The 57671-nt window shown below is 43.5% G+C and carries 54 protein-coding genes and 1 riboswitch (2 of these 55 only partly in view); of the genes, 17 read left to right on the top strand and 37 right to left on the bottom strand.

The window, feature by feature from the left end:
* From leuS to YH65_RS11170, 3 genes are all read right to left on the bottom strand, one after another.
* Nucleotides 1-1736 carry the 5' portion of a leucine--tRNA ligase gene (leuS, locus tag YH65_RS01965; protein WP_046550397.1) on the bottom strand. 706 nt of this gene lie to the left of the window's left edge, so the window shows 1736 of its 2442 coding nt (coding positions 1-1736); it begins with the start codon at nt 1734-1736; its stop codon lies off the left edge, out of view.
* 100 nt (nt 1737-1836) lie between these two features.
* Entirely contained in the window at nt 1837-3327 is a 1491-nt protein-coding gene (locus tag YH65_RS01960; protein WP_046550396.1) for a DUF1501 domain-containing protein, read from the bottom strand.
* Nucleotides 3328-3338: 11 nt separating this feature from the next.
* Nucleotides 3339-6788: a DUF1800 family protein gene (locus YH65_RS11170; RefSeq protein WP_223156730.1), complete on the bottom strand. Its 3450-nt coding sequence runs from the start codon at nt 6786-6788 to the stop codon at nt 3339-3341.
* 237 nt (nt 6789-7025) lie between these two features.
* Nucleotides 7026-7103, bottom strand: a riboswitch (cyclic di-GMP riboswitch).
* 248 nt (nt 7104-7351) lie between these two features.
* On the opposite strand from YH65_RS11170, the gene YH65_RS01945 reads away from it, so the two are divergent.
* A complete protein-coding gene (locus YH65_RS01945) occupies nt 7352-9346 on the top strand; it encodes a DNA polymerase III subunit gamma/tau (protein ID WP_046550395.1) in 1995 nt (664 codons plus the stop codon).
* A 50-nt stretch (nt 9347-9396) separates the two neighbouring features.
* On the opposite strand, the gene YH65_RS01940 is transcribed toward YH65_RS01945, so the two are convergent.
* From YH65_RS01940 to YH65_RS01840, 21 genes are all read right to left on the bottom strand, one after another.
* Nucleotides 9397-10212: a TIGR00282 family metallophosphoesterase gene (locus YH65_RS01940; RefSeq protein ID WP_046550394.1), complete on the bottom strand. Its 816-nt coding sequence runs from the start codon at nt 10210-10212 to the stop codon at nt 9397-9399.
* A gap of 29 nt (nt 10213-10241) precedes the next feature.
* Entirely contained in the window at nt 10242-11258 is a 1017-nt protein-coding gene (locus tag YH65_RS01935; protein ID WP_046550393.1) for a beta-ketoacyl-ACP synthase III, read from the bottom strand.
* 127 nt (nt 11259-11385) lie between these two features.
* Nucleotides 11386-12375 carry a phosphate acyltransferase PlsX gene (plsX, locus tag YH65_RS01930; RefSeq protein WP_046550392.1) on the bottom strand — a complete coding sequence of 330 codons (990 nt, stop codon included), beginning with the start codon at nt 12373-12375 and terminating at the stop codon, nt 11386-11388.
* A 5-nt stretch (nt 12376-12380) separates the two neighbouring features.
* Entirely contained in the window at nt 12381-12542 is a 162-nt protein-coding gene (gene rpmF / locus YH65_RS01925) for a 50S ribosomal protein L32 (protein WP_012083812.1), read from the bottom strand.
* A gap of 22 nt (nt 12543-12564) precedes the next feature.
* On the bottom strand, nt 12565-12870 hold the full coding sequence (locus YH65_RS01920; protein WP_245609208.1) for a YceD family protein: 306 nt from the start codon (nt 12868-12870) through the stop codon (nt 12565-12567).
* A gap of 77 nt (nt 12871-12947) precedes the next feature.
* On the bottom strand, nt 12948-13361 hold the full coding sequence (gene ndk, locus YH65_RS01915; RefSeq protein ID WP_046550390.1) for a nucleoside-diphosphate kinase: 414 nt from the start codon (nt 13359-13361) through the stop codon (nt 12948-12950).
* A gap of 197 nt (nt 13362-13558) precedes the next feature.
* Nucleotides 13559-13834 (bottom strand): 4Fe-4S dicluster domain-containing protein, encoded by a 276-nt coding sequence (locus YH65_RS01910; protein WP_046550389.1) that lies wholly within the window; start codon nt 13832-13834, stop codon nt 13559-13561.
* 142 nt (nt 13835-13976) lie between these two features.
* Nucleotides 13977-15137, bottom strand: a complete 1161-nt coding sequence (gene metK / locus YH65_RS01905; protein ID WP_046550388.1) for a methionine adenosyltransferase — start codon at nt 15135-15137, stop codon at nt 13977-13979.
* Nucleotides 15138-15245: 108 nt separating this feature from the next.
* Nucleotides 15246-17072, bottom strand: coding sequence for a 1-deoxy-D-xylulose-5-phosphate synthase (gene dxs, locus YH65_RS01900; protein WP_046550387.1), 1827 nt, complete (start codon nt 17070-17072; stop codon nt 15246-15248).
* On the bottom strand, nt 17069-17287 hold the full coding sequence (locus tag YH65_RS01895) for a hypothetical protein (protein ID WP_046550386.1): 219 nt from the start codon (nt 17285-17287) through the stop codon (nt 17069-17071). The genes dxs and YH65_RS01895 overlap by 4 nt, the downstream gene beginning before the upstream one ends.
* On the bottom strand, nt 17284-18378 hold the full coding sequence (gene hisC, locus YH65_RS01890; protein WP_046550385.1) for a histidinol-phosphate transaminase: 1095 nt from the start codon (nt 18376-18378) through the stop codon (nt 17284-17286). Before hisC ends, YH65_RS01895 begins: the two co-directional genes overlap by 4 nt.
* Before the next feature lie 75 nt (nt 18379-18453).
* On the bottom strand, nt 18454-19512 hold the full coding sequence (gene pheA, locus YH65_RS01885) for a chorismate mutase (protein ID WP_046550384.1): 1059 nt from the start codon (nt 19510-19512) through the stop codon (nt 18454-18456).
* A 22-nt stretch (nt 19513-19534) separates the two neighbouring features.
* Nucleotides 19535-20752 carry a diaminopimelate decarboxylase gene (gene lysA, locus YH65_RS01880; RefSeq protein ID WP_046550383.1) on the bottom strand — a complete coding sequence of 406 codons (1218 nt, stop codon included), beginning with the start codon at nt 20750-20752 and terminating at the stop codon, nt 19535-19537.
* A 110-nt stretch (nt 20753-20862) separates the two neighbouring features.
* Complete coding sequence (locus YH65_RS01875) at nt 20863-21948, bottom strand: LptF/LptG family permease (protein WP_046550382.1); 1086 nt, start codon at nt 21946-21948, stop codon at nt 20863-20865.
* Nucleotides 21945-22514 (bottom strand): aminoacyl-tRNA hydrolase, encoded by a 570-nt coding sequence (gene pth, locus YH65_RS01870; protein WP_046550381.1) that lies wholly within the window; start codon nt 22512-22514, stop codon nt 21945-21947. Before pth ends, YH65_RS01875 begins: the two co-directional genes overlap by 4 nt.
* A gap of 13 nt (nt 22515-22527) precedes the next feature.
* A complete protein-coding gene (locus tag YH65_RS01865; RefSeq protein WP_046550380.1) occupies nt 22528-23064 on the bottom strand; it encodes a 50S ribosomal protein L25/general stress protein Ctc in 537 nt (178 codons plus the stop codon).
* Nucleotides 23065-23126: 62 nt separating this feature from the next.
* Entirely contained in the window at nt 23127-24266 is a 1140-nt protein-coding gene (locus YH65_RS01860) for a type IV pilus twitching motility protein PilT (RefSeq protein ID WP_046550379.1), read from the bottom strand.
* A gap of 25 nt (nt 24267-24291) precedes the next feature.
* Nucleotides 24292-25287, bottom strand: coding sequence for a transaldolase (locus YH65_RS01855; protein WP_046550378.1), 996 nt, complete (start codon nt 25285-25287; stop codon nt 24292-24294).
* Complete coding sequence (gene aat / locus YH65_RS01850) at nt 25281-26024, bottom strand: leucyl/phenylalanyl-tRNA--protein transferase (protein ID WP_179944238.1); 744 nt, start codon at nt 26022-26024, stop codon at nt 25281-25283. Before aat ends, YH65_RS01855 begins: the two co-directional genes overlap by 7 nt.
* Nucleotides 26025-26153: 129 nt before the next feature.
* Nucleotides 26154-28343 (bottom strand): ATP-dependent Clp protease ATP-binding subunit ClpA, encoded by a 2190-nt coding sequence (clpA, locus tag YH65_RS01845; protein WP_046550377.1) that lies wholly within the window; start codon nt 28341-28343, stop codon nt 26154-26156.
* 10 nt (nt 28344-28353) lie between these two features.
* Entirely contained in the window at nt 28354-28653 is a 300-nt protein-coding gene (locus YH65_RS01840) for an ATP-dependent Clp protease adaptor ClpS (protein ID WP_046550376.1), read from the bottom strand.
* A gap of 134 nt (nt 28654-28787) precedes the next feature.
* Between YH65_RS01840 and bioD the strand changes: the two genes are divergently transcribed.
* The 3 genes from bioD to YH65_RS01825 all read left to right on the top strand — a co-directional run bounded on the left by bioD (nt 28788) and on the right by YH65_RS01825 (nt 31421).
* Nucleotides 28788-29420, top strand: a complete 633-nt coding sequence (gene bioD / locus YH65_RS01835) for a dethiobiotin synthase (protein WP_046550375.1) — start codon at nt 28788-28790, stop codon at nt 29418-29420.
* 89 nt (nt 29421-29509) lie between these two features.
* Nucleotides 29510-30394: an aspartate carbamoyltransferase catalytic subunit gene (locus YH65_RS01830; RefSeq protein ID WP_046550374.1), complete on the top strand. Its 885-nt coding sequence runs from the start codon at nt 29510-29512 to the stop codon at nt 30392-30394.
* A 58-nt stretch (nt 30395-30452) separates the two neighbouring features.
* Nucleotides 30453-31421 carry an aminodeoxychorismate synthase component I gene (locus YH65_RS01825; protein WP_046550373.1) on the top strand — a complete coding sequence of 323 codons (969 nt, stop codon included), beginning with the start codon at nt 30453-30455 and terminating at the stop codon, nt 31419-31421.
* A 90-nt stretch (nt 31422-31511) separates the two neighbouring features.
* On the opposite strand, the gene YH65_RS01820 is transcribed toward YH65_RS01825, so the two are convergent.
* The 6 genes from YH65_RS01820 to YH65_RS01795 are packed head-to-tail and all read right to left on the bottom strand — an operon-like array spanning nt 31512 to nt 34686.
* Entirely contained in the window at nt 31512-32057 is a 546-nt protein-coding gene (locus tag YH65_RS01820; RefSeq protein WP_046550372.1) for a hypothetical protein, read from the bottom strand.
* Nucleotides 32038-32715: a rhomboid family intramembrane serine protease gene (locus YH65_RS01815; protein WP_046550371.1), complete on the bottom strand. Its 678-nt coding sequence runs from the start codon at nt 32713-32715 to the stop codon at nt 32038-32040. The genes YH65_RS01820 and YH65_RS01815 overlap by 20 nt, the downstream gene beginning before the upstream one ends.
* A gap of 14 nt (nt 32716-32729) precedes the next feature.
* Nucleotides 32730-33110, bottom strand: coding sequence for a hypothetical protein (locus tag YH65_RS01810; protein WP_046550370.1), 381 nt, complete (start codon nt 33108-33110; stop codon nt 32730-32732).
* Entirely contained in the window at nt 33107-33334 is a 228-nt protein-coding gene (locus tag YH65_RS01805) for a PP0621 family protein (RefSeq protein WP_046550369.1), read from the bottom strand. The genes YH65_RS01810 and YH65_RS01805 overlap by 4 nt, the downstream gene beginning before the upstream one ends.
* Entirely contained in the window at nt 33331-33921 is a 591-nt protein-coding gene (gene rsmG / locus YH65_RS01800; protein WP_046550368.1) for a 16S rRNA (guanine(527)-N(7))-methyltransferase RsmG, read from the bottom strand. The genes YH65_RS01805 and rsmG overlap by 4 nt, the downstream gene beginning before the upstream one ends.
* A 6-nt stretch (nt 33922-33927) precedes the next feature.
* On the bottom strand, nt 33928-34686 hold the full coding sequence (locus YH65_RS01795; protein ID WP_046550367.1) for a thioredoxin domain-containing protein: 759 nt from the start codon (nt 34684-34686) through the stop codon (nt 33928-33930).
* A gap of 558 nt (nt 34687-35244) precedes the next feature.
* Between YH65_RS01795 and YH65_RS01790 the strand changes: the two genes are divergently transcribed.
* The 6 genes from YH65_RS01790 to YH65_RS11165 all read left to right on the top strand — a co-directional run bounded on the left by YH65_RS01790 (nt 35245) and on the right by YH65_RS11165 (nt 43501).
* Nucleotides 35245-35895 (top strand): response regulator transcription factor, encoded by a 651-nt coding sequence (locus YH65_RS01790; protein WP_052746055.1) that lies wholly within the window; start codon nt 35245-35247, stop codon nt 35893-35895.
* 155 nt (nt 35896-36050) lie between these two features.
* Nucleotides 36051-37160: an FIST N-terminal domain-containing protein gene (locus YH65_RS01785; protein ID WP_046550366.1), complete on the top strand. Its 1110-nt coding sequence runs from the start codon at nt 36051-36053 to the stop codon at nt 37158-37160.
* On the top strand, nt 37157-39037 hold the full coding sequence (locus YH65_RS01780) for a hybrid sensor histidine kinase/response regulator (protein WP_046550365.1): 1881 nt from the start codon (nt 37157-37159) through the stop codon (nt 39035-39037). Before YH65_RS01785 ends, YH65_RS01780 begins: the two co-directional genes overlap by 4 nt.
* Nucleotides 39018-39335, top strand: coding sequence for a hypothetical protein (locus tag YH65_RS01775; RefSeq protein WP_046550364.1), 318 nt, complete (start codon nt 39018-39020; stop codon nt 39333-39335). Before YH65_RS01780 ends, YH65_RS01775 begins: the two co-directional genes overlap by 20 nt.
* A 33-nt stretch (nt 39336-39368) precedes the next feature.
* Nucleotides 39369-40991, top strand: coding sequence for a response regulator (locus tag YH65_RS01770; RefSeq protein ID WP_052746054.1), 1623 nt, complete (start codon nt 39369-39371; stop codon nt 40989-40991).
* Nucleotides 40988-43501 carry a PAS domain S-box protein gene (locus YH65_RS11165; protein WP_052746053.1) on the top strand — a complete coding sequence of 838 codons (2514 nt, stop codon included), beginning with the start codon at nt 40988-40990 and terminating at the stop codon, nt 43499-43501. Before YH65_RS01770 ends, YH65_RS11165 begins: the two co-directional genes overlap by 4 nt.
* 236 nt (nt 43502-43737) lie before the next feature.
* On the opposite strand, the gene ribA is transcribed toward YH65_RS11165, so the two are convergent.
* Nucleotides 43738-44307 (bottom strand): GTP cyclohydrolase II, encoded by a 570-nt coding sequence (gene ribA, locus YH65_RS01760; RefSeq protein ID WP_046550363.1) that lies wholly within the window; start codon nt 44305-44307, stop codon nt 43738-43740.
* A 110-nt stretch (nt 44308-44417) separates the two neighbouring features.
* Here ribA and hemB point away from each other — a divergent pair, with 110 nt between their 5' ends.
* The 4 genes from hemB (at nt 44418) to YH65_RS01740 (ending at nt 49295) form a co-directional block, all read left to right on the top strand.
* Nucleotides 44418-45395 (top strand): porphobilinogen synthase, encoded by a 978-nt coding sequence (gene hemB, locus YH65_RS01755; protein WP_046550362.1) that lies wholly within the window; start codon nt 44418-44420, stop codon nt 45393-45395.
* 115 nt (nt 45396-45510) lie between these two features.
* The gene (gene argF / locus YH65_RS01750) at nt 45511-46434 is read left to right on the top strand and encodes an ornithine carbamoyltransferase (RefSeq protein WP_046550361.1); all 924 of its coding nucleotides are present in this window, start codon (nt 45511-45513) and stop codon (nt 46432-46434) included.
* 100 nt (nt 46435-46534) lie between these two features.
* Entirely contained in the window at nt 46535-47902 is a 1368-nt protein-coding gene (hemN, locus tag YH65_RS01745) for an oxygen-independent coproporphyrinogen III oxidase (protein WP_046550360.1), read from the top strand.
* Nucleotides 47903-47990: 88 nt separating this feature from the next.
* Complete coding sequence (locus YH65_RS01740) at nt 47991-49295, top strand: (Fe-S)-binding protein (RefSeq protein WP_046550359.1); 1305 nt, start codon at nt 47991-47993, stop codon at nt 49293-49295.
* A 78-nt stretch (nt 49296-49373) separates the two neighbouring features.
* Here YH65_RS01740 and YH65_RS01735 read toward each other — a convergent pair whose 3' ends face one another.
* The 5 genes from YH65_RS01735 to panB all read right to left on the bottom strand — a co-directional run bounded on the left by YH65_RS01735 (nt 49374) and on the right by panB (nt 54231).
* Nucleotides 49374-50618: an ArsS family sensor histidine kinase gene (locus YH65_RS01735; RefSeq protein ID WP_046550358.1), complete on the bottom strand. Its 1245-nt coding sequence runs from the start codon at nt 50616-50618 to the stop codon at nt 49374-49376.
* Nucleotides 50615-51295, bottom strand: a complete 681-nt coding sequence (locus YH65_RS01730) for a response regulator transcription factor (RefSeq protein ID WP_169745680.1) — start codon at nt 51293-51295, stop codon at nt 50615-50617. The genes YH65_RS01735 and YH65_RS01730 overlap by 4 nt, the downstream gene beginning before the upstream one ends.
* A 77-nt stretch (nt 51296-51372) precedes the next feature.
* Complete coding sequence (locus tag YH65_RS01725; RefSeq protein WP_012083863.1) at nt 51373-52416, bottom strand: AI-2E family transporter; 1044 nt, start codon at nt 52414-52416, stop codon at nt 51373-51375.
* Nucleotides 52406-53419: a Holliday junction branch migration DNA helicase RuvB gene (gene ruvB / locus YH65_RS01720; protein WP_046550357.1), complete on the bottom strand. Its 1014-nt coding sequence runs from the start codon at nt 53417-53419 to the stop codon at nt 52406-52408. Before ruvB ends, YH65_RS01725 begins: the two co-directional genes overlap by 11 nt.
* Nucleotides 53419-54231 (bottom strand): 3-methyl-2-oxobutanoate hydroxymethyltransferase, encoded by an 813-nt coding sequence (gene panB / locus YH65_RS01715; RefSeq protein WP_046550356.1) that lies wholly within the window; start codon nt 54229-54231, stop codon nt 53419-53421. Before panB ends, ruvB begins: the two co-directional genes overlap by 1 nt.
* A gap of 136 nt (nt 54232-54367) precedes the next feature.
* Between panB and trpA the strand changes: the two genes are divergently transcribed.
* Nucleotides 54368-55111, top strand: coding sequence for a tryptophan synthase subunit alpha (gene trpA, locus YH65_RS01710; protein WP_046550355.1), 744 nt, complete (start codon nt 54368-54370; stop codon nt 55109-55111).
* A gap of 76 nt (nt 55112-55187) precedes the next feature.
* Here the strand turns inward: trpA and YH65_RS01705 are convergent, their stop codons facing one another.
* Nucleotides 55188-55781, bottom strand: a complete 594-nt coding sequence (locus YH65_RS01705; protein ID WP_046550354.1) for a hypothetical protein — start codon at nt 55779-55781, stop codon at nt 55188-55190.
* Between the two features lie 194 nt (nt 55782-55975).
* Between YH65_RS01705 and lgt the strand changes: the two genes are divergently transcribed.
* Nucleotides 55976-56761 (top strand): prolipoprotein diacylglyceryl transferase, encoded by a 786-nt coding sequence (gene lgt, locus YH65_RS01700; RefSeq protein WP_046550353.1) that lies wholly within the window; start codon nt 55976-55978, stop codon nt 56759-56761.
* Between the two features lie 67 nt (nt 56762-56828).
* Nucleotides 56829-57671 carry the 5' portion of a BadF/BadG/BcrA/BcrD ATPase family protein gene (locus YH65_RS01695; protein ID WP_046550352.1) on the top strand. 2583 nt of this gene lie beyond the right edge of the window, so only the first 843 of its 3426 coding nucleotides appear in the window; the start codon lies at nt 56829-56831; its stop codon lies off the right edge, out of view.

Genomic DNA, 57671 nt, shown 5'->3' with positions numbered 1-57671 from the left:
GCACCGTCCATCAGTACCATTCCCTGCGTCAACAGTCTTGTGAACGGCTCATCAATATCATGATGTCCGAGGTCACGCAGTACTTTGGTGAAGAAACGCGCATAAAGCAGGTGCAAAATCGCGTGTTCGATACCGCCGATGTACTGGTCCACCCCCAGCCAGTAATTCGCATCTTCTTTATCGATGCCCACCTCTTCCCACTTCCTGGGATTGGTTGCATAACGGAACTGGTACCAGCTTGACTGAACAAAGGTATCGAGTGTGTCGGTCTCACGGACCGCATCGGCACCACACTGTGGACAAGAGCAGTATTTCCAGGTCGGATGGTTTTCCAGCGGGTTCCCCTCTCCTGTGATCTCTACATCGTCAGGCAGTGCAACCGGCAGATTCTCTTTCTTTTCCGGTACAAGGCCACAGTTTGGACAATGCACGAACGGAATTGGCGCACCCCAGTAACGCTGACGGCTTACACCCCAGTTTCTGAGCTTATAATTGGTTGTGCCTTTCCCTTTGCCTTCCTCTTCCATGATATTGATGATCGCAATCTTCGCCTCTTCACTGCCCACGCAGGAGAAACGGCCACTGTCCATCAGGTCACCAGTTCCAGTATAAGGCAACTCGTCACCCCCCTGAATGACACGTTTGATCGGTAGATCGTATTTCGTGGCAAATTCAAAATCCCGCTCATCATGTGCAGGTACGGCCATGACTGCACCGCCGCCATAGGAGGCCAGTACGAAGTTCGCTGTCCACACCGGTATCTCTTCTCCAGTTAGAGGATGGATCACAGTAATGCCCAAAGGGTATCCCTCTTTGCCCTCCTGTGCACGCTCTACTTCCGTCATATTACTGATTGCTGTGATCTTCTCTGCAACTTTGGCACTCAGAAGATCATGCTCTACCAGATACTTGGTAATAGGATGCTCCACCGCCAAAGCCGAATAGGTCACACCGTAGATCGTGTCGGGACGTGTGGTAAAGACTTTGTAGCCGTCAAACTTACCGTCCAGTTTGGCTTTGCTTTCTTCACTCAGTTCAAAGGTGAATTCCAGCCCTTGCGACTTTCCGATCCAATTGCGCTGCATCGCAATGACCTGCGAAGGCCATTTCCCTTCAAGCTGTGCAAGATCGTCCAGCAGTTCATCGGCATACTTGATGATATCGAGGTAATATCCTGGCATCTCTTTGAGCTCTACTTCATTGTCGCAACGCCAGCAGCATCCCTCTTCAACCTGCTCATTTGCCAAGACCGTATGACAGCTTTCACACCAGTTCACTGTGGTCGATTCACGGTAAAGCAGTCCCTTTTCGTACATTTCAATAATAAACTTCTGCTCATGCTTGGTATAGAGCGGATCACAGGTAGCGAACTCGCGTGTTTTTGAAAAAGAGAGTCCCAAGGTATTGAGTTCTTTTCGCATATAATCTATATTGCTATAGGTCCACTCTTTTGGATGGCGTCCATGTTTGATAGCCGCATTCTCTGCAGGCATACCGAATGCATCCCAGCCAATAGGATGCAGGACATTGAAGTTCTGTTTGCGGTAATAGCGCGCAAAAGCATCTCCAATAGCGTAGTTTCGTACATGTCCCATATGCAGACGCCCGCTTGGGAACGGAAACATACTCAGGATATATTTTTTCTTCTGCTCATACGAATCCGACGGTTCAAATGCCTCTTCTTCATCCCATTTCTTCTGCCACCTGGCTTCAATCTCACTTGGGTTGTAACTCATTGTATCTCGCTTATTTTCGTGATTATTTAATAGAAAGGATTATATCGAAGATGGGGTTAGGGGGAGTTGTAGCGGTATCTTTAGAAATACCGCTGTACTCTTAAGCTTTCATAAAACCGAGATCACTTTGACTAAAGTTTTTCAGGTTGGGGAAAAGTGTATTGTTAAGTGTGTCATCCACGCCAAACCATTTGAGTACCGTTGCGAACTGCTGTTCAATAGCTATAGTCGGAATAATACGGCTCTCATCGACAGTCTGTTCAACTAGCAGAGGAAAATCCCCATACATCTGACCTCCATTTACTGCACCACCCATTACAAGATTGTGTCCTGCCCAAGCATGGTCAGTACCGTCACCGTTTTCTATTACACTTCGGCCAAAATCTGATACGGTAAAGGCAGTAACCTTATCTGACATACCCATCTCATCCATGGCTTTTTGAAATTTGTCAAGTCCAAGACTGAGCTCGCGTAGTAATTTGGGATGCATATCCAGTTGAGCACTGTGGGTATCGTATCCTCCATGTTCAATATAAAACACTTGCCTTTTTAATCCGTTTTGTTTTCCATAGTCAATCATCTTGGCTATGGCTTCAAAACTTTTTATCAAACTAACGCTCGGGGCTTCTTCCATATTTATCTGTGCCTCTGAAGGAAAAGAAAAAAGAGAATTTCCGTAAGAGTCCAAAGTACTGTATATTCTGGCATTGTCCCAAATATTAGTTAGTTCATCAACCAAAGAGTATGATTTACCTATCATCTTGTTGTATAAACGTTCAAATGGATTGCCTGTAAGGGATTCATTGAGTTGCTGACGTGTTGGGATCTCACCTGCTGCCCTGGTTTGATAGTGCGCAGGATTGGTTGCAAGTTCCAACGGATAGGTATGTTGCCCGACCAGAGAGTGATTATGTCCTGAAAATGAGATATTTTGGGTAATGATTCCAGAACCATTAATGCCCTGAAGATTGTCAAAAAGTCTTCCTATCCATCCATACCCTGTTGGGTTGTCTGCCTGTCCCGTCTCTTGTAGTCTTCGCTGCCTATCATGTGCAAAAAGCTGGTCAGGAAATACACCTGAGAGTTTTTGTTTGCTGACAGGATCAAATTTTGGTACCACCAGTGTCCCGACACTTGCTATGACCGCCAACTTGTTTTCATTCATCATTTGCGCTACCTCAGGCATCATACCATTGACTCCGATACCGGTATCACCAATATGATACATACCTTTACGGTAGGCATCTTCATTCAGGTTTGAAGCAACATCGTAAGGGTTTGCGCTGCTTAAATCAAGCTTGCCCTCTGTATTCAATGTCAACCCTTCAGAAAGGTCATCATACGAAACCACTAAATTCTTTCGGATATCTGCATATGTATCATACCCAGCCTCACCACTTCTCTCAGTAGGCAAAATCATATTAATGGCATCATTGCCGCCAAATAATGATATATATACTACTGCCTTATAATCATCAAAGGTTTGTGAGTCAGACGCATATATCTCTTGAGGAGCAAGCATCGGGGCCAATGCCGCAGTAATAGAACTGTTGTACATCAATCGTAAAAAATCTCGTCTCTCTTTTTTCATATCAAATCCTTTTATCTCTGTACCATATAGATACTAGTCGCTGTAATAAGATTGATTACATCAATCACCATCAGTCTGGCACCATTTCTATTTGTATTATAGAATGTATCCATGATATGATCTTTAATGATCTGTCTGCGCTGATCACCTAAACGATTGTTTACAAGCTTGGCATCAAGATATTCAATCAATGCTGTTGCTGCATTCTCTTTATAGGAATCTTTTGCCATATTGTCATAATTATTATTCAAAGCTTTTAAAACAAGTGAAACTTCGTTGTCATAGCTGATTATACATAAGTTCACCATATCTTCTGCCATACGGTCATTACGTCTCGTATCATATAAAAACAAGTTGCTCATATTTGTAATGGTCTGTGCACTCAGTATCTCTATTTCAGGTGCAACAAGTCCATTCTCCTGAAAATATGGATCGTTCGGTACAAAGTCAGGTGAAAAGTAGTTAAAGACCGTCGGTGCCCCTGTTGGAGCTTGCCCAAGACCATATTTCAGATCATCACTGAAAAGATAGGCATTCGTCACCATTCCGTCTGCTCCATCTTTCAGATTAAACTTATTACCATCAAAAGAGGGATAAGGAGAAACATCAAATGATCTCAACAGTTGTGTATAGGCCAGAAGCGGTTCTTTCATTTTTCCGAAATTACTCTCTTCCGAATATTCACTCCGGGCCTCTTCATCCAACAAGATCGCTCTGACAACCGCTTTCAAATCACCTTTGACTCCTTTACCATTATCGTTAAATACCGCTGCTACACGGCTGACATAGGCATCACTGGGATTAGAGGTAACAAGGCGTACGATCAGTTGTTTGCTTACAAATGGAGCAATATTTTCATTCCCCATCAATATATCTATAGCAGAGGCAATATCTTCGTCACCTGTCTGTCCTGCGCCAATCGTCGTTCCTAAAATATACTTTGTCCCCCCATCATGAAAATCAGCTGTATATTCTATAGGATGAATAAAGTCACTGTTGCGTAATGAGATATGCCCATATGCACCTCCCTCATAATCGTACAGGTCCCAACCGGTAAACACTTTGGAAAGTTCTTGCACATCCTGCTGTATATACGTCGGGATCGGTTTACCGTTCCCGTCTGTTTTTACTTCTCCATTCAGCTCAAGTTTGTAGAGACCAAGACTGAACAGCTGCATAAGTTCTCTGGCATAGTTCTCATCAGGTTGGTTTTTCTTTACGTCATCATGCTTTTTACTGCCGTTATATGTCAAGTAGATACTCATAGCGGGTGAGTGGGAAATGTCAATAAGCAGATCTCTGTAGTTACCGAAGGCATGTTTTACCAAAAGATCGTAATAGTATGAAAGTGCTTCTGCATTTTTTTCAAAGGCAGGCTCTCCATCAGATATAACCAGTATCTCGCTCAAAGCAAACGCAACACGCTGTCTGAGCTGGTCCGAAGCATTCAGCGCATTTTCAAACCAGACACTTCGATAGATACCTAGACTGGTTCGGGTAAATTTGGCAGTACCGTCAATATAATCCTCTATAGGCTGATCCCATATGGAGTTAGCCATTTTTGCAAGTTCAATATGACGTTCCAAATATGTCAGATGTGTATCCGTATTGCTGTCATATGCAGAAGGGGCATTAAGCTGTGCATCTACCCAACCTTCGATACCCATTTGCATTACCTCTTCCATACTCTGTTCCGTAGGCCCAAAGGTTGATTGTATCAGAAGTTTGAATGCATCTTTCCTGGATGCGGAAGTTTCGACAACATTGATATCAAAAGATTTCATACTTGAAGTAGTATCGTTCTCGGCTGAAGCACTGATAACAATATCTGCGGTTTTACCGATATCATTCGATCCTGGTATACCACTGAGTTTGCCAGTTTTCGTATCAAAAATTGCCCATGTCGGTTTATTGACAATACTAAATGTAAGTGAACCGGGACCTGAATAATCTACAAATGGAGCAAAACTGTACTCTTCACCTGCCCTGGCGATCGTTGCAGGCTCACCCACAAGAATGGCAGGATCATAATAAGCTGCATTCCGTACGGTAATACTGAAAGCCGGAAGCGGTGCTTTCCCTCCTTTGCCGTCTTTGGCAATGATAATAATGTCTTCAAAGGTCTGATCGGCAAAAGCTTCCGACGGTGTACCGCTCAGCCTTCCCGTCTCAGTATCGAATGTGGCCCATACCGGTTTGTGCTTTATGGTAAAAGTGATCGTGTCACCATCTGCATCGTTCGCATCCGGCTGGAAAACATAATTGTCGTTAACCAGGACTTCTGCCGGCGGCGTTCCGCTGATGACAGGAGGATTGTTCACTACCGTAATACTGAAAGCCGGAAGCGGTGCTTTCCCTCCTTTGCCGTCTTTGGCAATGATAATAATGTCTTCAAAGGTCTGGTTGGCGAAGGCTTTCGACGGTGTACCGCTCAGCCTTCCCGTCTCGGTATCGAATGTGGCCCATACCGGTTTGTGCTTTATGGTAAAAGTGATCGTGTCACCATCTGCATCGTTCGCATCCGGCTGGAAAACATAATTGTCGTTAACCAGGACTTCTGCCGCTGGCGTTCCGCTGATGACAGGAGGATTGTTCACTACCGTAATACTGAAAGCCGGAAGCGGTGCTTTCCCTCCTTTGCCGTCTTTGGCAATGATAATAATGTCTTCAAAGGTCTGGTTGGCGAAGGCTTTCGACGGTGTACCGCTCAGCCTTCCCGTCTCGGTATCGAATGTGGCCCATACCGGTTTGTGCTTTATGGTAAAAGTGATCGCATCACCATCTGCATCGTTCGCATCCGGCTGGAAAACATAATTGTCGTTAACCAGGACTTCTGCCGCTGGCGTTCCGCTGATGACAGGAGCAGTATTAAGTACCTTGATATAAAAACCATCCGTTTTACTGCCGTTTAACCATCGTGTTTCAAGACCGTCTGTTACACCAATATTGAATGTATATCGTCTCCTGTCGTCTGTTGTGGGGGTACCCGTGAGTTCTCCTGTTTCACTGTTAAATACCGTCCATGCCGGTTGATTGTATATTTTAAAGCGTAAAGGACTTCCGTCCTCATCACTTGCAACAGGTTTAAAACTAAAAGTCTCCCCAGGCAATATTTTATCTTTTTCGGGAGTACCGCTGATCGTTGGCGGCGTATTTACCAGAAGGGTATAACCATCCGTTTTCTCCGGATATAACCATGTTACTGTTTCCCCGTCAAATGCTCCGATATTGATATGACTATAATAGCCGACATCTGATACTGTCGGTGTCCCGCGCAAGATACCCGTATTCTTGTCGAATGTTGCCCATGATGGCATATTTCTGATACGAAAAATCAACGAATCACCGTCTACATCATTCGCTGTTGGCTGAAATTGGTACATTTCTCCGGGTATAACACTTTGAACAGATTCCCCTTCTATAGTCGGAGCTGTCGCAAAAACAATCGAAGTTAGAATCATATAGAAAAAGAGTGATCTGAAAAATATGGGATAATTCCATTTAAGCCTTATGCTTTGATCAATATATAACTCGGGGGAAGGTACTAAACTGAATAATCTTCGAATGGAATAAAGAAATTCCAGCTGTGTATTTATGTAGTTCATTTTAATGTCCTTCTTGTATTTTTTAAGTACAAGGTTTAAGACAATCAGGATGGATAGAATACTATCTAAATTCACAACAGTATGAAAGAGAGTATTGGCAACCCGACTATCTGAATCCTCAGACTCGTGGCTTTCCGTCCCTACCTCACGATAGGTTTGGCACAACAATATTTTTATTACGAGCTCATTATATCATATTTTTAAAAATTATGCAATTTTTTTCATATTCTATTGAAAAGTATCACATTATCGGATTCAAATCCGTATTTGAACCACTCAACCCTGACCTTGCAGGGCATTGTTTTTTTTATCCCTACTGCACCAGCTTTCATAGTACTGCCTCTAATCTTTATTTCTTTGATTATACCAATCAAAAGTAAAAATAGACTACAATATATTACTAAAAATGAGGAGCTCTTTTGTCATTAGCCTTAGCAAGAAAATATCGTCCTGCCACCTTTGATGACCTCATCGGACAGGATTCCGTCTCCCAGACGCTCTCGCTTGCACTTGATGGCAACAGACTCTCTCATGCCTATCTCTTCTCCGGTCTCAGGGGAAGCGGCAAGACCTCCACTGCCCGTATTTTTGCCAAAGCGCTGCTCTGTGAAGAGGGAACCACCTCTCACCCGTGCGGTACCTGTACCCACTGTATCATGGCTGCGGAGAACCGCCATATGGACATCATAGAAATGGATGCTGCCTCCAACAGAGGTATCGACGATATCAAAGACCTCATCGAGCATACCAAATACAAACCCAGCTCTGCACGCTACAAAATCTTCATTATCGATGAAGTCCATATGCTGACCAACCAGGCCTTTAACGCTTTACTTAAGACCCTGGAAGAGCCGCCCGATTTTGTCAAATTCATTCTGGCAACGACCGATCCGCTGAAACTACCTGCGACCATCCTCTCCAGGACACAACACTTCAGGTTCAAGAAGATCCCCCAAAATCTTGTACTCAGTCACCTTGAGCATATCATGAACCTTGAAAAGATTGAGTACGAAAAAGAAGCGCTTGAGATCATTGCCCGTTCGGGTGCGGGGAGTCTGAGAGATTCACTCACCCTCTTAGACCAAGCCATCGTCTACTCCAAGAACTTCGTAGATGTCGGTACGGTCACCGGTATGCTTGGGATCATCGAACCCAGCCTGCTGGAGGAACTGCTTGGCGATATCGTAAAAAAAGACATAACAAAGATACTCGAATTCATCAAACTGGCCTCGGACTACGAAGCGGAGATGATCCTCGATGAACTGACCCTGTATCTCAAGGAGCTTTTGCTGACGGGAAGCGGCCAGCTTAATCCTATGATCATTGAACGTTTTTTCCGTGTCATTGCAGAGTCAAAAAGCCTTCTGGCCCTGGGAAGTGACGGAGAGTTTGTCCTCTCTCTGGCACTCTTTAAGATGATGGAAGCCCTTGAGATTAAAGATATCGACACTATGATACGCGGCCTGGAGAAAGAACTCAAAGGCGTTGAGGTAAGCGAGATCATGGTCTCCACACCTGTTCCAGACCTCTCTACTCCCTCCGAAGTCATTACCATTACAGAAGAGGAGATCGTTGCAACTCTTCCCAAGGTGAGCGTTGAACCCCCGGCTCCCAGTGAGGCAAAAGAAACGGTCAACGAGCAAACAAGCCAAAGCAGAGCACAGGAAACAGAGAACAAAGAAGAGACAACTAAAGTCACTGAACAATCCGTAGAGACGACAGCCGCCCCTCTCAACATACAGGAAACACAACAGACCCAAGCAGAGGAGCAGGTTCAAACTTCTGTAACAGAAGAGAACATAGCAAGTCCTGAAAAGACAGAGTCAGCAAAAGAGCCTGCGAGGCAGTCTCAGCAACCGGTAGACAATAGCAGCAAAGAGAAGTTCAAACAGCTTATTGCAAAGATCTATGACCGAAACTACGATCTTGGAAGCTGTTTTGAAAGAAATATCGAATTTGAAAGTTTCAGCGAGAACAGGCTGACATGGAACTCCACCGCAGAAGGTAACGAAAAAAAGATGCTGGTCAACAATTGGGGTCTCATCAATATGTTCGTCAAAGAGCTCTTCGGATATGAAACAAAAATAGTCAATATAGCCAAAAAAAAAACGATAACAACGAGTAGTGAACAGGTAGCAGGTAACAACGAAGGAGCTGATTCAGAAGAAATTTCTTCTCTAAACGTTCAACACTCAACGCTCAATACTCAACCGGCCAAGCCGGTTCATAATGATGCTGATACAGGATCTATGATCGAAGATGTTGAGATGAAAAGCTCCTGTATTGCTCCGGAAGCAGGAGAAACGGAAGCAGCCCAAGAAAAAGATCCCTCGACACTTCTCGAAGAGCCTATGGTCAAAGCAGCAATGGAACTTTTGAATCCCAAAAAGGTCAGGATCAAGAAGAATGTGTAGAGCCCATAACAGTGCGTGCACCCAAGGTATTTTCTACGGCATTACGCACCTTACAGATCTTCGTTCCAAGCCTTTATTACGATTTTTGGATAATCATCATAAATCTTAATCTTCTCCGCATCAATACACCGGCCATTCTCACCCAACTCAAAAACGACCATCTGAAAAATAGCTTTACACTTGTCAGGTACATCAAAGTGGCCGCCCAATCCGGTTAAAAAGCGTTTTACCGGCACTTCACTATCCATGCCTATTACCCCATCCCTGCATCCCGTCAGCCCCACATCCGTGACATAACAGCAGCCTTCCGCAATATGCAAGTCGTCTGTTGCCACATGGGTATGGGTCCCCAAAATAGCAGAGACATCCTCTTTAAGCATATGCAGCAGTGCCTGTTTTTCACTCGATGCTTCGGCATGCATATCGATGATGATATGCCTGATCCCATCTTCCTTCAGTTTTGCAACGATACTTCTGATCATCGTAAAGGGATTATCCACCATCGGCATGGTATAGTGTCCCATCAAATTGATCACAGCGATCTCATTGCCCAGCAATGTCGTTCTAAACAGCCCTTCTCCAGGTGTTTCTTTGGGATAATTCGCAGGACGAATCAGCGGATAGTCCTCAAAAAGGTTAAAGATCTCTTTTTTATCGAAACTGTGGTTCCCTCCGGTCATCATATCGATACCGTACCCCAACAGTTCCTCACAGTTCTTCTGTGTCAGCCCGAAACCGTGCGAGGCATTCTCATAGTTGGCAATAGTGAAGTCGATGAAGTGTTCTTGCTGCAGACGTTTCAAGTGTCGTTTGATCATGAGGCGTCCGGGTTTGCCGACAATGTCTCCTATGAATCCTACCTTCACTTAAAACCTTTGAAATCTGGTTTAAATTTTTATTTGCTTTTTCCGGCAAACGGCAACAATGCACTTGCCCAGGTGAGCCCACCGCCAAACGTATCGAGTAACATCAGATCACCTTTTTTCAGTCTGCCTGACTCCCAGATATTATTGATCGCCATGGGAATAGACGCTGCGGAAGTATTCCCATACTTTCCGACCGTAAGGACCACCTGCTCCTCACTCATCTTCAATGCATCACCCACTGCCTTGATAATACGGTAATTAGCCTGGTGGGGAATAAAGTGCGGAATATCATCTGATACAAAACCATTCTTTTCAAGTATCTCTTTGACATCTTTCGTAAGGGTCTTCACTGCCAGCTTAAAGGTCTCATTTCCCTTCATCTGTACAAAATTCAACCCCTTGTCGATCACTTCCTGGCTTGCGGGATGAATAGCTCCCGGTGCCGGTGTAACAAGAAAATCAGCATAAGATCCATCTGCGCTCGCATGAATGTCAATAATGCTCTCCCCTTGTTTCTCACTAGCCGAAATGACAGCTGCACCTGCACCGTCACCAAAAAGTATACAGGTACTTCTATCCGTATAGTCCACTATCGAAGAGAACTTTTCAGCGCCGATGATCAGCACATTCTTTTTCATCCCTGATTCAATAAAGGCTTTTGCTATGGAGAGAAGATAGACAAAACCGCTGCATGCCGCAGAGATATCAAAGGCCTGTACGTTTCTGATTCCCAGTTTATCGGAGATAATACAGGCTGTTGATGGCATATTGAAATAATCCGGTGTCACGGTGGCACAGAGTACCAGATCGATTTCCTCTTTGGCTATTCCCGCACGCTCTATTGCAAGTTCTGCTGCTTTGGCAGCCATATCACTGGTATATTCATCATCGGCTGCAATATGCCTCTCTTTGATACCCGTACGTTTGACGATCCACTCATCGGTGGTATCAACCATCTTTTCGAGGTCTGCATTGCTTAGGATCTTTGAGGGGACATAGGCTCCAATGGAGCGGAAAGAAGCATAGATCTGTTTTGTTTGAGACATAGTTATCCTTAACACATAAGTGTCATATTTTACCATAATATTCTAAGGAGGATTCTAAAAAAATGGGTTTGTAGGAATAAAAGCCGTTACATTCCCGCTCTTTGGAGCAGGAGCATAATAACAAAAATTACTTTTCCTCGCTGAGAAGCTCTTCGATCTGTGTATTCACACCTGACTGTACAAAGAGAATTGCCTGGAAAATGGCATTTTTGATCGCCTTGGCGTTGGAGGCACCATGTGACACAATGGCACAGCCGTCGACACCAAGCAGCGGGGCACCGCCATATTCGTCTTTATCCACCTGCCTTTTCATGTTGGCAAAGACCTTTTTACGCATCATCAGCGCACCGATCTTGGCGGGCAGGGACTTTCGAATATACTGTTTCATTAGTTCAAACACAGTCGTGACGACACCTTCACTTGCCTTGAGCATGATATTACCGGTGAAACCATCACAGACGACTACATCTACCTTGCCGTTGAAGATATCCTTCCCCTCAACATTCCCGACAAATCCGCGAAGATTCTTGAGAAGAATGAACGCCTCTTTGGTAAGAGCATTCCCCTTACTGTCTTCCGAACCGTTTGAAAGTAATCCTACACGCGGATTTTTCAGCTTGAGTATCTTCTCTACATAGGCTTCACCCATCGCACCGAACTCATAGAGGTTCTGAGGTGTACAGTCCGTTACCGCCCCCACGTCAAGTACAAGCGTTTTGTTCTTGCCCAAACTTGGCATCAAGGTAGCCAAAGCCGGTTTGGAAATGTGCGGCAGACGTCCGATACGCAGTGTCGCCAATGTCATGGTCGCACCGCTGTGCCCTGCAGAAAGCACAGCATCGGCTTCTTTGTCACGCACCAGTTCCACCGCTTTATAAATAGAGGAATCTTTGCGTTTAAGTGCATTGGTCGCCTGATCGCTCATATCGATCACATCGCCGGCCTCTATAATCTCAACCTTGTCTATATAATACTGGGGGAGGAGTGAAAGAATCTCTTCTTTGTCGCCTACAAGAATAGGCATGAATTTTTTCTCTTCGAGTGCTTGAACAACACCTTCAATAATAGGTTCGGGACCGAAATCCCCACCCATTGCATCAATGGCAATTCTAATCATTGCGATTATGCTTTGGTCGTTTTGTACTCACCGGTTGTCATGTTCATATGGTGAGGCATTCTCCATGTTCCGTCTGCATCTTTTACAGGCATTGGAAGTGTCAACTTGTAGTGTGTTCTTCTTTTCGCTGCTCTAGTATGACTCACTCGTCTCTTAGGTACTGCCATGGTATATCCTTTGTGTAAATTTTTAGTATTCTATTTCAAAGTCTTCATCACTGTTATTGCATTGGCTGCAATAGTGATAATTTCCTCTGAGTGCATTAATTTCGCTTTCGAGAATGTACGTAAGATCTATTACGCCATCTAAAAACTCAATTATATCTAAATCATCTTTATCTTCTGAAACCATATCACTCAGTGTCAGCTTGAGTGCATACTCTGATGGAGAGGTGTATACCACCCCGCATCTATCGCAATCAAGTTCCAGCTCTCCAGATACTTTCGCATCCAGAAGTACTCGATGATAACCGCTTTTTTGTAGGGTTCCTACCATGGAGACACTATGAACCTCAAGTTCAAAAGGTTTGGCTGTGGAACCGATCCTATCAAAAACTATTTTCAAATTTTAACTTAGTGGATTTCTCTTTGTGCAAAGAAAAAGCTGATCTCGACCTTGGCATTTTCCAAAGAGTCGCTTCCATGAACCGCATTGGCATCGATACTATCTGCAAAATCTGCTCTGATCGTACCCGGTTCTGCTTCAGCAGGGTTTGTTGCACCCATCAGTTCTCTGTTCTTTGCCATAGCATTTTCACCTTCAAGAACCGTGACGACAACAGGACCGGAGATCATAAAATCTACAAGGTCCTTGAAAAAAGGTCTCTCAGCGTGAATCGCATAAAATGCTTCAGCATCCACTCTTGAGAGTCTTGTCTTCTTTGTCGCGGCGATTCTGAGTCCGGCTGCTTCAAATCTTGCAAGGATCTGCCCCACAACGTTCTTTGCTACTGCATCCGGTTTAATGATCGATAATGTCTGTTCCATACTTCATTCCTAAGCGATAATTTACTTTATAGACCTGCTACTAAAGTATTAGGGCGGGATTATACTGAAAAATGGTTTAAGAATTTATTAAAATACAATAGAAAGAGTTAATAAGAAGTTGTTTTGGGAGTAATACACTAATAATAAATAGTTTATTACCGGCAAGGAATGCTCGCCGGCATGGAAGCTGGAACGAATTAGTCTTCGATGACCGGTTCGCCTTTTGCACCTCTGTTCTCAGATACAGGCATACCTTCAACTGGGTCATCCCACTGGATACAACCCTCTGTAGGACATGCTTCGGCACATGCAGGAACATCGTGGTATCCTACACACTCTACACATTTGTCAGGATAGACATAATAGATCTCTTCTCCTGTTGGGTTATCATCCTCATCTACAATTGCTTCTACCGGACATTCGTCAATACAAGCTGCACAGTTGATACAAGTATCTGTAATAATTACTGCCATCTATTTCTCCTTTAATTGAATATGCTCAAACTATATCAAAAGATTTTTAAGAAATCCTTTAATATTTTAATAATTTTCATAATTCCGGTATTTCTTGGAAATTCCCGTACACCGGGACTTTCCTAATTGATAATGACTATATTTATAGTCCCAAAAATGCCTTGATCTCATCGACTTTATCGGTCTTTTCCCAGGAAAACCCCATATCTTCCCTTCCGAAGTGTCCATAGGCTGCCGTCTTCTTATAGATCGGCTTGAGAAGGTCAAGGGAATCGATGATACCTTTGGGTGTCAGATCGAAGAGGGATTCCACACAGGCTACGATCTTCTCTTCTTCTGTCTGTGCTGTCCCGTGCGTATCAACATAGATTGAAACCGGTTTTGCCACACCGATGGCATAGGCGATCTGAAGCGTTGCCTTGTCACAGGCGCCTGCGGCTACCAGGTTTTTTGCCACATACCGTGCAGCATAGGCAGCGGAACGGTCCACTTTCGTAGGGTCTTTCCCAGAGAAAGCACCCCCACCGTGAGGACAGCTTCCTCCGTAAGTATCTACGATAATCTTGCGTCCTGTCAGACCGGCATCTCCCTGTGGCCCGCCGATCACGAAACGTCCGGTCGGGTTAATATGGTAAGTGATATCCGAAATATCAATATCATACTCTGCCAATACCGAGTCTATTACCTCTTCTTTGACCGCCTTTTGTACCTGTTCAAGCGAAACGGTCTCGTGGTGCTGTGCAGAGACAACGATAGTATCTACCGCCACTGGTTTTCCGTCAACATATTTAACGGAGACCTGCGCCTTGCCGTCGGGACGTAGAAAAGGTACCGTACCATTTTTACGGACAGCAGCCAGTTTGCCGGTGATGTGATGTGCCAGGGAGATAGGGAGCGGCATCAGCTCTTTCGTCTCTTTACAGGCATATCCGAACATCAAGCCTTGGTCACCAGCACCGATCTCTCCGCCTTTCTGGTCCACACCGACATTAATATCAGGGGACTGTTCACCGATACCATTGAGCACACCGGCACTTCTATAATCAAATCCATACGCTGCATCGGTATAACCGATCTCACGGACAACCTCTCTTGCAATCTCTTGCATTGGTGCATAGGCAATTGTTTTTAACTCACCGGCAATAACACAAAAACCATTACTCAGCAACGTTTCACAGGCGACTCTTGCCTGCGGATCTCTTTCAATGATGTAATCAAGGATCGCATCAGAGATCTGGTCAGCCATTTTGTCCGGGTGACCTTCGGTTACCGATTCACTTGTAAAAATGTATTCGTTAGCCATTTTTTCTTTCCTTTAGATATAAGTTCGTCCACTGTCACTGAACTTAAGAAAAAGATCATATATCTCTTTATTAAATTCAACAAAGGATGCGTGATTACGCACCCTGCATTAATTTCTATCTTCTAATTTCTCATTGATTTTTTTTGCCAACTGTTCGGGAAGCAGCCCCAGGCTCTCTTCCACCAGTTTCGTATTGCCGTGCGTAATGAAGGCATCATCATACTCAAAAGAGGTTAAAGTTATGTCCAACATCCCTTTCTGGCTCAGGAGTTCAAGTATCGCTGAGCCTACACCACCCTGTTTGGCAGAATCGGAGAATACGAACCACTTCTTATAGTTCTGTGCCAGTTTTTCCAGCATCGCTTCATCGAGCGGTTTGACGAAACGAAGGTCAAGTATCGCCGGTTCTCTCTCCATCAGTTCTGCTGTCTTCTGTGCACGTCCCACGCCGTTTCCGTATCCGATGAAAAGTATATCCTCCTCACCCTCCTGTAGCAAATTTGCTTTCCCCCGTTCAAATGCAGGGGCACTGCAGTCTTCGGCAATAAAGGCTCCCCGCGGATACCTGAAAGCACAGGGGTGTTCATACTCCTTGGCAAAAGCCATTGCCAGCCTCATCGTCGTTTCGTTATAGGGTGCCAACAGTGTCATATTGGGAATAGCCCTAAGGTAGGAGATATCGAATGCCCCCTGATGGGTCTCACCATCCTCACCAACGATTCCCGCTCGGTCCAGTGCAAATGCCACTCCAAGATCCATCAAAGCGATATCGTGGATAACCTGATCATATCCTCTTTGTAAAAAAGTGGAATAGATCGTACAGAAAGGCTTGAAACCCTCTTTGGCCAGCGGTCCCATGGAAGTAACCGCATGCTGTTCGGCGATGGCAACATCCCAGAAGCGTTCAGGATATTTTTCCATTACTACGTTCATACCTGTACCACTTGGCATTGCAGCAGTCACCCCTACGACCTTTTCATCTTCATCTGCAAAGGCAAGCAGGGTTTCGGAGAAAATTGCCGTAGCCGATTTCGAGCCACTTTTTTTTGCAGATTCACCTGTCTTAAGATCGAATGCACCGACACCATGCCAATGTTCCTTTGTTCCCTCTGCTATCTCGTACCCTTTGCCTTTGGTGGTCTGGGCATGAATGATCACAGGTTTACCAAAAGCCTTGGCCACTTCCATCGTTTCGATCAGTGTTTCTATATCATGTCCATCCACCGGTCCGATATACTCGATACCCATCTCTTCAAAAAGGATACCAGGCGTGATAAGTTTGAACGATTCTTCAAAACGTTTTGCCATATAGGCTGCACCATCGGGAAAATGGTCGAGTACTTTTTCTACTTTGCCTTTGAATTTCTGGTAGAACGAGCCCGCCATCGTTTGGGAAAGGAGCTTTGAGATCGCTCCGATCGGTTTGGCGATACTCATCTCGTTATCATTCAGGATGATCACCACAGGGTATTTTCTGTCCCCCAGTTCATTGAGTGCTTCATAGACCATTCCTGCACTCATACTGCCGTCACCGATGAACGCTACCGGAATACGCTCTTCTTTTTTGAGGGCTATCGCTTTGGCTGCACCCACTGCCAGAGAGATGGAAGTTGAACTGTGTCCCGCCACATAATAGTCATAGGGTGATTCGCTCGGTTTGGTATAGCCCGAGAGTCCACCGAATTGTCGTAGGGTATCAAAGCGGTCCCATCTGTCCGTAAGCAGTTTGTGCGCATAAGCCTGGTGGCTTACATCAAAGATGAACGGGTCTTTTTTAACATCAAAGACTTTGTGCATAGCAACGATCAGGTCCACTGCACCCATCGTCGAGCTTAGATGTCCACCATTCTGACTCACAGTCGTCAGTATTTTCTCCCTGATCTTTTCTGACAGGGTATTGAGTTCTTCTATGCTGTATGCGCTGATATCTGTCATTTTATCTCTTTTTCCATATAGGCGTTAATCAGTTTTTTGGTAAAGCTTATCTGGATATCATCATAGGATAATCCCAGGTTCTCCGCGATCTCTTTCAATTCTTTTTTACTGACCCTCTTACACATTTTCTTCTTTACACTCTGTACGGTAAAAAGTTGCAGGTCAATCGGCTTCACTTCCACCTCTTCTGCCCGTACCACTGTTACTTTTTTCACGAGATGACCTCAGCAAAATGTCTGAAGAAAACATCATTCTGTACTTCAGTACCGATCGTGATACGTACACCGTTCATCCCATAGGAAGCAAGATTTCGGATGATCACTCCTCTTTTGAGCAACGCATCAGATATCTCTGTCGAATCAAGATTCTCATCAAACAGATAGGTAATAAAATTCGTATAACTCTCTATGTAACTTATACCATTTTCTTTGGCGAACGTTTCATACCGTTTGATCTGCTCCTGATGCAATGCGATAGATGCTTCAACAAATGAATCATCCTTGCAGGCTTCAATAGCAACCAAAAGGGAGAGCGTCGTGATATTGAAAGGTGGCCGCATCTTATACAACTCTTTAATAAGCTTTTCCTGCGCAATACCATAGCCTACACGCATACCGCCAAGACCATGTGCTTTTGAAAATGTACCCAGATAGATCACATTATCATAACCGATAAGATCTGTGGGAGTAACAGCATAACGTTCATCCTTTGCCGCCGCATATTCCATATAGGCACCATCCACAACGATCAAAGTGTCTTTATCAACAGACTCTATGATTTTCAGTACATCCTCTCTGCTGGTCGCATCACCTGTAGGATTATTCGGAGTACATAGATAGATGATCTTTGGCTGATACTTCCGGTATGCTTCCATAAATTCATCATATTTATGTGCATAACTCTCTGTTCTTATTATTTTGGCACCCATCTGTTTTGCATAGATCTCATACATGGCAAATGTCACCGCCGACATCAGTACAGAAGACTCTTCATTCAAAAGTGCTCTGGAAATGAACTCCAGTACCTGATCCGATCCCGCACCGATAATGATATTGTCCCCATTTACATCGAACTTTTGACTCAAAGCAGCCTTAAGTTCAAACATGCTGTCATCCGGATAGAGGTGTGCTATATCTGCATTAGATCTTATTACCTTTGCTATTGCAGGGTTTGTTCCAATAGGGTTTTCATTCGAAGCAAGTTTGACTACGTCTTTCGGAGCAATACCAAATTCACGCACTACCAGTTCTATCGGTTTACCTGCTTCATAGGTCTGAATGTTCTCCAGCACTTTATTAAATTTCATCTCTTCACCTTTTATCCGGTGGATAAATCCACCCTACATTATTCACTTCTGATATGTGTATGTACATTGTACCTATCAGATATCGTCCCGCTCTTTCACGTAAGAGCCAAGCACTTTGATCTCATCTTTGTGTTTTGCCAGTATCTCTGCGATATCTTTGTCATCTTTATGTCCGTTGAATTCCAGGAAAAAGACGGACTGGCCACCAACGATATGCGATTTGATCTTGGTCAGGTTCACTTTGGCTTTTTCAAAATCGTTCAGGAAATCGACCAGGGCACCCGGTTTGTTCGCAAGCCTTACCAGCATCGACGTTTTGTCGTCCCCGGAAGGCGCATTCTCGAAGTTCGATATGACAAAGAAGCGTGTCCTGTTGTTCATATCGTCCTCTACATTTTCAAAGAGGATCGGTAAATTGTACATCTTTGCCGCTATGGAAGGACAGAGTGCTGCCGCATGCTTGTCCTGTGCAGCAAGCTTGGCTGCTTTGGCAGTCGACTCAACCGGTATCTGCTCTATTTCATCCAGTCCCAGATCCTGCAGAAATTTTCTACACTGCCCGAAAGCGATATCTTTGGAATAGATCTTCGTGATCTTTTTGATATCCTCACATATCGTAGCAAAACAGAGATGTATGTCCATTACCACTTCGGCAATGATCTTGAGATCATACTCGTCCAGACAATTGATCGTATCTGTTACGATACCATTGGAACTGTTCTCGATGGGAACCACACCAAACTTGGCCGTTCCTTTTGCTACTTCTCTGAAAACACCCGGAATGGAACTGATAGGCAGATAAGTACTCAACGCACCGAACTTGCTCTCTGCCGCCTGATGGGTAAAACTCGCTTCCGGGCCCAGAAAGGCAACTGCTTCAGGCAGTTCAAGATTTCTTGCGACTGCGAACATTTCCAGGAAAAGCGCATCAATGGCCTCATCGGTCAGCTTGCCGTCATTCTGTGCTTTGAGCCTGTTGAGGATCGCCTGTTCACGCTCGGGACGGTAGATGGGAGCACCAGTGGTATTTTTCAGTTCACCAACCTGATGTACCAGTTCCATCCGCTCATTATAGAGCTTCAAAAGGGTATCATCAAGCCTGTCTATCTTTTCTCTGAGTTCATCTAATGTCATCTGCTCTCCTCTGTCCTGAATGCTATTGGTCCCTGTGAAGGAACTCTTTTTCCAAACGTATCTGGTCCTCATAGCTCTCGCGTCTTCGGATCAGCCTGTCTTTGCCTGCCTCAAGCGCCACTTCTGCAGGTTTCGGACGGGTGTTATAATTGCTTGCCATTGTAAAGCCGTAGGCACCTGCGGAGTGTACCACAAGAAGGTCATTGTGCTGCAAAGGCGGCAGCAGTACGTTCTTTCCGAAAAAATCCCCGCTTTCACATACTGGTCCAACTACGTCGGCAAAACTTTTTTCACCCTCGACCATCACTGCATCAATCTTGTGGTAAGCATCGTAGAGACTCGGTCGTATCAGGTCATTCATTCCCCCATCTACGATCACGAAACGTTTGCCAGCATTGACCTTTTCATACAGCACAGAGGTAAAGAAGGCTCCTGCGTTCGCAACCATATAGCGGCCCGGTTCGCATAGCAGTGTCACATCAAGCCCCTTGGTCGCATCAAAAATCGCTTCGGCGTAGTCCCGTACAGGAATTGTTATCTCATCGCTGTAGACCACACCGATCCCTCCACCAACATCGAAGAACTTGATATCGATCTTGATCGCTTTAAGCGAACGGACCAGATCTGCTACGATCTGGGCGGATTCCCTGATAGGATCAAGCTTGGTCAACTGAGAACCGATATGAAAATGGATCCCAACCGGATTGAGATATTCGGACTTGTTCGCATAAATATACATACGTTTGGCCATATCGATCTCGACACCGAACTTATTCTCATGCAGTCCGGTCGAAATATACGGATGGGTCTGGGGATCGATGTTCGGATTGACGCGGATGGAAATACGGGCCTCTTTACCCAATTCTTTGGCAATCATCTCAACACGCTTCATCTCCGCCTCACTCTCAAGGTTCAGCATCAGGATATCTTTTTCCAGGGCTTCACGGATCTCATCATCACGTTTGCCTACACCGGAGAAAATGATATTATACTTCTTAACGCCTGCGTCTAAAGCACGTCTGACCTCACCGATACTCACACAGTCCGCACCTGCACCCAGCTTGGCCAGATGTGCAATGACCGACAGGTTTGAGTTTGCTTTAACTGCATAGTTTATCAGGGATTTTTTTCCGGCGAAGGCTTCTTTGAGGTCATTGTAGCGATGTTCAATATAGTCAAAATCATACATATAGAGCGGTGTACCGTATTTTTTGGCCAGTGCTTTATAATCGATATCCATTTGATCTGCTCCTGTTCTTATCCGTGATGCTATAGATTTTAGAGTGATTTTATCCAAAAATCACTAAGAGGGAGTTATAGACGGAAGCAAAGCACCGTTTGACTGGTAATTCAGGCTATTCTTCTTTCATCCGTAAAGTAGACATACATAGCATAGATCCATAAAAGCATAATAGGTATCACTGCGGTAAATTCCGGACTGAGCACCCCGTTCGAGCCTATTTGTTCGAGGCCGAAAAGTACTCCCCAAGTAAGGAAAGTCACTCCCAGTGAGAGGGCGACCACCGCTCCGAAATTCATCATTCTGGCATGGAAAGGAAGCTTGAAAAAGAGGATCAGCATGAGTGCTATGGCAAAAAGAGGAACGATTACTTTGCTATACATTGCTGCACGGATCTTCTCCGAATCAAGGTGTTGCGCCTTAAGCAGTTTCCAAGTGTTATAGGCATCAATGATATTGAGTGCCTTCCCCTCATAAAGCGATTCGATGATCTTTGGTTTATAACCGTGCAGCGTTGCGATACGCTCCTTCTGATCTACACTGTAACGGACCAGTTCTCCCTTCCGGTAGATATGTGTCTTTACTATGGCATCCTGTGCGATCCACTCCTCATCGTTAAAAACAGCCACAGGCGCTTTGATCGTATAGCGTACCTGGTATCCGGATACTTTGAAGATGGTGATCCCTTCGATCCTTTTCTTGACAGGATCGAGTTTTTTAATATAGACAAAGGTGTCATTGTACTTAAAAAAGACATCATTGACATTGTAGGCATGGAGCTGATTCTTCAGCAACATGTTAGCTTTGTCCTTGGCATAGGAGAACTCTGTCGTATGCAGATAGATAAAGAGGGCATAGGTAAAAGAAGCTACCACAAAGATAGGGAAAAAAAGTCTCTTTTTGGTATATCCGAAAGCATGAAACGCTCCCATTGTATTGTTCTTGACAAAAGTCAGTTTGGTCATGATCACCGCAAAGACGATTGCCAGAGGGTATAACAGGCCTAATGCCTCCTGCCACATATAGAAAATATAAAGTATCTTGTAATTGGAAGAGACATTCAGTTCCTGAACATGTTGAAAGTAATCGATAGCGGCAAAGGCAAAGGAGAGTCCCAAAAGAATAGAAAAAAGATTTTTGATGTAATGTTTTGCCAGATAGCGGAAATGCAATGAAGGATATAAAATACGGATCATTCCAGCCCTTCTATGGACTTCAGGCTGTAGTGTGACTTGACGGTATTGAGGTCTTCGTACAGCAGTGCTTTACAGGCTGAAGAGACGTGCGCCACAAGTCTCTCTATCTCTTTTTGTTCATCCTCGTTGAAGGGCTGGAGCACATAATCCGCTACCTGTGATTTGTATTCCGGTTTCCCCACTCCGACACGGACACGGATATACTCTTTGCCGATATGCGCATCAAGAGACCGCAATCCGTTATGCCCGCCATGACCACCGCCCTTTTTAAAACGTACTGCACCAAAAGGCAGATCGATATCGTCATGTATCACGATGATATCTTCCAGTTCTATCTTGAAAAACTGCTTGACAATCTCGACAGATTTTCCCGACAGATTCATGAATGTGGTAGGTTTTAAAAAAAGTGTATTGGCACTGCGGAAGAGTTCGCCCTGAAAGGCGTTTTTGGAGATATTTCTGGCTCCAAGGTCATCGACAAGACTGTCGATAACTTTAAAGCCGATATTGTGCCGTGTCTCTTCGTATTTTGATCCCGGATTTCCCAGACCTACGAAGAGTGTCACGATGATACTTTCATTATTTGGATTTAATTACACCACAAACTGCAACATCAGGTCTATCCATCATTTTACAGTTTTCCGGTACTTCAATATCTCTGATGAGGATAGAGTCGTCTCTGTTAAGCGGCTCAACGTTAAGGTCGAATTTCGCAGGCATATTTTCAATAGCCCCTCTTACTTTTACTCTTCTCTTTGACATAACGAGTACACCTTTGTTCTTGAGACCGACCGGTGTTCCGTGTGTTACTACAGGTACAAGGAAGTCTGTCACCTGACCTGGAACCGTGACTCTAAGGTCTACATGTACCGCTTCTCCGTGAACAGGGTGCAGTTGATACTCCTGGATCACTACATTCAACTCTTTGTCACCCACTTTTACAGGGAAAGCAAGGCTATCCTTATTTCTGACTGCTCTCATAAACTCACCGCGTTTGAATGCGGCTTGAATGTTCTCTACGCCGTTTGCGTAAAGGTTTGCAGTCAGATAACCATCTCTTCTAAGCTTCTTTGCAGTAGTCTTTCCGATACTCTCTCTAACGATACCTTCTAACATATTTTGTCCTTAAATTAAAATAGAAGCGGATTATATCGAAACAGTTTTAAGAGAAGTTGAAGCTACTCCTCCTCAGATTTGAACTCAAAGAAATCTTCATTACCTTTGACTGTCTCTTCATCTACGATGGAACCTTTACCGACACCCTGCATTTTCAGTTTAAGGTCGGCAGGATTCGTGGCATATTCCAGTGCCACTTCCTTGGATATCTCTCCTTTTTTGATGAGATCGAGCAGCGCCTGGTCAAAGGTCTGTGTTCCGTAGATCTCTTTACCGTCAAAAAGAGCATCTGGGATCTCCAGGTCCCTGTTCTCCATAATCAATTGTTCGATCCTTGCTGTCTTCTTCAATATTTCAGCAGCCACAACTCTTCCGCCACGCTTATTTGGGATAAGTCTTTGTGAAATAACCCCTTCAAGCACTGAAGCCAGGGACATACGGATACGGTTCTGTTCTTCATTGCTGAACATACCGACGATCCTGTCGATGGTCTCTTTGGCATCGAGCGTATGCAGTGTTGAAAATACCAGGTGACCTGTATTTGCCGCATGTAGCGCAATATCGATGGTTTCCAGATCCCGCATCTCCCCGACCAGGATGATATCGGGATCTTCCCTCAGTGCTGCCCTGAGTGCATCTGAGAATGAGTGTGTATCCTGGCCTACCGATCTTTGGTTGATCAGACATCCTTTATCTTTATGGACAAACTCTATAGGATCCTCGATCGTAATAATATGCTTTTTCGTTTCGTTATTGATTTTGTCCAATATTGCCGCAAGTGTAGTCGATTTACCTGAACCCGTTACCCCTGTCACCAGTACCAGGCCACGCTGTATCTCTGTAAAGGTTTTGATCACTTCCGGAAGATTGAGTTCATCAAGTGTCATTATTCTAACCGGGATCAGACGGAAAACAGCGGAGAGGCCATCCATCTGATAGAAGACATTCACACGGAAACGATACTCATCTCCCAGCCTGTAACTAAAATCAAGTGTTCTGTCATTGACGAGTTTTTCATACTGCGCTTCATTCGTGATCTCCCGAACCATCTGTTCGACCATTTCAGGCGTCAGCATATCTTTTCCCAATACCTTTATAACACCTTGGATACGTACCCGTACCAGAGAGGCAGACTTAATGTGAAGATCACTTCCCTCATGGCTAACAAGTGTACGCAGATACAATTTAAGTTTCTCTTCCATCTTCTTTCTCCCTGCTATTTATTGACTATTCAATGCTCTTCAACATATCCAGAAATGCATTTTCAAAGGCTTCAAGCCCGTCTTTAAGCAATGAGGCATAAACCTCCTCCATATCGAACCCACAGTCTTTCAGCTTGGTGAAGTATCCATTGATCTCACTCTCTTCGATCGGCAGTTTCGGTGCTGTCGCTTTTTTGGCAATATAGGCTTCAATGGTTGCCAACGGTGCGGTATTGACAGAGTGCGGTGCCAGCAGTTCCCGTAAGTAATAATCTGCCGGAAGGTCATCCCCTTTTACCCCTGTACTGGCAAAAAGTGTCCGAATACTCGGTGTATGGTTCTTCTCTATGATATTGTAGATCCTGGCTGCATTGTAGATGCCTGTCCTGCCCGTCTCCATACCTTCGGCAGCAAGATCCGGATCGAGCAGACGGTCAAAACGGCTGACAAAAACGGAAATGACCGCATTGACCTTTCCCCCGCCATAAACCTCATAGTTATGGAGACCGGCGGTCATCGCTTTAAGACAGCGCCGTGCCTGTTCAGGAGAAAAGATCAGTGTTGCATTGACGGAGATCCCCATGGAGAGCAACTCTTTCATCGCTTCATATCCCGCATTGGTAGCAGGGACCTTTACCATCACATTGGGTTCGCCGATCACTTCAAAAAGTCTTTTACCTTCTTCGATGGTCCCCTGGGTATCATTGGAGAGGAAAGGGTCTACTTCAATGGAGATATACCCGTCATTGCCGCTTTTGTAAGCACTTTGCAGCGCCTGTGCCGCAGTACGAATATCTTCGATCGCCATTGCTTCATATTTCTCTTTGGCACTTTTGCCTGCAAGACTTTCAAGCTGCTCTTTATAGGCCGGAGAAGTTGTGATCGCGGAGGCGAAAATGGAAGGATTGCTCGTCGCTCCATTGATGACCCCTGCCTCGATCAGCTTTGAAAATTCATTTTTAAGATAATCTCTCTCCACAAAATCCAACCATAACGAGAACTTCAATTCTCTATCTACCATTCCTCTTCCTTGTATGGATAAGTCCATCTGAAATGCTGCCAGCTTCCCAGATCACTGGGCTTTTCGAGTGCCGATTCGAGTTCATCAAGATACCTGTTCCTCTCAATGACCTCGGCACCCAGTCCGACCATATGGTCCGTTTTCATCTGGCAGTCTATAAAATCATAACCTTTAGCGCCTAAAACATCACTTAGTGCTTTAAAAGCGACCTTGGAAGCATCAGATGCCAGGGAGAACATCGACTCCCCGAAAAAGGCTTTCCCCATAGCCAGTCCATAGAGACCTCCAACGAGTTCTCCCTCCCTGTAAACCTCCACACTGTGGGCAAAACCCTCTTCGTGCAGCCTGATATACGCTTCCTGCATCTCCGGTATGATCCAGGTATGGTCCTGCCCTTGACGATGTACCGTGGCACAGTGATGTATTACTTCAGGGAAAGCCTTATCGAACGTCACTGTATACTTGCCGCTGCGCAGCACACGTCGAAATGATTTTCTTACTTTGAATTTTCCGGGGTAGAGCAGCAGCCGGGGATTGGGAGACCACCATAGTATCGGATCGCCTTCATTGTACCAGGGAAAAATACCCTTTCTGTACGCCGTCAAAAGACGGGAGGAGGATAAGTCTCCGCCATAGGCTAAAAGCCCCTCATCTGAAGTAAAACGCGGGTTGGGAAAATTATAAGAGTAGTTACTCAGGGGTGGTATGAAACAATCCTCATCAAATATTGAAGACACTATAAACTCTCCATTTTAGCCGCAATCAACCGTAGGGTGCTGTCTCCCGACGGCACCAATATTTGTGAGTTGTTTCTGGTGGTGCTGTGAGGACACAGCACCCTACATATTTTGTAGAAGAGAAACATTTTATTTCCCGAAATCAAATGTCAGTTTCCCGTTTTTAAGACCGACCTTGACCAAACCGCCTTTTTTCAGTCTCCCGAACAGTATCTCCTCTGTCAATGCCTCTTTTATTTTCTCGTCGATTACACGGGCGATGTGTCTTGCACCGTAACGTTCATCATATCCTTCATTTGCCAGATACTCTTTGGCTTTTTTGCTTACTTTCACTTTGATATTCTTCGGTTTGAGCATAAAGTTGAGCTTATCAAGCTCCACATCCACAATGGAGACCAGTGTCTCAAGATCAAGCGTATTGAACTCCACCACAGCACTCAAACGGTTCATGAACTCCGGAGCGAAGAAGGCCTTAAGCGCCTTGTCTGTTTTCATGGAGTTATCTTTGTTGAAGCCCATCACGTTGGCTTCTTTGGTCCCGATGTTGGAGGTCATGATGAGAATGACATTCTTGAAGTCACTCACCACACCGTTGTTGTCCGTCAGTTTGGCACCATCCATCACCTGAAGCAGAATGTTCATAATGTCAGGATGTGCCTTTTCTATCTCATCGAGCAGCAGTACGGTATGAGGATGTTTCTTGATCATCTCTGTGAGCAGACCACCCTGTTCATACCCTACATAGCCCGGAGGTGCACCAACCAGGCGGCTGATGGTATGCGCTTCCATGTATTCGCTCATATCGATACGCTCGAAATGCACATGCATCGTCCCTGCAAGCTGTGTCGCCAAAGCGGTCTTTCCGACACCTGTGGGCCCCACGAAAAGGAAGGAACCGATAGGGCGGTTTGGGGCATTCAGCCCGGCATAGGAACGCTTGATCGCTGTTGCCAACTCTTCGATCGCTTCATCCTGCCCGATGATATGCGCAGAAAGGTCTTTTTCCAGTGTCTTGAGCTTCTTCGTATCATCCGTACCAATGACAGTTGAGGGCAGTTTCATCATCTTGGCAACACCCTCTTCTATATCTTTGCGTTTGACAGTAACTCCTTCTGTACCTTTCAGCATGAAGTGTGCTCCTACCTCATCAATGATATCCATCGCTTTGTCCGGGAGGAATCTGTCATGCAGATATTTTACGGAAAGGTCGATCGCCGACTGTAGCGCTTCGTCGGTGAACTTGATATTGTGATGATCCTCGTATTTGTGCTGTACTCCTTTGAGGATGGTAAAGGTATCTTCCGTGCTTGGCTCCTCCACATCTATCTTGGCAAATCTTCGGCTGAGTGCCTTGTCTTTGTCGAAAAAATTCCTGTACTCCGCATACGTCGTTGCGCCGATACACTTGAGGTCCCCTCTTGCCAATGCCGGCTTGAGCAGATTGGAAGCGTCCATGCTCCCTCCGCTTGTCGCACCTGCACCTACCATCGTATGGATCTCATCGATGAAGAGAATAGCATCGTCCATCCGGCTGAGTTCCTTGATGATCCCTTTGAGGCGTTTCTCGAAATCACCCCGATATTTGGTCCCGGCGATCAGGGCACCCATATCCAACGCGTAGACCTTTGCATTCTTGATCACATCGGGGACATCTTCCTCGGAGATCTTCAGTGCCAGGCCTTCCGCAATGGCCGTTTTACCCACTCCCGGTTCCCCGACGAGCAGCGGATTGTTCTTCTTGCGGCGGCAGAGGGTCTGCATCACACGGTCTATTTCATCCACACGTCCGACCACAGGGTCTATCTTACCGGTTTTTGCCAGAGCCACAAGCTCCATCGTAAACTGCTCCAGAACAGTTTCTTCTTTGGCAGGTTTGTCCATTTCAGTCTGGGCATGATCTTCTCTGTTGTGGGAGATCACCTCCAGTATATCCACACGGGCGATCCCCTCTTTTTTCATCAAATAGACCGCATAGGAGTGCTCCTGCATGAAGATCGCCGCAAGCATATCCCCTATGCTTGCTTCCGTCCTCCCCGCAGAGTGGATATGTGTCATCATATCGTTGATCGCCCTTGAAAGCGCCACGGTCTCAAAAGGCTCCACCGCCTCTTTCAGTGAAGGAATGGTCTTGTGGATATGCTCCACGATCCCTTCTTCAAGTATTTCAAGATTCGCATCGAGTGTGGAAAGTATCTCTATCCCCTCTTCGCTTCTGACCACAGAGAGAAACACATGTTCCACTGTCAGGTACTCATGTCTGTTCTCTTTGGCATATTTTACGGCATTTTTAAATACATCATTGAGTGCTATACTAATCATTTTTTATTCCTTATACATCTTCTTCTATTGTAGCCAATAGCGGAAACTCATTCTTCTTCGCGAGCTGCTTGACCTGTTGGGCTTTTGTCTGGGCGATCTCAAAGCTGTATACACCGCAGATCGCTTTTCCTTTTTCATGTATCTGCAGCATGATCTGTACCGCCTGCTCCTGGGTCTTATGGAAGATCGAAGTTAATACTTCCACCACAAAATCCATACTGGTATAATCATCATTATGCAGCAGTACCTTGTACATCTGCGGTTCCCATAGTTCCAACTCTACATCCGACTCAACTTCAAACTTTGGCATATTGTGTTAATATTCCTTATAATTAATGGTTTATACTATTATACATAAAAGTAGCCCGGATTTTGCAATAGAATCACAAAATATCTTGCTGGTGCTTGTCTATATTGCAAAATCCAGGCTTAGGAGATTTTCAAGTGTCATCCCTTTTCATCACTGCAACCGGTACCAATGTGGGCAAAACATACACCACACTCAAGCTCCTTGATGCACTGGCGGCCAAAGGCCGGTCAGTCGGTGTCTTCAAGCCTATCGAAACAGGTGTCTTAGAGAGTGCTCCTGACGCCACTATACTACTTGAATCTTGCCGAAAGGTTAACAGGAATTTCGAAGGTCTTAAAACAGAAGATATCACAGCCTATACCTTCCCGCTTCCCGCTGCACCATTCTGTGCCGATACCAACCATAAGATCCGTATAGACCGTATCCTCGAAAAATATCATCAACTTTCACAGCTTTGCGACATCCTACTTGTCGAAGGAGCAGGTGGATTGATGGTCCCGATTAGCAGAGACTTTTTTATGATAGACCTCATCAAAGAACTGCAAACCAGAGTACTTCTTGTCACTCCCAGCAGACTGGGATGTATCAATGATACCCTTCTCTCCATGGAAGCATTAAAGTCCCGTAATATGGCATTTGACTGGTGTGTAAACCTCTACGAGGATGCAGAAAGTTTTGCAGAAGTCACACAACCCTTTTATGATGCAGTTTTTTCGGCGTGGTGGAGTGACAAAGAAGGGATGGAGAAGTTTGCCCGATCCCTATAGGCTACACTCCCTTTTTACCACAGCTTTGATATAATCACAGCATAATTATTTACCGCACCAAGTAAATACTTCATTCATTAAGGATGCGCATGCAACATCTTGTCGATACCAGCAATTTTTCCGACGCCCAGATAGCTCAACTGCTTCATGATGCCAAAGCTTTCAAAGCACAGCGTCCTCCCCAACTGCTCAGGGACAAACTGATCATCACTCTCTTTTTCGAAGCTTCGACACGTACCAGGAGCTCTTTTGAAGTCGCTGCAAAACGTCTGGGTGCTGCTGTGGTGCATCTTGACCCCAGCAGAAGTTCGACCAAAAAAGGGGAATCTCTTGAAGACACCTTTGCCAACCTTTGTGCCATGGAGCCCGACGGTGTCATCATCCGCCATGAAGAGAATGAGGCTCCGAGCATTCTTGCCGACATGCAGATGACTTCAGTCATCAATGCCGGTGCGGGGAATTATGCCCATCCTACCCAGGCACTGCTCGATCTTTTCACACTGATGGAACATTTTGACGGAAATATAGAGGGAAAAACCATCGCCATTGTAGGGGACATCGTTAGCTCAAGGGTGGCAAGTTCGGGTATCCGCCTGCTGAGACGTATGGGAATGAACATCATCCTGGTCGCACCCAAACCCTTCATGCCCCAAAGTGACCTGCCGCAATATGAGAACCTTGAAGATGTACTGGACAAGATCGATGTTATTATGAGTTTGCGAGCACAGCTTGAACGTCATGCCTCACCAATATTTGATGACTATGGCGAATATGCCAGACACTACTGCATCACCAAAGAACGCCTCGGTGAAAGAAACATCCTCATTCTCCACCCCGGACCCGTCATGAGAAACATCGACATTTCCGACGAAATGCTTGAAGACCCCAGATGCAAAGTACTCACACAGGTAAAGAACGGTGTATACATGCGAATGGCAATCCTGAAATTATTGATGTTGGACAGCAATAATTAGCGTTGAGTGTTAAGCGTAGCGTTTAAAAAGTAGAAAATAACAATAGGGGAACGAAGAAGTGTGGCTGAATTCAAAAGACGGTTTTTCCCAAATCAATCAATTAGGTCAAAACCGCACCCCATTCCTCTTCATCATCTCCTACGATAAAACAAAGATCTTCGCCCAGCCTCTCGAAACACTTGAGAGCGATATATTCTACAAACTGCAGGACTGGCGGAACTACCCGGTCAAAAAAAGAACTGAGGCATTTACCTTTTCAAAAATACCCGTCGATTTTCCCATCTATAGGAACAGTATGGAAAAAATACTCGAAGAGATACGTTCGGGCAATACCTATCTGCTGAACCTTACCTTTAGAACACCCATCGAAAGCAGTTTCACTCTCAAGGAGATCTTTACTTATGCCAGAGCAAAATTCAAGCTCTATTTCAAAGATGAGTTTATCTGCTTCTCTCCCGAAATGTTCGTAGAAACAGAAGGAAACACCATCGCCACTTACCCGATGAAAGGAACAATAGATGCCGATATACCCGATGCGGAACACCGTATCCTGAACGATGAGAAAGAGATGGCGGAGCATATCATGATCGTCGATCTGATGCGTAACGACCTCGGGATTATCGGAATTAATGTCAAGGTAGAGAAGTTCCGTTATGTTGACAGGATCAAAGCAGGAAAGAAAGAGCTGTTTCAGGTCAGTTCCAAGATCACCGCAACACTCCCTGAAAACTGGAGAGATGATCTCGGCACACTACTTTCAAGTATCCTTCCAGCCGGCTCCATTACCGGTACCCCGAAAAAGTCCACGGTTGAGATCATTAGTGATATTGAAAACTATGAGCGCGGGTTCTATACCGGTGTATTCGGTATTTTTGATGGTGAATCCCTGCGTTCCGGGGTCATGATACGTTTCATCGAAAAAGAGAACAACAGACTCTTCTACAAAAGCGGCGGGGGTATTACTCTGGATTCAGATGCAACAAGCGAATATGAGGAACTGATAGACAAAGTCTATCTTCCGCTGTAGATCATTGTTGTTTTAAAAACTCCGAAGGAAAACTCACCGCTTTTGGCGTGAAGAGTTTGGCTTTTATCTCTTCCGTACCGGGCACGTTCGTCATCGGTCATCTTTTTTCCTTTTTGATATACATCTGTCTTTACGCTCTTTCCATTTATATTGTACATCATCTTTTACTTTGGAGAAATAAAGCTTCCCTGAATTTCTCCACGGATCTATGACGATCCCCGTATCGAACGGTTTGCCTTTAGCCGTAATGACCAGAACATTGTGTTCACTCCAGTACCGGCCTATATTGGCACCGCCAAGATGAAAGCTGAAGTCAGGATACGCCTGTTTGATCATATAAATATACAGCGCATCGCTCCAGTCGTAACACAGACCCTTTTGACGAAAACCTGTATTTACCAGTGTATTGTGCAGCCATGGCGGTGAGGTAAGATCAAATTTTCTGGTGAGCTGTGCTGTTTGAATAAAGAGATCTTTCGAGAGCCGATCTGCCATTTTTGCTTCAATGCTCCTATCCATTTGCTGAAGCATTATGGAGAGTCTTTTTACTTCGGTATCTTTTAGGGGTACCGGTTTGACCGTACATCCTGTCAAAAGAAAGAGGATGAAAAAAAACTTAAGTAAATGTCTGTACATACATTGTCGGCAGGTACGCCATGATCGCAAGCATGAGCAAAACCATCAACCCGCTGTATATCCCAATGAACTTCGGATCTTTGGAGAGCAGATAGCCGCCTATGAACCCTACGATCGTACCAGCTACGTGGGCACTGACATCCACGTTCGGAATGGAAAAGCCTATCACCAGGTTGATCACGATGATCACAGTGAACTCTTTCATAAATGCTTTTGTATGTTCCCCGAGATGCTTTCTGTGAGCAATGAAAAAACCGGCCAGTGCGCCAAATACACCGAAAATAGCACCCGATGCCCCGATCCCCACACTCGCAGGATGGATATAAAGAGATACCAGCCCACCAAGAAGCCCGGAAAAAAGATAGATACTCAGGTAGGATTTTGTATCGAAGTACATCTCCATACCCCGTCCTATGATGTAAAGTGAGACCATATTCATCAGAATATGCGTCATGCCGCCATGCAGGAACATCGCGGTAAAAAGACGCCACCATTCTCCTTTCAGCACAGTCAACGGGCCATAGAGCGCACCCATATCGACCAGGACATGCATATCCATATCGACGATACTGCCGCTGAAGAGCGCAGACAAAAGATAAATAACACTGTTAATGGCAATAATGCTATAGGTAACCTTATAGCGTGAAAATTCTTTCATACGATTCAAAGGGATCAGCAGATCGCTTCAACAAAGATTACACCATCTATCCCCGACCGGGCTATCTTGACGATCTCTTTTTCCTCATGGATAAGTACCAGTACTTTCGTATCGAAAAGGTACTTCTCAGCTATCGGCTGGATCAGCAGAGCTTCTTCCTCTTTGCATATCATAAAACTCGCATCCAACGCATTGGCAAACAATGCCTCATTCAGACTGTTCACAGTAATCGCATAGGGGATATCATTGCTTTGACAATACTTGGCAAGTTCTACCGAATCGACCAGCGGTTCAAGCAGAACGATTTCTTCTGATTTACTCTGCTCTATATCATCTTTGGAAAATACTTTTCGAAAACGACTGCTTTCAATCCACGGATGCCCTATAATGATCATCTCATTTCCTCCTTTGCACACTCATCACAATAGTATTTGCCATGTATTATAATGCACTCCTTCATTGTCACATAGGTATCGCATTTACTGCATTCCACCAGCGTATCCTCATCGAGTTTTTTCTGTTCCTTGCTTTTCGGCTTTGGTACTGTCGGCAGTTTTCCGCCCAAAAGTTTATAGATAAATATACCGGCGATCGCAAAAATGATCAGTTTCAATATCATGTTTCATTCTTTATATAGAGATAGTTTCTCTGGTTTTTTTGTATTATATCATAACTCATTTGACCTTCCACCTGCGCTATTTCGTCAAATACACGGCTTCCTTTGTAAAAAAGATATTCTGTATGTTCATCACTGATGCGAGACGTAAGGTCAAGCAGAAGCTTTGTATTGGTCACTGCTCTCGAGCTGATCATATCGAAGGCTTCATGCTCCACACTTTCAACCCGCTTCGCTTCCACCTTCACATTTTTCAGCCCGAGATCCATGGTGGCATACTTCAAAAAAGAGACACGTTTTTTCAACGGTTCAGCCAACACCACTTCGGTCTCCGGAAGCGCAATGGCAAGCACCAGTCCAGGGAAACCTGCTCCCGTTCCCACATCCAACAGTGTTTTTGGTATTTTGATAAAAGCCAGAGGATAGAGCGAATCGACAATGTTGTCGTAGATCGCCGCTACCGATCTTGCTCCGGTAAGATTATGCACCTGGTTCCATTCATGCAGCAGTACGGCAAAGCCTTCAAGTTTACCAATTATTTCATCATCCAGAATGATGCCTTCGGCATCAAGGTACTGTGACAGTTCCACTACTTTTTATTTCCTTTCTTTTGTTGTAGGATTTAGCAATATCTGTTGTGAAACGGGTTGAAAGTTTGCATCATAAATGGCCGGTGTACCACGAAGATCAAGTTCAACAGCTGCCTTTTTGGAAGCATCCATCTTCTCTTTTGCTTTAGAAGAGTAGACAAACGGTTTTTTTTCATCTTTGATGAGCGATTTGTACTCGGTAGAGCCCTTCAGCATAACCTGTTCATAACGTTCTTTTTTCTCTGTGTCATCTTTGCCCTGCATGATCCACTCAACCATGGCAGGTGCCTTTTTGTGAAATGAAAGCGGGAAGAGTATGACATGTACCCTGTAGTTATCCAGTTTTCCCTCTGCAGCTTTTGCAAATCTGCCGCAGTAAGGGCACTGAGGATCGGTCACGAGGTAAATATCTTTGCTACCTTTGCCGTAACTGAACGAAACCCCTTCATTGACGATCTTGGCATCTGTGGGAAATACGATCTCCTTACCTTCTTTGTCATACCCGGACCCAATATAAAGGTCTCCCGTCTCTTTGTTCAAAAATGCCGTAAGCTTCTGTGAACCACGCGGAGATTTTGCTTCAAGTTTCAGCACATAGCTTTTGGGTTTTTCTATGGCACCTTTTATCGTAAGCACAGGGTCCTGCAGTACTGCATTGGCTTTTTTGATTTCCTGAAGTTTTGTTTTGTCGGTGATGACCTCTGATGCCTGAAGTATACCTGCGAGCATCATTCCTGTCACTACATACAGTAAGATGTGTTTCATTTGGGATTTCCCTTGAAGATTTGTTGAGTAGGAGTATAACATAAAATAGTTTCTTTCCATTTTTCTTAAAAGTTATTTTCACCATTAGAGTCAGTTAGCACCTTAAAGCCCCTAAATCTTAAATCTGGGTATCTTTTTTACTCAAATATCGACTCTCTATGGTGAAACAAACAGTCAGGAGCAAGTCTATGATCTGCATTTTTTGCTTATTGCTGTTGAAACAGCAGTTATCCTTCTGATCTTTAAGCGCTTCAAAAAAATATAATACTGCACTTTCGTAACTCTGAGCACTTAACACTGTCACGCAACGACTGAGCCAGTTCTGAACACTAGTACAGATCACACTATGACCTAAAATAATTTGACCATTATAATAAAACTATGTTATAATAAATCATCTAAAATTACATTTACCGAGCAGTGAAAAAGGCTTTTTTTCATATTCAAATCAATATTTAATAAGTAATCTCTTGGTAATACTTTTATTTAAATAGTAAAGCAATTGATTTCATTGAGATCTGCAAGTTGCTCATATTTGAGTGAAAAAAAGGGAGGGGGATGAGCATGCATCATAATCATACCTATAAAATCATTGTCGCAGATGATCATGAGATCGTGCGTAGCGGCATCAGGTTTATTTTGGAGTCCCAAAAGGATTTTTACATTGAGGATGAAGCTTCTTCCTTCAATGAGCTCATGGGCCTTCTTTCCAAAAAAAGCTATGATTTTTTGATTTTAGATCTAAATCTCGGTGACAAAAATGGCATACACACTGTACGTGAAATCAGTGATAAATTCAGCGAACTGCCCATATTGATCTTAAGCATGTTTCCTGAAGACCCCTATGCTTTACAATCTCTCCAAGCTGGAGCTTCGGGTTATTTAAATAAAAAAATGGTATCTACCGATCTGATACTTGCAATAAACAGCATCATTGAAGGGGAAAAGTATCTTGATTCGGCATATAGGGAAACGCTTCCTTATGGTACCATTTTAAACAAGACACCAAAGATCTCGATAGCGTCTTTATCCAAAAGGGAACTTGAAGTGTATAACCTGCTTAGCTCAGGCTATAGCGGTAAAATGATCGCAGAAAAACTTGATTTAAGTCCTAAAACTATATCTACTTATCGCAAACGTATACTGGAAAAACTATCACTCTCCAATATCAATCAGCTTATTCATTTTGCTCTGCATGAATTTGAGTGAAGAAGAAGCCAGAATATTACCTTTTGATGCATTTATTAAAAAGCTAAAATAATAGTATAAGTAAGATTATTCCTACATATATTTTAGATAAAAAATACTATTCTATAGTTAATACTTTAATTGAATTGACAATTTATTGTATAAAGGGAAGGGAAATGAATTACGCTGTATTGACAAATATTGATCAAATTGACTCTATTGGTTTCATACCGACAGTTATAGTAGGGTTTTATGAGAGTGACAAAGAGAAACTTTTTTCTCAATGTAGTGAAACCCTGAAAGCCCGTTTCCCCGATGTTGACATTATTGGATGCAGCAGTGAGAGTAATATTTATGATTCGATCCCTTATGTTGATGTGAACCGGACACACCCCTGTATCTATATGTGTATAGAGATGAAAAAGGGATCCTATAAGCTGCAGCTTTTCCCTGATCAGGAAAAACAGAAGATTCCTGTCGAAAAAAATAAAAAATACAGCGCCATTGTTCTAAGTTCCCGTTACGGCAATGCTCTTGAACAGATCATTGTACAACTGCAGGAAAATATCGGTAAAAACAGTTTTTTCGGTGCGATCGCAGGAGCTAAATCATCCGATATAAAAGGGGGAAGCATATTTTATAACGGAGAATATCTTTCTGAAAGCACCCTGGTATGGCTGATCGATCAAGAAGACTATTCTCTTAAAGGCATATCGGCACATGATTTTGATCCGGTAGGATTTGATCTGGAGATTACCCGCACAGAGGGATTCAAAATTATTGAAATTGAACATCGACCGGCACTGGATATGATCGAAAGTATGATCGGTACCTTATCTCTGAAAACCATTGAGTCATATGACCAACCGTTTTTTATTACACCATTTAATGATCATAATCACTCTTTTAAAAAACCTATCTCTTCTATCTTGTCGATAGACAGGAAAGCCAAAACAATCACTCTCTTTAAGAAGGTTTCAAAAGGTGACAAACTCAAGCTGGCCATACCTTTTAGCCGAGAAAAGCAAATAGACCAACTGGACAAATTTTCCCATCTTGTTACAAATGACAGTATCGCTTTTTTATTTGCCTGTGTAGCCTATAAGGGTCATTGGGGGCAAATGGAGCCGATCTACATCATGCGGCTTGCAAAAAACATTTATATCCCCTTTATAGGTCTGCATTCATTTGGTGAAATAGGCCCTCTGGATCCTCAGGATCTTTCCGTATTGCAAAACCAGACATTGACACTTGCCGTACTCACCGAAAAGCGAGAAAGCACATGAAACTGCATAAAAAAGACAAACAACAGATCATTAAAAATGTAGCCGGCCAATTTGGTATGGGGCTCGAAAAATCTCAGATGATGGGGGATTATCTGGAAAAAGCTTTGCTCGGAGAAACCGATGAACTTTTTTACACGATCAGATATTCTATGTATTTTCAAAACGATCCTGAATATTCCATGCAAGTACTTAAGTGTATGATTGAGACTTTTTCTTTTTTACTTTCCAGAGAAGAATATGCCTCCGACAAAGAAGAGTTAAAAACATTTTTTAATCTTTTTTTCGAAACGATATTCATTCAGCGCTGCCGTTACGCCAAAATAGCTGAAGAAAGAGAAAGCATTATTCATACTATCTTGCAGCGTGTAAGTGAGAGATTAAACCAAACACTTGAGACACAACAGCTTATGATCTCTGGGATCTCCCATGATATGCGTACTTCACTCAATGCTATTATCGGCTATATTACTTTCATAAAGGAAAAAGATATTTTAAAAGGAGAGGACAGAACCTTTCTTGAGAAAGCCGAAAATGCATCTTCGGTGTTGAAGAACCTTGTCACCGGCATTTTGGATAGCACAAAGATAGACGCCGGGCAGATGGAGATAAAAGAGGAATTTTTTTGGGTAGATCAAATGATCTTGAAATGTATCGACAATCTTACTATAGGATTAAAAGAAAAAAATGTGGTCTTTAAGGCCGAGGTGGACTTTTTCCCAAAAAAAGTATTGGGGGATGCCCAGCGGTTCATAGAAATCATTATGAACCTGTTAAGCAATGCCATTAAATACACGGACCATGGTTTTATTCATCTCAAAGTCAGAAAGATCCAGGAATCTGAAGAAAGTATAGAAATATGCTTTGAGGTTGAAGATAGCGGTATAGGAATGACGCCCAAAGAGCTGAAAAATATGTTTGACCCTTTCAGCCGCTTTAAAACAGACAGGAACGGGGTAGGACTCGGTCTGTATATCGTACAGAAGCTGGCACAAAAGTTAGGCGGAACTTTAACTGCCAAAAGCAAGGTCGGAGTGGGAAGTACATTTTCTTTTACTGTCACATTGCAAAAGGAAAGCAATGAACCTGGCAAAATAGAGCAGAGAACAATTTGCTTTTTCAATGACCAAAAAGAAACATACGGATTTGACCAGAAGATGCATTTCCTAAAAGAGTATGGATACAAGATCATCACCTTCAATAATCCGGAGAAATTCATAACATGCATGCTGGCCAAAAAAGATAAAGCCCCAGACATTGTTTCAATCACTACTTCCCACGATGGCTACATAAGATTCGATGCACTTGTAAACTACCTGAAAACACTCGGGATATTTAACAAAACAACTTTTATTGCCGAAGAGACCGGGCAAAATATCTCTCTTGAACACTTTGATAAAATTTATCATCATTTTGCCCCGATATCAACATATTTGAAGCCTAGAACTATACTGGAGTCCAAAAAAACCATAGAAAAAACAGATACGAATAAGCAGGCAGACCTACATATTCTTGCTATTGACGATATGGAAACAAACCTGGAAATACTTAAAATGTTCATAACAAAAAAATATCCTTTTGCCAACATAGATTTGGCAACAGATGGTTATGAAGCGCTGGGAATGTATAAATCCAGAGCGTATGATCTTGTCTTTATAGACTTGAAAATGCCCGGCTTGAACGGTTTTGAAGTTCTAAAAAGACTAAAAACCATTCATGATCATGTACCTCCAACATATGCGTTGACAGCGGACATATACAAGAGTACCTATGGCAAAGTAGCACAAGCCGGTTTTACGGGATTACTTGAAAAACCGTTACAACTTGATATTTTATTTGAAATGATTGAAAGGGTGATAGATGAAAAAGATAATCCGTGAAACAGAAGCCATTGCATACGAGCACCTCAAAGCGTTTGGATTTCCGGAAGAACAGATAACCCCATTAGTTGATCGGGCGAAAAAAGACTTGCAGGCAAATTTGACCAAATTAGAGATATTGCTTCATGAAGATACGATTTCCATCGATGAGATCAATAATGTTTTACATGCGCTAAAAGGGCTATTGTTCAATTTAGGAAATCATGCACTGGCAGAAAAATTAAATGAAATAAGATCTCATCTTGAAAGTGACGTTGCCTTAAAAGAAATTTCACAAATATTGTTTGATGAGACATAAAGCGAACAACGCTACAAACAAAATGGAATACTTATGATAAACAAGAAACTTGAAATTTTAATAAAATTAAGTAAAGATCTAACCGTTTTATATGTTGAGGACAATACAGTAGTACACAACAGCACTCTGGGTATGATGGAAGATTTTTTTTTAAAAATTGATTCAGCAGAAAATGGGGAGACAGGTCTTCAAAAGTATAAAAAATACTACAATGATAATAATCAGTATTATGATATTGTCATTACTGATATCAAGATGCCAAAGTTGAACGGTATCGAAATGAGCAGATCAATTTTATCACTCAATGAAGAACAAATAATTCTCATCATTTCAGCCCACAATGAATCAGATTATCTCCTAGAATTGATCAATATGGGAATTTCAAATTTTATACTAAAACCCATAGATATTACGCAATTTCAAAAAAAGATTTTCCATATTGCAACCTCTCTTCAAAATAAAAAAGTTATAAAAAAACAATATGAAGATATCCAAAGGAAAAATCTTATTTTAGCAGCAGCAAAAAAGGAAGCTGAATATGTTTCATATCAAAAAAGCCAATTTTTAGCAAATATGTCACATGAGATTCGCACACCACTTAATGCAATTACCGGTTTTATTTCCCTACTGCATGAAAACGAGACGGATGCAGAAAAGCTCAAATACCTACAAGTCATTAAAAGCTCTTCGGATTCACTTCTGCAGATCATCAGTGATATTTTAGATATTAGTAAAATAGATAATGGAAACCTGGAGATTGATAATATCAATTTTAATCCTTATGAAGAGTTGATCACAGTCATGGAACTTTTTCAGAAGAAAGCATCTCAAAAAAATATTGCGTTTGAAATTGAATTTGCTGATGATATACCAAAATTTCTTTTCTCTGATATACACAGAATCAAGCAGATCCTTTCAAATCTTCTCTCTAACGCTGTTAAGTTTACACCAAAGGGTTTAAGTATCAAATGTTCTGTTTATTACGAGAAGGAGTGTTTAACTATTCGTGTCCAAGATACTGGCATCGGTATTCCTGCAAATAAACAAAAGCTTATATTTGAACCTTTTTTACAAGCAGAGCACTCAACAAGCAGGGAGTATGGTGGTACGGGTCTGGGGTTGTCTATCAGTGCCAGACTGGCTGAACTTCTTGGCGGTACATTAACACTTAAGAGTCAAGAAACTATGGGAAGTACTTTTACATTGGCTATAGATATGCCGGTTTCTGAGGATATACACCAAGAGTGTACCCAGAGTATTGAGCTTACAGAGCCTCTCAAGGGTCATATATTGATTGTTGAAGATATTGAAGCCAATCAGATGTTCCTTGGCATTATTCTCAACAATGCCGGCTTAACATATGATACCGCGATCAATGGTATTGAGGCAATTGAAAAGTTCAAAACCACAAAATACGACTTAATTCTGATGGATGAGAATATGCCAAAAATGGGTGGTACTGCAGCGACTAAAGTAATTTTGACTATGGAAAAAGAGGGTAGTTTAAAACATACACCAATCATTTCATTAACGGCAAATGCCCTTAAAGGGGATAAGGAACGCTTTTTAAAAGCTGGTATGGATGAATACTTGAGCAAACCTGTTGATCCCTCTTCACTCACCAGTACTCTGCGAAAGTATTTGATCAAAATATGAAAACAATAAATTTTAAAAAAATATTCTCTTTAGATTATCATCCAAAACTAATTTCAAATATGGCAAAGACCGCCATCTTTGGGGCATTTGCCGCAAATATTATGGTTTCATCTGTAAGTGCCTTTATACTCTATTCTTTTTTGCCACATAATTTGATTTATACTTGGCTATTTTTACATATTATTCTCTTTATCGGACGTATTTTTATTAGTAAAAAACTGCTCTATTTTTTAAAGAAGTCATATTCTCAAAAGAATATACAAAAATATCTTATAGCATTGCTTACAGTAACCTCACTCACTGCTGCACTGTATGCAGTGATAATATGGTTCATGTATATTTATAATGTTCCTGATCTGTATATTCTTCTAATGACTATAGTAATTATTTTAATAGCTGCAACTTCAATCTCTACTCTTGGTAATGTCATTATTACTTTTATACTATTTGTAAGTTTGAGTGTAACACCTCTTATTATTCTTGCATTATTGCATGGTGGAGAAATATTCCTGACACTCGCTCTTTTTTTATTATTCTATATGATACTGCATATAGTTTTTGGATATCGTCAATATATTAAATTGAGAAATACGGCCTTTTTAGAAGAAACATTCCAGACCATGTATGAAAAATCCTCAGATGGAATAATGCTTATCAAAGAAAGTAGGTTTCAAGACTGTAATGAAGCAATATTGAAAATGTTTGGATATAGTACAAAAGAGGAAGTTTTAACTACAGATCTCTCAAAATTTATGCCAAAATATCAACCTGATGGTAAACGTTCTATTGTCAAAATGGTTGAAATGACAAAGATTGCACTTGAAAACGGCACACATAGTTTTGAATGGTTATATCAAAAAAAAGACGGTGAAATGTTCTGGACCGAAATCGTATTAACTAGGATCACATTGAATGCGGATGAGCTGCTTCATGGTGTCTGGAGAGATATTTCCGAGCGAAAAAGGCTGGAAGATGAAAATACTACGCTTAAAGAGCGTATGGAGTTGGCACTTTTGGGCTATAATGCCGGTGTTTATGAATGGAACATGGTAGATAATAGTGTTTACATATCTCCTCAATGGAAGCAGATGATGGGCTACAGAGATGATGAACTTCCCAACCTCTTTTCTACATGGGCAGATCGTGTCCATCCTGACGATTATGAAGATATTATGTCGGATGTTCAAATAACTGTCAATGCTAAAAAAGAGCATACTGGAAGAATTCATCGTCTGAAACATAGAAATGGACAATGGCTATCGATATTGGGCAGAGGTATAATACAATATGATAAGCATGGAAAAGCTTTGCGTATGGTTGGGATCCATACCAATGTTACCGAGCAAAAAGCACTACAACTCAAATACTCCCACCAGGCACAAATTATTGATCAAATCCATGACTCGGTGATATCAACTGACCTTGATGGCTATATTAATAGTTGGAATACAGGTTCAGAGCTATTGCTTGGATATAAAGCTGATGAAATATCAGGGAAACATATTAGATCACTCTATTTAGAAGAAGATTACGAATTACTCCAAAAAAATATTGATAAACTTATGCAAAGAGGTACGTATATGGCAGAGATACGTTTACTTAAAAAGTCAAAAAAAGTCATATTTGCAGAGCTTTCTCTTTCACTGCTAAAAGATGAGAAAGGAGAGCCTATCGGTATAATAGGCTCTTCTCGTGACATCACAGAGCAAAAGAAAGCAGAGGATAAGATCAAACATTTAAATGATCATTTACAACAGGAAGTTGATGCTCAACTGTGGCAAATAAGAGAAAAAGACATTCTTTTGATAAAACAATCCCGAATGGCCCAAATGGGAGAGATGATATCTATGATCGCGCATCAATGGAGACAACCCCTATCTGCCATTTCTTCAACCAGTGCATCCATAGAGCTCAAAGCCAGTTTAAATAAGCTGGATAATGATACTGCTCAACAAAAAGCACACGATATTTCCAATTTCGCACAACATCTAAGTAGAACCATCGATGATTTTAGAAATTTCTTTAAACCAACTAAGAAAAAAGTAGAGACATCATACGATGAACTTGTAGCATCCGTTCTAGAGATTATAGGTATCTCCATTAAAAATAGTAATATAGAGTTGATCCAGGAGTTAAACTGTCACGATAAGTTCAGTACCTATTCCAATGAGTTAAAACAGGTGGTCTTAAATCTCATTAAAAATGCAGAAGATGCACTGCTTGAGAAGAAAACAGAGAATCCTTATATCAAAATATTCACCTATAAAGAGAATGACAAATATATTTTAGAAGTCAGTGATAACGCCGGGGGCATACCGGAAGAGATCATGGAAAATATCTTTGATCCTTATTTTAGTACTAAAACCAAAAAAGAGGGTACGGGACTTGGACTCTATATGAGCAAGACGATTGTTGAAGAACATTGTGCTGGAAAGCTTAGTGTGATGAATACTGTAGATGGTGCTTTGTTTAGGATTGTAATAGTTAAAGAAGATATGATGCGCGTCTAGAGAGACCGTTCAATATTTATATAAACATTAGACTTGAAATTTCCAACAAATTTCTTGCTCCTAGTTTATAAAAAAAATTTCATTGATAAGGTCTATTGTTTAATTTGAGGAATCATGCACTGGCAGAAAAGTTAAATGAAATAAAATCACATCTTGAAAGTGAAGCTGCTTTGGAAAGTATCACAATAAATCTCTTGACCAAATGCACATGATTTAAAACTCAACATACTACATCATTAAAGCAGATGTCCCATCTCATCTTTCTTTGTTTTGAGATACTTCTCGTTATACGGATTTGGTGCTATCTGTATGGGCAGACGCTCTACGATCTCTATGGAACCGAGGCTTTCTATTTTCTTGGGATTATTGGTCAGGAGTTTGAGCTTTTTGATGCCGAAATGGTTCAGAATGAATTCGACAATCTCATAGGTTCTCTCATCCGCAGAAAAACCCAGCTGGTGGTTGGCTTCGACCGTGTTATAGCCTTTATCCTGAAGGGCATAGGCATTCACTTTATTTAAGAGGCCGATATTTCTGCCTTCCTGACGGTGGTAAATGAGCATACCGCCCTCTTTGGCAATGAGTTCAAGTGCGAAATGGAGCTGCTCACCGCAGTCGCACTTGACAGAGCCCAGTGCGTCACCCGTCAGACACTCTGAATGCACCCTGACGATAGGGGCTTCTACAAGTTCATCACTGAAAAGAGCTAGGTGTTCTTTCCCCAATTCATCTTTAAAGGCCTGTATTTTGAAGGTGCCGTATTTGGTCGGTAAGGTAGCGATTTGTGATATCTCTATGTTTTTCATGCCGAAAGTATACTTTAAAAATTAGAAATTAGAAATTAGAAATTAGAAATTAATCGAAATAATGCAATAGAATTGTTAAAATAAGCAAAATATTTAATAAGGCAATACTTATGTTCACACGTTTTAGAAGAAAAAGAATCCACCCCGTTTTAAGAGATCTTCTACAGGAGACACATTTGAGTGTCAATGATTTTATGTATCCGCTCTTTGCCAGAAGCGGTGAAGGCATCAAAGACGAAGTGGCTTCCATGCCGGGAGTCTACCAGATGAGTATCGATGAGGTTGTCAAAGAATGCGATGTACTAAAAAAACTCGGCATCAGAGCCATCATCCTTTTCGGTATCCCCGATACAAAGGATTCTGTAGGATCTGATGCCATGTGTGAACACGGGATAATGGCTGAAACGGTCAGAGCCGTCAAGGCTGCACACCCTGATATGTTCGTTGTCACCGATCTGTGTTTTTGTGAATATACAGACCACGGGCACTGCGGTGTACTTGACCCTGTACTGGAAACAGTTGATAATGACATTACCCTTGACAATCTGGCAAAACAAGCTATTGTACATGCTAAAGCCGGTGTAGATATGATCGCTCCGAGCGGTATGATGGACGGGATGATCCAGGCTATTAGAAAAGGACTTGATAATGCAGGGTTTGAAAACCTCCCTGTGATGAGCTACTCTACCAAATTCGCTTCAGCCTACTACGGTCCGTTCCGTGATGTAGCAGAAAGCAGTCCAAGCTTTGGAGACAGAAGAAGCTACCAGATGAATCCGGCAAACAGAACAGAAGCTATAGCAGAAAGTGTTGCAGATGAACAGGAAGGAGCAGACATTCTTATGGTAAAACCTGCTCTGGCTTACATGGATGTCATACGCGATGTCAAAAACAACACCACCCTGCCACTGGCGGTTTACAACGTCAGCGGAGAATACTCTATGCTTAAAATGGCGGCCAAAGCAGGTGTCATAGATTATGACAGGGTCATGATGGAGACACTGCTCGGTTTCAAACGTGCCGGGGCGGATATCATCATCACCTATCATGCAAAAGAAGCTGCACTCTTACTGCAAAAACAATTCTAAATCGGGGGTTCCCGCCCCCAGCACTCATATAATTTTACAACTTTCAACCCATTTATGGTAAAATAATCTCTTTTAAATTTTACTATCCATATGCGATAGGCAAAAAGGCGGTCCAATGAGACACTTTTTAACACTCAAAGATTTCACTAAAGATGAACTTTTGGAAATGATCGCTTTGGCTCAAAAGATCAAGGCACAGACCAAACAGAAGAAGTTTGTTCCCTACATGGAGAGACAGACACTCGGGATGATCTTCGAGAAGAGTTCCACACGTACACGTGTCAGTTTCGAGACAGGGATTTACCAGCTTGGCGGTATCGGGCTTTTCCTTTCTGCCAATGACATCCAGCTGGGGCGCGGTGAACCGATGAAAGATACTTCAAGGGTCATCAGCCGTATGGTCGATATGGTAATGATCAGAACCTTTGAACAGTCAAAACTCGAAGAGTTCGCAACCTATTCCAAAGTGCCTGTCATCAACGGTCTCACAGACTCTTACCACCCAGTACAGCTTATGACAGACTACCTGACGATGATAGAGTTTGGGAAAGAGAAGAACCCTGTAGTGGCCTATGTAGGTGACGGAAACAATATGACACACTCCTGGCTGATGCTGGCGGCCAAACTCGGTTTTGAGCTTAGAGTAGCGACCCCCAAGGGGTATGAATGCAACCCTGCCATCGTTGCCGATGCACTGGAGATCGCCAAAGAGAGCGGTGCGAAGATCAGCTTCGGCCATGACCCCAGAGAAGCCGTCAAAGGCTGTGATATCGTCACCACCGATACCTGGGTTTCCATGGGGCAGGAGGATGAAAAAGAAATCCGCCTCAAGGTATTTGATGGCTACATGGTCGATGAAGCCATGATGTCCCTGGCAAAGCCAGATGCCATCTTTCTCCACTGCCTGCCGGCATACCGTGGCTATGAGGTCAGCGAAGAGACCTTTGAAAAACATGCAGAGGTCATCTTTACCGAAGCGGAGAACAGACTCCATGCCCAGAAAGGGATCATGGTGTGGTTGGATCAGCATCGAGGCTAAAAGCCTCTTTTGAACGCGTAGGGTGCTGTGCCCTCACAGCACGCTGATAAAATGGTGCTGTGAGGATACAGCCCCCTACTACATACATGCAAGGAAACAAATGAGCAACATCGATTTCGAAAAATTCAGCAAATACTCCAAGCCGGGGCCGAGATATACTTCTTACCCTACCGCACTGGAGTTCAATGACGATTTCACCTATGAAAGATACCTGAAATACCTCGATGAAGGTACGGATAAACTTTCACTCTACATACACCTGCCGTTCTGCCGTTCCGCATGTTATTTCTGTGGCTGCAACGTGGTCTTTACTTCCAAGGAAGAAAAACTCAGCCAATACATTGAATACCTCAAAAAAGAGATAGACATCCTTGCAGAGCACCTCGATACGAACCGCGAAGTGATACAGTTTCACTTTGGCGGAGGTACGCCGACCTTTTACAAAGCATTCGAGCTTGACGAAATCGTCACTTATGTGAAGAAGACCTTCCCAAACTGGAGTAAAGATGCAGAGGTCAGCTGTGAGATAGACCCCCGATTCTTCAATGAAGACCAGATGAAGGTTTTCCAGAAACACGGTTTCAACCGTATCTCTTTCGGTGTACAGGACTTTGACCCGAAGGTACAGCAGGAAATCCACCGTATCCAACCCTACGAGATCACCAAGGCAGCCGTGGACCTTGCCAGGAAATACGGTATCAATTCCATCAATGTCGATCTGATCTACGGCCTGCCGTACCAGACGTTCGAGAGTTTCAAAAAGACACTTCAGGAAGCATTCACCCTCAGCCCGGACAGACTGGCAGTGTTCAACTACGCCCATGTACCCTGGATGAAGAAGACCATGCGCAAGTTCGATGAGACTACCCTGCCGGCACCGGATGTCAAACTGCAGATCTTCCAGTATACTATTGACTTTTTTGAGAGCAATGGGTATAAAATGGTAGGTATGGACCACTTTGCCAAGCCTGAAGATGAACTCTTCTCTGCCATTGCAAAAGGCGAACTGCACAGAAACTTCCAGGGTTACACCACCAAAGGCGGCGCAAACCTCATCGGGATCGGCCTGACGAGTATCGGTGAAGGAAGTCACTACTATGCGCAGAATACCAAAGATATGAAGGCCTATGAGGCTGCCATTGAAGCAGGAAAACTCCCTTTTGAAAGAGGTGTAGAGCTCAGCGAAGACGATTACCTGCGCAAAGCAGTCATCATGGAGCTGATGGCAAACTTCTCCATCGACATCAAACGTGTAGAAAAAGAACACGGCATCGATTTCAAAGAATACTTTGCCGATGCACTTGAGGAACTTCAGGAGTTCGTAGATGCAGATCTTATTACTGTCACTGATGAAAAAATTTCCGTAGGAACTACAGGGACTCTGCTGATCCGGAATATCGCCATGCCGTTCGATGCCTACATGCATCAGTACGGTGGAAACAAAAAAAGTTTTTCAAAAACGGTCTAGAAAGTGGTGGGCAATTGCCCCCTATAAAATAATAGAACCCCGTAGGGTGGGCAATTGCCCACCTTTAATCAGAAACGGGTAATAAGGAATGAGTTTGAAAAAACCAGAAGAGATTTTCAACTTTACCGCTACCAGCGACGACTGTATCAAATGCGGTAAGTGCATCCCTGTCTGTACGATCCACCAGATTAACCCGGACGAAACAACATCTCCACGCGGGTTTATCGATCTTCTCGGTGCGTACCAGAGGGGACAGCTTGAACTGGACAAAAATGCGAAAGATATCTTCGAGAGCTGTTTTCTCTGTACAAACTGTGTCGATGTATGCCCCAACTCCCTTCCGACCGATATGGTCATAGAAGAGGTACGGGCAGACATCGCCGACAAATACGGCATTGCCTGGTTCAAAAGAGGATTTTTCTTCCTGCTTCGTCACCGGAAGATCATGGACTTTGTCATGAAATTCGGTTTTATGTTCAAGACCTGCGCACTGGCAGAAGACAGCAAGGGCAGAGGACTGAGAGCCAGATTCTCGCTGCCGATGATGAAAAAGGACCGTCTCATCCCCTCGATGATGAAAACCTCTTTTCTTAACACTTACCCCGAAGAGATACCCGCACCCGAGCAGAAACAGAAAAACCCCCGTGTTGCCATATTCATCGGTTGTCTGGGCAACTACAATTATGAAGGTATCGGGAACGGCCTGGTAGAGATACTGGGGAAGCTCAATATCGATATCTTCATTCCCAAAGACCAGCTTTGCTGCGGTGCACCTGCCTACTTTACAGGGGATGTCTCTTCAGTAGAATACATGACCAAAAAGAACATCGAATATTTCGAAAGTTTCATGGATGAATGTGATGCCATGCTCATTCCAGAAGCGACCTGTTCAGCAATGGTCAAACATGACTGGCAGGTCTTTTTTAAAAACCATGATATGCCCGACTGGGAAGCCAGAGCCAAAAAGGTGGGGGAGAAGATACATATGGCCACCGTCTGGCTGCATGACAATACCAACCTCAAAGAGATGTTGGAGGAAAAAGGCAAACGTTTCGATGAAGTGGTCACTTACCATGACCCCTGCCATGCCAGAAAAGTACAGGGAATCTACGAAGAGCCCCGCAACCTCCTTGCACCGAACTACCCGATGGTCGAAATGTCAGACCCCAACAGATGCTGCGGTTTCGGCGGGGTGACCATGCAGACAGAGAAGTTCCATTTCGCCGAAGCAGCAGGTAAACCGAAAGCCGCGATGATCGAAGAGACCAAAGCACATTATGTCTCTGCGGAGTGCTCAGCCTGCCGTGTTCAGATCAGCGAATCGATGAATAATGCAGGGGTGGAGACGATCTTCAAAAATCCTCTTGAGCTGATCGCAGAGGCACTACGATAGTACCCATAGGGATTTGGAGTAGATACTTGTTTTATGGTGCGTGGTTATTACGCACCCTACGCGGACACTGTCTTCAGGTCAGCCGAAGCGCCGCTTCATATCGGGTTCGATCATGAAGATATTCATTCCCTCTTCATAGCGGTATCCCAACTTATAGCCAAGCTTCATCAAAATACTGTTGACAATATACAGCCCCAGTCCGAACCCGCTGCTTCGCTTTTCCTCCTGAGAGAAAGGTTCTGTATAATAGCCCAGTGGGTGATGCAACACCTCTCCTCTTGAGACCACTTCTATGAAATGCTCATTGCTTCTCAGCAGGACACATTTGTCTTCCCCGTACTTGATACCGTTATCCAACAGATTTTTGATCGCCAGCGCCATGAAATTGATATCGGTGGTGATCGCCCTGTTCCTGATCTCCATCTTGACGCAGCTCTTTTCCGCCATAAGCATATCCTGGCTTTTTTCAAGCACCTCTTCAAGAGTGACATACTCCATATTGGGCTCAAAACGCTGTGTCGTGACCCTTTCGATTTCGGCCAGTTCAGAGATGAGCTCATTCATACGTTCAAATGCACGTACAAGTATCTTTTTGGTCCCTTCGTCTTCAAGCATCTCCGCCACGATACGCCCTTTGGTGATCGGTGTTTTAAGCTCATGCATCATATTGCGCATAAAAAGGTTCTTCGAGTTGCTCAACTCATTGATATGCCTGATGGCATCATCGAAACTTTTTGCGATCTTTCCGATTTCATCATCATACTCATAATGGATACGGATATTCATATCACCCTGGGCAAAACGCTGTATTTCTCTATGGAGCTTTTTGAGTGGATAAAGCTTTTTCAAGACTGCCAGGTAGAGCAGGAGCAGGAGCAGGATAAGGAATACGCCCGTCGCCATTGCGATTTCGAATTTATAATCCTTCGGTTTGTTATCCCGCAGCATCAGATTGTACGACATACGCTGCACATAGATATAATGGGTATCATTTATATTAAAGACTCTTACCCGTCCTGCACTCGATCCGCCACTGAAGATTGTCTTGCCGTTATTTCTGATCTCATTCTTGATCAATTCGATCTCTTCTTTACTTACAGGAACAACATGCAGTTTTTTATAAAGCTGTTTGAGTTCCTCTTCTGTAGGATTCAGCCGCAGGTTGGAGAGAAAAGTAATAGAGATAAGCTGGTAACGCTTAAACTCTTCGATCTTCTGACGGTCTTTATCCCAGGAGAGGAAGAGAAGAAAAGTAGCGAGCAAAATGGCGATCGCTACCGAGAAAAGAATGTGGATGAATGCGGTGACGGAAATATTTTTCATACACGGTCTGTCAGAAGGTATCCTACACCGCGTATAGGCTTGATATAAATATGGTCCGGATCGATCTTCGCGATCTTCTGCCTGATACGGGAAATGATCACATCGATATTCTTGATGGAGCTGTCATCATCGATATGTTCACTCTCATAGAGAAGCTGCTCGCGTGATACTGAACCGTTCTTGTGCTGGATCAGCATACCGAGCACATCATACTCGGCTGCTGTCAGGTCGAGCAGGTGCCCTTTGAAGGTGATCGTATGTGCCTTTGGGTCGGCAACAAATATCTCCCGCTTCTCCTCTTTCTTCTCCTCTGCACTGTGTGTCCGTCTCAGAATCGTTTTGATACGTGTTACAAGTTCTCTTGGATCATACGGTTTGGGCATATAATCATCCGCTCCGCGCTCCATACCGATCACCTTATCGGTAATATCATCACGCGCCGAAGAGATGATGATAGGAATATTGGTGATCTCTCTGATCTTGGGGATTACTTCCAGTCCATCCATCCCGGGAAGAGTGAGGTCAAGGATGATCAGGTCAAAATCATGCTGCGTTAGCAGGGAGAGCCCGATATAAGGGTCTTCCGCACCGATGACCTCCATATCGTACTTGGTAAGGTAGTTCGTCAGGATGAGCGCCAGTTCCGGGTCATCTTCTATAATCAATATCTTTATAATAGCTCTTTCCTTTAATTTGATTCTTTCGAAAAATAGTTAGAGCAGATAATAGCATCAAGTTAATGAAAATCTTCTGTTCACTGTTTAGCCATCAACTGCTCTTTGGAATTGTATTCAATGTATATTCTGGTAATGGCGATCAGGAATGACGTGATTGCCGGCCCGAGGATCATCCCCCAGAAACCGTAGGTACTCATCCCCGCCAATATGGAGAAGAAGATCACGATCTCGTTGACCTCGATATTGCTTTTGAGCAGATCCTCTTTGATCACCTTGATGATCACCGGTTTGATGAAAGTATCGGCAATGATGGAGATGACCACTACAGAATAGGAAGCAATAAAGATCGCCGTATTGGCATCGATAGTGGTCCAGGCATAAAGCGAGACCGGTACCCATACCACTGCTCCTCCAATGAGGGGAATGAGGGAGGCAAAGCCGTAGATCATACCAAAAAGCAGCCCGTTGAAACCAAAATAGCTCACCATAATACCAAAAAGAAAACCTTCAAAGATAGCTGTGATGATGATGGAATAAAAGACTACCTCCATTGTGGAGGATACTTCATGTATCATCTTGGCACTTTTCATTTTGTTGATCGGCAGCAATGCACGTATCAGTTCAAAGAAACGCTCTCCATAATAGTTGATCAGAAAATAGAAAACCAGTACAAGGATCATATTTTTCACAAAACCGATCCCCACAGAACCAGCCGTTGTCAGGTAGGAGGTGGCATCCTGCACATACCCTGCTATGGCTTTATCACTAAGCGCAGTATGTACCCATCCTTTGACAAAAGGGATCTCTTCACCAAATGTCTTGAACACCTCCGTGACATGTTTGATCTTCTCCACATCGAGTTGTGTCATATATCCGACCCCGGTCGTTGCCATATAGACAATAGGTGCAAAGATAATAAGTACCAGAAGCAGTGTGGCAATACCGGCACTAAGTTTTCTTGACTTGAAAAATTTGATCATTTTCTTTGTCAAATTGTAGGTAGCCATAGTAAGCAATATGGCCACACTCAAGGGCAGCAAAAACGGCTGATAGATACTGTAGGCACCGATTACGGTAAAGACAAAAAGTGCCGTGATCATCAGGCTTTTGTTACTGATCATCAAATAATCCTTGTGTTATGCCGCCCAGTTTGAAATGCTCATAGCATTTTGGCGTGGCAATCCGTCCTCTGGCCGTTCTCTCGATATAGCCATTGGCGATAAGGTAGGGCTCGAGTACATCTTCGATCGTCCCTTCATCCTCACTCAATGCCGCACCGATGGTACTCAGGCCCATCGGCTTGTTCTTGGCGGAGACAAGCAGTTCGAGCAGCCTGATATCCTGTTCGTCGAATCCAAGATCATTCACACCAAGCTCATCGAGGGCATATCTGGCCCTTTCAAGAGTCACTTCATTTTCATTGGCCACTTCGGAGAAATCCCGTACGCGTTTTAGCAGACGCAGGGCAATCCTCGGAGTACCTCTGCTTCGTCGCGCGATCTCATGTGCCGCTTCCGCTTTGGAAGGTTTTTCAAGTTTGTGCGATGCCTGAGAAACGATCTTTGCAAGCTCTTCGGGAGTATAGAACTGCATCCTGAAATGCATACCGAAACGTTCACGCAGCGGGTTGGAAAGCATACCTGCCCGTGTGGTCGCACCGATGAGAGTAAAGCGTGGCAAGTCTATCTTCACCGTCTGTGCCGCAGGGCCGCTGCCTATAATGATATCGAGACGGAAATCCTCCATTGCCGGGTAAAGTATCTCCTCGATAGCCGGGGACATACGGTGGATCTCATCGATAAAAAGAATATCACCCTCTTCGATATTGGTCAAAAGGGCTGCAAGGTCACCCGCTTTTTCGATCATGGGTGCCGCAGTGGTCTTGATATTGGTATGCATTTCAGAAGCGATGATGTTCGCCAGTGTCGTCTTCCCCAGGCCAGGAGGCCCGAAGAAAAGAATGTGATCAAGTGCCTCTTCCCTACGCCTGCTCGCTTCAATGAACACTTTTAGGTTTTTTTTGATCTTTTCCTGCCCGATATATTCATCCCAGGAACTCGGACGAAGTGTTACTTCGTACGAAACCTCTTCGTCAAAACGCTCTATTTCAACCATTCTTTCCATTAATACGTATGCTCCTCATCCGGGAATGCTCGCGATTTCACTTCGCTGATATACTGCTCCAACCCTTCTCTTACCTCTTTGGCACCGTCGCAGTAACGTTTGACGAATTTGGGCTTGAAGGCTTCAAAGAAACCGAACATATCGGACCAGACCAGTACCTGGCCGTCCGTACTGTTCCCCGCACCGATACCGATGGTCGGTATCTTCACAGCTTTTGTCACGACTTTGGCTGCCTCCGCTTTGACCCCCTCTACCAGTATCATGGCAGCCCCGGCAGCCTGAAGTTCCAAAGCATCTTCGAGCAATGCCTTAATGTCTTCCTCATCTTTCCCCCGGACTTTATAGCCGCCCTCACTGCGTACATGCTGAGGCATCAGGCCTATATGTGCAACTACGGCTATCCCATTCTCTGACAGGACACGTACGATGTCAGCCTTTTCTTTTCCACCTTCGATCTTCACCGCCTGCGCATTTGTCTCACGATAGACCCTCACAGCATTTTCAAGGGCGCGTTGGGCTGTCGTATAGGAACCAAAAGGCATATCAAAAACGATACATGCCGACTTGGCACCGTTGCCTACTGCCTGTGTATGATAGATCATCTGGTCCATCGTGGCAGAGAGTGTATCTTCTTTGCCCAGAAAACTCATATTGAGACTGTCACCGACCAGGATCATCTCCACTTCACCGTCAAAGAGCTGGGCAAAAAGTGCATCGTAAGCCGTCACCATCGTAATGGGCTCAACGCCTTTCATTTTGGCTATAGTCGACAAAGTGATCTTTTTTTCTATTCTTGGGGTATGGATGCTCATAATATAAAATCTATTCCTTCTTAGTCTGTCGGCAACATTGTTGTTGAACCACTCCGGTTGTATTTTGGTACTCATTTTATCAAAAAAATGTATAATATCACAAATAATAGTCATATTGACATATAAAGAGTATATTTTGGATAAAAAATTAGTTGCCTATATTACCACCGGTTTCCCTTCATTGGACTTCACGGTAGATGCTGCACTGGCATTGGCAGAGGCCGGTGTGGATACACTTGAACTCGGTATGCCCTTCTCCGATCCGGTAGCAGACGGTCCTGTCATAGAAGCTGCCAACCTCAAAGCGCTTCAGAACGGCTTCAAACTGGAGCATCTATTCGAGGCTTCTGCTAAAATAGCACCACATATTGATACGCTCTGGATGGGCTATTTCAATCCCTTCTACCATAAAGGAATGGATTATTTCATTTCCAGAGCAAAAGAGACCGGTGTGCACGGTTTCATCATCCCTGACCTTCCATTGGAAGAGGCAAAACCTTACAAGCCTGCTCTTGAAGCTGACGGTCTGAATCTGATAGATTTTATCGCACCCACAGATTCCAAAGAACGTATAGAACAGATTGTCATCGATGCAAAAAAATTTATTTATCTTGTCGCCTATGCCGGTATCACCGGCGCGGGACACAGCGAGGACCTTCAGCCTATTATCTCCAATATCAAAGAATGCACCAGCACACCGGTCTATGTAGGGTTTGGTGTTGACCAGAATACTGCTAAAGAAAAAGCCAAAGGGGTTGACGGTGTTATTGTAGGTTCAGCATTTGTAAAAGTGTTACTTGATAACACTTTGAGTGATACACAGAAGATCACTAAGATCTCTGCTATTGCCAGAGAGATCAAAGAGAAAATAAATCTTTGATCTTCACTTTTGCTTTTAAAAAATTTACTACTCTTTTGAAGTAGGGACTACTTAATTCTTCGAGCTCCCCTGAAAACTAGGGTAAATTTTTCAATTTCTTAAAATCAATCGCTTTTGCATATGCTCTAAGTTCATCAAGCAAAACTTTTTGTCCTTCGATTTTGACTAAAAATCGTCTGGCTACGACAATGGTGATTTCACCTTTTTGTCTCTCGTCATTATATTTTACGATCGCTTTTTCTCTATTGATACGTTCCAGCTTTCCGCCATCAGCTGTAGCAAACATCGGGTTGGAAAAAATACTCATCATACTCTGCATAAGCGGAGAATCCGTAATGATCTCTATCTTGATCCTGGATGAACCTTTTTTATATTTTCTGGAGGTTGCTATGCCCCCACCGAACATCGCTGAACCAGCTGTTTGTGATTCTGCTTTTTCTGCACTCCATCCTGCAAGTGCTTCCGGAAGATAGGCTTCCAGGCCTTTACTCTTTTTTTGCTGGATAAGCTGCAATACATAATTCAAGTCTTCTACCGCAGCACCATACTCCCCCTTTTCATAAGATTTGATAACTCCATTCAACGTATCAACAACATCATCAGCACTCGCAACCGTTAAAAGTGAAGCAAGAAGAAGCGGAATATAAACCAGTGTTTTAAAATTTTTCATGAAAATCCTCCTTTAATTTGATCTTTCTTAATTATTGCATAGTCCATGTAAAGCTATTCTTAAAAAGAAATTGTTGAAATATTGGGCTTCATCATTTTGATAATTAAAATTTATCCGGGAAGCTTATTGTTTTCTGAAAACCCCTATTAAACAATTTAAAGTATAATACAAATAATTACAATTAAGGTATATTTTTGGAACATTTTATCTGGAATGTCGATCCCGTTTTATTACATTTAGGTCCCTTGCAGCTACGCTGGTACGGAATTTTGTTCGTTGGTTCCTTTTTTCTGGGACTTATGCTGTTACAATGGATCTTTAAACGCGAAGGCAAAGACCCTGCTCTTCTGGACAGTTTCCTCATCTATGTCATGGTTGGTGCAGTTATCGGCTCGAGACTGATGCACTGTTTTGCCTATGAACCTGCATTCTACCTCTCTCATCCGCTGGAGATACTCAAAGTATGGAAAGGAGGACTGGCAAGCCATGGCGGACTGCTTGGTTCCATCCTGGCTATTTGGTTCTTTTGCAGAAAATACAGGCTTGATTTCATGTGGCTGCTCTCACGCACAGCCATTGCCGGCACGATCACGGCAGCATTCGTACGTTTCGGGAACTTATTCAATTCCGAGATACTGGGGAAACCTACCGATCTTCCCTGGGCAATCATCTTTGAGCGTGTCGACATGCTTCCACGACACCCGGTACAACTTTATGAAGCCTTTTCCTACCTGATACTTTTGGTAATTATGCTCCTGGTCTACCTCAAAAGCAAACCGGACTTTGCTACCCGCATCCTTCCGGGTATCTTTTTGACTTTTATGTTCACGGTCCGTTTTCTACTCGAATATACCAAAACAAAACAGGCAGACTACACATGGGACCTTCCTTTCAGCACAGGGCAGGCTTTAAGTTTACCTTTTATTTTGATAGGTATCATATGGATATTATGGGCTTTAAAAAAGAAACACAGTACATAGCGCTTTGTCATTTTTACCTACTTTTTCCAAAAAAGTAGAGATAGGAATAAGGTATACAAACAACTTTATGAATGCAAAAAACCGAACAAATCATTATGCACTTGGTATCGACATCGGTTCCACCACTGTCAAATATGTACTGTGCGACAGAGACTTCAACATCATTGCCAAAGCCTATACTCCGCACGACACCAAACAGGCACCTACCCTTCTAAGACTCCTCGAAGAACTCTCTCAAACGCACAAAGAAGCCTATGACAACATTGACAAAGTTTACATTACAGGTTCGGGAGCCAGCCGGATTGCCCCGACACTCAATGCGCGTTTTGTGCAGGAGGTCAATGCTGTCGTGCTTGCCGTGGAACACCACCATCCCGACGTGAATGCTGTAGTGGAACTGGGTGGACAGGATGCAAAGATCATCCACTTCAAAGAGGGTAAGGACGGCAAAAAAACCGTACTGACCTCCATGAACGACAAATGTGCTTCCGGTACGGGAGCCACCATAGAGAAGTGTACCATGAAGGTCGGTATGGAGAGTGAAGAAGTTCAGAAACTCACCTTTGCGACAGAGAAACTACATCATGTCGCTGCCAAATGCGGTGTCTTTGCAGAAACGGACATTGTCAACCTTGTCAAGACCTCCGTTCCTTCCAACGAGATCATGAACTCCCTGGCAGATGCCATTGTTATGCAGAACCTGACCGTACTGACTCGGGGCAATACACTCATGCCCAAAGTCCTGCTGCTTGGCGGACCGAACACTTATCTGCCGTTTTTGCAGGATTGCTGGCGCATGCGCATTGCCGAACTCTGGGATGAACGCGGCATAGTTTACGACAAAAACAAGCTTGATGAACTGATCATCGTACCGGACAATGCCCAGTACTATGCCGCTCTGGGTGCAGTG

It is taken from the genome of Sulfurovum lithotrophicum, from assembly GCF_000987835.1.
Taxonomy (GTDB): domain Bacteria; phylum Campylobacterota; class Campylobacteria; order Campylobacterales; family Sulfurovaceae; genus Sulfurovum; species Sulfurovum lithotrophicum.
The sequence above is the reverse complement of the archived record's forward strand: the minus strand, read 5'-3'. Positions and strand labels throughout refer to the sequence as shown.

What these genes read in the sequence shown, in the direction of transcription:
- YH65_RS01960 (WP_046550396.1), bottom strand. Translation starts at nt 3,327, where the DNA reads ATGAAAAAAGAGAGACGAGATTTTTTACGATTGATGTACAACAGTTCT.
- YH65_RS11170 (WP_223156730.1), bottom strand. Translation starts at nt 6,788, where the DNA reads ATGATTCTAACTTCGATTGTTTTTGCGACAGCTCCGACTATAGAAGGG.
- YH65_RS01935 (WP_046550393.1), bottom strand. Translation starts at nt 11,258, where the DNA reads ATGTCTCAAACAAAACAGATCTATGCTTCTTTCCGCTCCATTGGAGCC.
- plsX (WP_046550392.1), bottom strand. Translation starts at nt 12,375, where the DNA reads ATGATTAGAATTGCCATTGATGCAATGGGTGGGGATTTCGGTCCCGAA.
- rpmF (WP_012083812.1), bottom strand. Translation starts at nt 12,542, where the DNA reads ATGGCAGTACCTAAGAGACGAGTGAGTCATACTAGAGCAGCGAAAAGA.
- YH65_RS01920 (WP_245609208.1), bottom strand. Translation starts at nt 12,870, where the DNA reads ATGGTAGGAACCCTACAAAAAAGCGGTTATCATCGAGTACTTCTGGAT.
- ndk (WP_046550390.1), bottom strand. Translation starts at nt 13,361, where the DNA reads ATGGAACAGACATTATCGATCATTAAACCGGATGCAGTAGCAAAGAAC.
- YH65_RS01910 (WP_046550389.1), bottom strand. Translation starts at nt 13,834, where the DNA reads ATGGCAGTAATTATTACAGATACTTGTATCAACTGTGCAGCTTGTATT.
- metK (WP_046550388.1), bottom strand. Translation starts at nt 15,137, where the DNA reads ATGGCTAACGAATACATTTTTACAAGTGAATCGGTAACCGAAGGTCAC.
- dxs (WP_046550387.1), bottom strand. Translation starts at nt 17,072, where the DNA reads ATGACAGATATCAGCGCATACAGCATAGAAGAACTCAATACCCTGTCA.
- hisC (WP_046550385.1), bottom strand. Translation starts at nt 18,378, where the DNA reads ATGAAATTTAATAAAGTGCTGGAGAACATTCAGACCTATGAAGCAGGT.
- pheA (WP_046550384.1), bottom strand. Translation starts at nt 19,512, where the DNA reads ATGACATTAGATGAACTCAGAGAAAAGATAGACAGGCTTGATGATACC.
- lysA (WP_046550383.1), bottom strand. Translation starts at nt 20,752, where the DNA reads ATGGATATCGATTATAAAGCACTGGCCAAAAAATACGGTACACCGCTC.
- YH65_RS01875 (WP_046550382.1), bottom strand. Translation starts at nt 21,948, where the DNA reads ATGATCCGTATTTTATATCCTTCATTGCATTTCCGCTATCTGGCAAAA.
- YH65_RS01865 (WP_046550380.1), bottom strand. Translation starts at nt 23,064, where the DNA reads ATGTTAGAAGGTATCGTTAGAGAGAGTATCGGAAAGACTACTGCAAAG.
- YH65_RS01860 (WP_046550379.1), bottom strand. Translation starts at nt 24,266, where the DNA reads ATGGAAGAGAAACTTAAATTGTATCTGCGTACACTTGTTAGCCATGAG.
- YH65_RS01855 (WP_046550378.1), bottom strand. Translation starts at nt 25,287, where the DNA reads ATGGTAGATAGAGAATTGAAGTTCTCGTTATGGTTGGATTTTGTGGAG.
- clpA (WP_046550377.1), bottom strand. Translation starts at nt 28,343, where the DNA reads ATGATTAGTATAGCACTCAATGATGTATTTAAAAATGCCGTAAAATAT.
- YH65_RS01840 (WP_046550376.1), bottom strand. Translation starts at nt 28,653, where the DNA reads ATGCCAAAGTTTGAAGTTGAGTCGGATGTAGAGTTGGAACTATGGGAA.
- YH65_RS01830 (WP_046550374.1), top strand. Translation starts at nt 29,510, where the DNA reads ATGCAACATCTTGTCGATACCAGCAATTTTTCCGACGCCCAGATAGCT.
- YH65_RS01820 (WP_046550372.1), bottom strand. Translation starts at nt 32,057, where the DNA reads ATGTACAGACATTTACTTAAGTTTTTTTTCATCCTCTTTCTTTTGACA.
- YH65_RS01815 (WP_046550371.1), bottom strand. Translation starts at nt 32,715, where the DNA reads ATGAAAGAATTTTCACGCTATAAGGTTACCTATAGCATTATTGCCATT.
- YH65_RS01810 (WP_046550370.1), bottom strand. Translation starts at nt 33,110, where the DNA reads ATGATCATTATAGGGCATCCGTGGATTGAAAGCAGTCGTTTTCGAAAA.
- YH65_RS01805 (WP_046550369.1), bottom strand. Translation starts at nt 33,334, where the DNA reads ATGATATTGAAACTGATCATTTTTGCGATCGCCGGTATATTTATCTAT.
- YH65_RS01795 (WP_046550367.1), bottom strand. Translation starts at nt 34,686, where the DNA reads ATGAAACACATCTTACTGTATGTAGTGACAGGAATGATGCTCGCAGGT.
- YH65_RS01790 (WP_052746055.1), top strand. Translation starts at nt 35,245, where the DNA reads ATGAGCATGCATCATAATCATACCTATAAAATCATTGTCGCAGATGAT.
- YH65_RS01785 (WP_046550366.1), top strand. Translation starts at nt 36,051, where the DNA reads ATGAATTACGCTGTATTGACAAATATTGATCAAATTGACTCTATTGGT.
- YH65_RS01780 (WP_046550365.1), top strand. Translation starts at nt 37,157, where the DNA reads ATGAAACTGCATAAAAAAGACAAACAACAGATCATTAAAAATGTAGCC.
- YH65_RS01775 (WP_046550364.1), top strand. Translation starts at nt 39,018, where the DNA reads ATGAAAAAGATAATCCGTGAAACAGAAGCCATTGCATACGAGCACCTC.
- YH65_RS01770 (WP_052746054.1), top strand. Translation starts at nt 39,369, where the DNA reads ATGATAAACAAGAAACTTGAAATTTTAATAAAATTAAGTAAAGATCTA.
- YH65_RS11165 (WP_052746053.1), top strand. Translation starts at nt 40,988, where the DNA reads ATGAAAACAATAAATTTTAAAAAAATATTCTCTTTAGATTATCATCCA.
- ribA (WP_046550363.1), bottom strand. Translation starts at nt 44,307, where the DNA reads ATGAAAAACATAGAGATATCACAAATCGCTACCTTACCGACCAAATAC.
- hemB (WP_046550362.1), top strand. Translation starts at nt 44,418, where the DNA reads ATGTTCACACGTTTTAGAAGAAAAAGAATCCACCCCGTTTTAAGAGAT.
- argF (WP_046550361.1), top strand. Translation starts at nt 45,511, where the DNA reads ATGAGACACTTTTTAACACTCAAAGATTTCACTAAAGATGAACTTTTG.
- hemN (WP_046550360.1), top strand. Translation starts at nt 46,535, where the DNA reads ATGAGCAACATCGATTTCGAAAAATTCAGCAAATACTCCAAGCCGGGG.
- YH65_RS01740 (WP_046550359.1), top strand. Translation starts at nt 47,991, where the DNA reads ATGAGTTTGAAAAAACCAGAAGAGATTTTCAACTTTACCGCTACCAGC.
- YH65_RS01735 (WP_046550358.1), bottom strand. Translation starts at nt 50,618, where the DNA reads ATGAAAAATATTTCCGTCACCGCATTCATCCACATTCTTTTCTCGGTA.
- YH65_RS01725 (WP_012083863.1), bottom strand. Translation starts at nt 52,416, where the DNA reads ATGATCAGTAACAAAAGCCTGATGATCACGGCACTTTTTGTCTTTACC.
- ruvB (WP_046550357.1), bottom strand. Translation starts at nt 53,419, where the DNA reads ATGGAAAGAATGGTTGAAATAGAGCGTTTTGACGAAGAGGTTTCGTAC.
- panB (WP_046550356.1), bottom strand. Translation starts at nt 54,231, where the DNA reads ATGAGCATCCATACCCCAAGAATAGAAAAAAAGATCACTTTGTCGACT.
- YH65_RS01705 (WP_046550354.1), bottom strand. Translation starts at nt 55,781, where the DNA reads ATGAAAAATTTTAAAACACTGGTTTATATTCCGCTTCTTCTTGCTTCA.